Below are 56,569 nucleotides of genomic sequence, written 5' to 3' on the forward strand. Positions count from 1 at the left end.
TCCGCTCGATGCGTGTGCATGCAGAAGCACCGGGCAAGATCACGCAGGCCACTCGCAACGATCCACGGGTCACCCGTTTCGGCGCCTTCCTGCGTCGCAGCAGCCTTGATGAGTTGCCGCAGTTCTTCAATGTGCTGGGTGGAAGCATGTCGGTAGTTGGCCCGAGGCCGCATGCTATTCAGCACAACAATCATTATGAGCGGCTGATCGAGCGCTATATGCATCGCCACTACGTCAAGCCGGGCATTACTGGATGGGCTCAGGTCCACGGGCTACGGGGGGAGACGCCCCAGCTGCGGCAGATGAAGAAGCGTGTGCAGTACGACATCGACTACATCCGGCGATGGAGTCCAATGCTGGATGTGCGGATCATTGGGCTGACGGTGTTGAAGGTCTTAGGGCAACGCTCAGCCTACTGAGGAGCTAGGGAAAGCGTTCGAAAATGAGCGACCTGCGTCTCACTTCGTCGCTTTGACGTTGTGTCCATGAGATTCGTCCCAAGGCGCAAAAGCCAAGCCCAAGGACGATGGGTTATTCTGTTCGATTGGATGCACGACTCTCGGAGAAGGTCACGATGAGCCGGCCATGTCGGACGCAACAAGGTTGAAATGCAGTGTTCAAGAACATTCTGTTTGTTTGTATTGGCAACATCTGTCGCAGCCCCTCGGCGGAGGTGATGATGCGGCACGCGCTTCGTGGCAGAGAGGTGGGGGTTTCTTCCGCTGGTCTGGCTGCTCTTGTCGGTCATGGGATCGATGCGACAGCACAGGAGCTGCTCGTGGACCATGCGCTTGATGGCGCAGAGCATCGGGCGCGGCAGGTTACACCAAAAATTCTCTCGGGTGCTGATCTCATCCTTGTGATGGAGAAAAAGCACCTCAGGCGTATCAGTGAAATCGCGCCGGAATCCTCTGGGAAAACTTTCCTGCTGGGCAAGTGGCGGGAAGACCTCGAGATTCCTGATCCTTATCGGCAACAGCGTCCCGCATTCGAACATGTCTACAGGTTAATGGCAGACAGTGTCAGTGCGTGGAAGCGCTACATCTGATCATTTAGTATCCACTACTAGCGACAGAGAGCTCTGTCGCACTCTTATAAATTCATAGCAGCGATTCATATGACAAGCCAAGAACCCCTAGCTGTTTCGTCCGACAAAGCCGATGAGATCGACCTGCGTCAGCTACTGGGTACGCTGATCGACCATAAGTGGTGGGTGATCGGCATTACAAGTGCATTCTTTGCAACTTCGCTTGCTTATGCGTTGCTGGCGACGCCGATCTATCGAGCAGACGCCATCATACAGGTAGAGTCGAAGGTTCCTACGCTCCCAGGCCTTTCAGCCCTGAGTCAATCTCTGGGTGTTACTGGTGGCTCGGCCGAGACGAGCACGGAAATCGCTTTGATCGCCTCAAGAGCAGTTGTGGGCGCCGCAGTAGATGAGCTCAGGCTTGATCTGCTTATTGAGCCCAATCGATTCCCTTTGGTGGGAGACTACCTTGTTCGAAAGGCCGAGGCCTTAGGCGAAGATCATCTGTCTCCACCCTTACTTGGAATGAGCCGCTTCGGATGGGGTGGCGAGCGTCTTGATGTATTCCAATTGGAGGTGCCGGCCTCCATGCTCGGCAACGAAATGACGCTTGTCGTAGACGATAGCCAAGGGGGATACACCTTGTCCGATAGTACTGGGCAAGTGCTCCTGAGGGGGCAGGTAGGAGTGGTTTCTCGGGGTAAGGGGGTAATGATCCAAGTAGCTCGTCTTCGCGCCTACCCAGGTATGCGTTTCAGCTTAACAAAACTTCGAAAGCTGAAGGTTGTCGGTGAACTGCAGAAGGAGGTCTCTGTTTCGGAGGCAGGAAAGGATTCAGGCATTCTAACTCTGACTTATGAGAATGCTGACCCCAATCTCGCGGGGGCTTTCCTGCAACAGGTCGCTCAGGCGTATGTGCGCCAGAACGTAGAAAGGAATTCCGCGGAGGCATCTGCGCAGCTAGCCTTCGTGAAAGAGCAGTTGCCCAACATTAGAGGGCAGGTCGACGCTGCTCAAAAAGCCCTGGCTGCCTATCAAACACGTGCCAACTCTGTCGATCTATCGCTGCAGACTAAAGGACTCTTGGACCAAGAAGTTGCTGTCGAGACGAGCATCCAGCAGCTTCGCCTGCAGCAGGCTGAGATGGATAGAAAGTTCACCCGAGATCATCCTGCCTACCAGGCTCTCCTTCGACAGATTGGCGAGCTTCAGGGTAGAAAGGCGGGCTTCCAAGGCCAGGTTAAGCAACTTCCGGAGGCTCAGCAGGAGCTGCTGAAGCTGACGCGGGAGTTGAAAGTTGGTAATGAGATGTATACCGGAATGCTCAATCAAGCTCAGCAATTGGATGTCGCTCGAGCCGGCACTGTTGGCAATGTCAGAATTGTAGACGCTGCAGTCGTTGATGCTACAGCGCCCGTGAAGCCGAGGAAGTCGCTAATAGTGCTCGTCGGTACCTTCTTCGGCGCATTGCTTTCTTTCATTCTTATTCTATTAAAGCAGATGCTGAACCGCGGTGTGGAGGATCCTTCTCAGATCGAGGAGCTTGGGTTGCCGGTTTATGCCTCTATTCCAGTCAGTCCTAAGCAAGAAAGTGATTCTGTCCGCGGTGGATTTCGCGGTGATGGAAAGTTGCATCTGCTCGCGGTCAAGGATCCGGCGGATCTCGCAGTTGAGGCTATTCGTAGCCTGCGTACCAGTCTCCACTTTGCGCGCCTTGAGTCGAAGAACAATTTGGTGCTTATATCCGGTTCGAGTCCTAATGCGGGAAAAACATTCGTTTCCTCCAACCTTGCGGCTGTGATCGCGCAGGCAGGCCAGCGGGTTCTCATCATCGACGCAGATATGCGGAAGGGTACGCTTCATAAAGCTCTTGGCGTCAGTCAAAGCCCTGGCCTTTCCGATGTGATGGTTGGTAGGGTTGAAGTCAAAGAGGCGACTCGCGAAGTCGAGGGGTTAGAGAACCTGCGTGTGATCACTCGGGGCGACGTACCCCCCAATCCATCCGAATTGCTCATGCACGAAAACTTCTCCCGTCTTCTCGCATCAGTTAGCAAGGAATACGATCTCGTAATTATTGATACGCCGCCGATCCTGGCTGTAACCGACGCTGCAATTATTGCCCATCATGTAGGAACGTGTCTGCTCGTTGCCCGATTTGGGTTGAATCAGCCCAAAGAGTTGGCGATCGCAAAAAAGCGATTCGAACAAAACAATGTGAGACTGAAAGGGGCGATATTCAATGCCGTTGAGAGGCGTGCGGCCGGTTATTATAGCTATGGCTACTACGAGTATAAATCGACTACATGAGTTGAGAGACGGTCAGGCAGGATAAAAGCCCCAGCCTTTCGGTGCAGTAATGCATGGAGCCAACTCTAAGTTCCATCAATGAGATAAGGTATGGGTAATAGAAATTACTTCGACTATGTTGTGCTTCTATTCATTTGGGGTACGGCTACTTCAGGTTTGGTCAAGTACGTGGGTCTTGTTATTGGTTTTCCCTACGTGCATCTCATGCCGAAGGGAATTTTGCTAGTAGCAGCTTTGATTCCTCTCCTTCTTTCGAAGTTTTCTCGTAGACAGTTCGCCGTACTTATCTTCTTATCCCTGTGGGGCGCATATTCAGTTTATAGGAATGGCGTTCCCCAGACCCTTATGGGGTTCTGGGTCCTTCTGCCATTCTTCTTTGGGATGATGTTCCCTAGTCTTGTCCTGAGTGAAGTCGTGAAGAGGGGGCTGCTGTATGTCTTCCTGGTATCACTTGCATTTGAGCTCATAAACTATCTCACTCCTTTTCCTTGGGAGAGCATGGTAATTGATTACGGGGACTACTCTTCCACTGTGGGGCGTGCGTGGACCGATAACGGAGCACGAAGGCTCGCGGGTTTGAGTAGTTCATCGATCGATCTTTCTCTTGTGCTCGCTCTTTCGTCCCTTTTTATGACCTCCAGGATCCGGTCGTCTGCTTGGAAGGTTGCCATTGTCGCGTTATCATTTTTTGCAATATATCTCACGACGATGAAGACGGCGGCTGCTGCTTACCTTCTCGCAGCAGTTCCTCTCATCTGGGGCCGTCGTCCAGTGAGAATCTCCTGGTTTTGGGGTGCAGTTTTCGCCACGTTGGCTGGCACCCTACTTCCAGTGTATGTCTACTCCGAGCCTGACGCAGTACGGGCACTTGTCGACGGCTTCCTGACTCTCCAAGCAAGGCTCGATGTAGTTTGGCCTGCTGTAATTGATTACACGCTACGGAGCTCGCCGGGACTGCTTGGCCTAGGTATGGGCGGGCTGGGGGCGGCAATGCAGGTTGGAGGGCGGGCGATGCCTTATGGATTCGTCGATAACATGTACCTCTATGTAGTTGCATGTGGAGGCTTGCTTGGCGTCGCATTTATTTTCCTTCTTTGGCGGGCATTGCACAGGCTTTGCACGCGCAACGCGGCGGACTATTCCTTGGCTGGAGGGGGGCGCTCGTCTTTATCGTAATCTATGGTGTCACACAGGTTTCTTTTGAGGCATCGATGAGTTCCCTGTTCCTTGGTGCACTGGTTGGTGGGCACGCATTCTCCCGAAAGGAGAGGCAGCTCAAGCTTGGGGTTTCACCGCAATGACGTCTGCTGAGAGTTTACTAATGGAAGGTAATATTATGGATAGTCAGTCTGAGTGTGTCGCCGTGTTCCGGCACGAGTTATTCAAGCACTCTGAAACTTTCATTGCGGAGCAGGCTGACTCAGTTCCAGGCTGGCGTCCGTTCTTCATCGGCCGTAGCAGGGCCGCTGATGGGAAGGAAGCCGCGTCTTTCGCGAGCTGGACTGACTGTGCCAACCGTCCCGGTCTTCTTCACAGGATTCACCAAGTCGCAACTCGGAGCTCGCGTCCCTATGAGGCGGCAATCAGGTCCAGCGGTGCCAAGCTGATCCATGCTCACTTCGGCGTCGAAGGTGTATACGCCCTGCCCATCGCCAAGGCGCTACGTCTTCCGCTGATTACGACGTTCCACGGCTTCGATGCCACGACTAGTGGGCGTAACCTTTTGCTCTCAGGTAAGCCTTCGTGGTTGAACTACCTACGTCACCGTTCAACGCTTGCGCGAAGAGGCGACCTCTTTCTCTGTGTATCTGATCATATCCGAAGGAGAGTCGTGGCCCTCGGTTTTCCCGAGCACAAGACTCATACTCATTACATAGGTGTCGATGTAGATAAGTTTGGCTTCGATAGAGAGTGTCAGCCGGGTCGCCAGTTTATACTTCACGTTGGCAGGCTCGTGGAGAAAAAGGGGGCCGTTGACTTGGTGCGTGCGTTCTCCAAGATCGCCGACAGGTTCCCGGAAGTGGACCTGAAGATAGTCGGAGTTGGGCCGCTTGAGTCTGCGGTCCGAGAGCAGATTTGCCGGGTCGGTCTAAGTGATCGGGTGCAGCTCTTGGGCGCATTACCACATTCCGAGGTCAGGGCGTTGATGCGCAGAGCTGCGCTGATGTGCCAACCAAGCATAACAGCACGAAGTGGTGACACTGAGGGGTTGCCGATAGTTCTTATGGAGGCTGCTGCCAGCGGCGTGCCCGTGGTTTCGACCTTCCACGCAGGAATCCCTGAATTGATAGAGCACGGTGTAACTGGTCTGCTTTCTGAGGAGGGTGATGCCGAAGGGCTTGCTCGGCACCTGGCACGGATGTTGGAGAATTCCGGGGTTCGTGAGTGCTTTGCTGTGGCGGCTAGGCTCACTGTCGAGCGGCGCTTCAACATTAAGTGCCAATCCCAAAAGCTCGGAGAAATCTACGGTAGCCTGACATGAAGATACTTATTGTCAGTAGAGTGCTCCCCCATCATTCAATCGGCGGAATGCAGGTGGTGGCTTGGGACTTGGCTTGTGCTTTGGCCAAGCAACAGCACAAGGTGAGCGTCCTGACTGCAGAAGTTCCAGGTAAAGGAAATTTCTTCAGTTCTGAAGACGTTGACGTACATTGCATGAAGGGGCTCCATTGGAGTCGCTATGGCCGTGAGTGGAGGAACGCGGTCCTGCGCCACTGTACTGCGGAGGTGCTGGCTCCGTATGACGTGATACTAGGAGTGAGTGCGGGAGCTGCGCCCCTACTTTCAATGAAAGGCAGCATACCTGCGAGAATAATTATGCAGGCGCACGGGACGTCAATGGGTGAATTGCTGTCCAAGTGGCGCAGCCGTCATCTTCTGGAGATTGCAAAATCAGTCAAGAATATCATCGGCGTCTTCAAGAATCTGCTTATGTTCCCTCGGTATGACTCCATCATTTCAATAGGCAGTGCGGTGACGGAAGATTTTGGGCGGTACCCGCTTTCGCTGTTGGGTGATCGTGTGTCTGTTGTTCAGATAAATAATGGCGTTTCCGTAGTCGATTTCACTCTACCAGCCTCGAACAGAGTCGAAGTCCGCCGAGAGCTAGGCTGGACCGACGATCAACGCGTAGTGATCACTGCGTGCAGACTTGATCGGCAGAAAGGTGTTGATCTTTCACTCGGGGCGTTTGAGCGTGCCTACAGGGATAATGCCGACCTGAGATATCTCGTTATTGGTGATGGTCCGGAACGCAAGCGCCTCGAAAGTGCCGCAGCGAACATGGGCCTTTCGTCGGTAGTCAGGTTCTTAGGGAGCGTTCAGCGGCGTGATGTCGCAAGATATCTTGGGGCTTCTGACATTATGCTTTTCTCAACCACGAGAGTTGAGGGTCTCCCCATGAACATTCTTGAGGCACTCGCCGCGGGCCTGCCCTGCCTAGTTTCTGAACACGTAGTTTCAAAGCAGCCAATCTGCGATTCCGTCATTCCTATTGATCCTCATGACTTTGATGGTGCTGCGGCACGGATCAACGATTTGCGTGTTGCGCCTCTCAATAAGAAGCAATCGCTGCTTCCTGAGGAGTTTACCCTGGACTACTCCGCTAGGGCCTATGTTGATCATTTTCGCCTCGTGAGCAGCTGAGTGTGGGGCCGACGCATCCGTCACGTAACTGCTTCAGGCTTTGGAGTATCTGATGTTTAGAGCGGTGGTAAAGCTTGTCTTCGGCTCAATGCTCGGCAAGGCGTCTGGTGTAGCCAGGGAGCTATTGTTGGCGAGCCTGTACGGGACGGGCGTCGTCGCATCCGCCTCTCGTGCGGCGCAGTCTTCGACCATGATCCCAATTGACTTCTTCACATCCAATGCTCTTTCGTCCGCGTTTCTCCCGGTCTACAGCCGATTGAGGTCTGAATCAAAGGAGCGGGCGTCACTCCTTTTTTGGATGGTCCTCTTTTTGATGTTGGCGTTCTCTGCGGTCATCCTGTCGATGTTGCTGATATGGGGGCGCGAGTGGGTTGAGCTTGTTTTTCCTGGCTTCTCGCTAGATGCGAGGTCGGCCACACTTTCGATGCTCAATGTGATGGCTATAGGCGTTCCATTCTATATTCTTGGGAATCTTCTTTCCTATGTTGCGATGGGTAACGGCGACTATTCGATGGCATCGAGCAGGGCGACTGTGCAGAATTTTGGCATGACGGCTGGCGTACTGTTTGCGTGGATCCATAGTTCGCCGGTGCTCATAGCGTGGGGTTTCACATTATCCTACGTAATTTACTGCATATGGGGCTTGAGACTATTCAGGATAGGTGCTTTTGCGCCGTTTCCATCGTCCTGGAATCTAGCTGATGTGACTTCTATTTCAGGAAAGTTCTGGTACGCCATTAGACCGCTTCTTCTACTGCCATTTCTGCTTCAGGGAAATGCCGTGGTGGAGCGAATGGTTGCGTCCCTAATTAGCGAAGATACTGTCGCGGCCCTTGGCTACGCAAAGCTGGTCACGGATACTGGAGTGCTGCTTATTGCAATGCCACTTGGCCTGGCAGGCTTGGCGTCGATGAGCAAGATGAAAGAGTTGGATGTTACCAAGGCCTTGACGAGCATCCTGCCGCCTCTGCTCATGATATCTATCCCAATCTCCCTATTTATGGCGGGTGAGAGTGAATCTATCGTGCGGTTGGTGTTTGAGCACGGCCACTTCAGTAGATCCTCAACTGAGGTTACCCATGTCATTCTGAGCGGGCTCAGCTGGGGTCTATGGGCACAAATTTGCTCCTACTTTTTGGTGAAAGTGCTTAGCGCAAGAATGAGGAATAGAGAGGTTTTTATCTACATGGCTGCTGCCATAGTTGGAAATGTTGCATTAAATTTAGCTCTGTTTCGCGTGCTCGGCGGTCAGGCGCTCGGTATAGCAAGTAGCTTTTATGCGCTAGTTCTATTTGCACTGGCAAGTTATTCGCTGGGTGTTTTGGCATTTCTCTGGAAGAGGATTGCACTTCTGCTTTTGGGTGGGTTGATTTTCATGGCTGGCATTGGTTTTACATCGCTGGATCTCACGCTACTAGGTTCAGCTATTTCTGCTATCTTGGCAGTAATTTTTTGGGTCGTATACATAGCGGCGATTCCGCTGCTCCGTTCGGACGCAACGATTCTTGTTGAATTTATTTTGCGGAAATTTTATGCGCCCAAGTGACGTAATTATTATGTCGACGGCTGACTGGGATAATCCATTCTGGACCAATAAGCAGCACGTCGCCGTTGAGATGGCAGCTTTAGGGCACCGTGTAATTTATATTGATTCACTCGGGTTGAGGCGGCCAAGTGCATCGTCGTCAGACCTGAAGAGGATTCTGGTTCGACTGAAGCGGGCAGTTAAGCCGCCTCGATTGGTCCGCCATAATATCTGGGTCTGGTCCCCTATCGTCCTTCCGCTTCATAACGTTAAACCGGTCCGCTTTCTTAATCGGATGTTGCTTGGTCTTGGCCTATCGTTTTGGATGCGAGTTAGAGGGTTTCGACATAGGGACTCAATCTTCTGGACGTATAGCCCAATAACGACAAGTATTTTCAGGCTATCGAAGTTCAGGATGGCCGTCTATCACTGTGTAGACGAAGTGAAGGCTCAGCCGGGTATGCCAGTCGCAACTATAGAGAAGGATGAGTCCGATCTCATGCGCGCCGCGGACGCGATTTTTGTCACTTCACGGTCGCTAGAGTTGACACGTCGCGAGTGCAATGAGAATACGTTCTACTTCTCAAACGTCGCCGATTATGAGCATTTTTCCTCAGCCAAGAGCGAGTCGCTTGCGGTGCCGGCCGACCTGTTAGCCATTCCGGGGCCGCGGATAGGGTTTGTAGGTGCCATCAGCGGGTACAAGGTCGACTTTCCTTTGCTGGCGTCCGTTGCTAAAGCGCGTCCAAATTGGTCGTTTGTTCTGATTGGCAAGGTCGGCGAGGGTGATCCGTGGACAGATGTTGCTTCGCTGAAATCCTGTCCCAACATTCACTTCCTTGGATCGAAGGCATACTCTGACCTTCCGGCGTACCTTAAGGGAATCGACGCGGCTATTTTGCCTTGCCCGCTGAACGAGTACACGAAGGGCATGTTCCCGATGAAGTTCTTTGAGTACCTGGCGGCAGGTAAATATGTTGTCAGTACGCCGCTGGACTCTCTCGCCGAATTTGGGGACATCGCGCGCTTTGCGAGTGACTCGGAGTCATTTGTCGGTCAGCTGGAGCTTGTGCTGAAGGGGGACCCGCAGCTTCTCGATCGCTCTGAGATCCTTGCAAAGGAAAACACTTACGAAAGTCGTATGAAGAAGATGATGCGTTGCCTTGAGAACCTGAGAGTAGAAGAGCGTGGGGGTAGTGAGTAATGGTTCGTAAGATTCTTCTTGTTGGCAATCACACGTGTGCGAATCGAGGTGACTCCGCCATTCTTCGCGGCCTACTTGCTTTTATGGAGGCCAATTTCGTCGGCGCAGAGGTGGACGTGACCTCTCGCTATCCAGTTAGCTCCGCGTACCTATTAGGCCGCGAGGTTCTTCCCGACGATTGCCATGGATACTATGGTTCATTGCGCGGTGGGCGAGGGGGAGTGCTCTCCAAGGTCGCGAGGAGGTTGGTTCCGCTCGGGCTTTCGTATCATGTTCAGAAGCGCTGGTGGCGGTGGCTATTTCCAGTGCCAAAGTTTCACCGCGATTTAGTTGAGCGGTATGAACGGTACGACTTTGTTGTCCAGGTGGGTGGCTCATTCTTTGTGGATCTTTATGGCGCCGCCCAGTTTGATAGCTCGCTGTGTGCGATGTTGGCTGGGCGAAAGGTATATGCACTAGGGCATAGCGTGGGCCCGTTCTCAGGTGTAATCTTCAACCAGGTGGCTAGGACGACGTTTTCAAAGATGGAGTGCCTCGCTCTCAGGGAGCGTGAGAGCGTGAAGCATTTGGATTCCCTGGGTGCCGGCGACGCGCGCGTCACCTTTACTGGAGATACTGCTTGGCTCGTGCCAGTTAATGATGTGGGAACTCTAAAGGTCGATGCTGTGGCGTTCACCTTCAGGGAGCTTGCGCCATTTGATGTTCGCCTTGGGGTTACACAGGAGGCGTATGAATTGGCTTGCGCGCGAAGCATTTCGAGGCTTCTGGACAGGGGTTTCAAGGTGATCGGAGTTTCTACTTGCACTCCCTTGGAAAACTATAGCAAGGATGACCGAATCGTCGCGTTGAGAATTCGGCAGCTTTTGGGTGGGCATCCCGGCTTCACGGTGATAATGGATGAGCTTGACGATAGAAGGCTTGGTGAACTTCTCGCCAGCTGTCGGCTGACAGTCGGTACACGACTCCATAGCGCGATTATTTCTATGAATTCCGGTACCCCTGCGATCGCAATAAACTATGAACACAAGTCCGTTGGAGTGATGCGGCAGTTAGGGCTCCCGGAACTGTCCGTTTCCGTTGATGACTTGGTGTGCGGTCAGATCGATTCGCTCATCGATGAGCTCCTTAGTGACGAGAGCCTCTCCCGAAGGGTCAAGGCGGCTGTAGTCAAGGAGAGGTCATTCGTTGCAGGCACCATTGAAGACGCCCTCTCTGCCGCGTTCAGCTGAGTGGCCGAAAGCCCTTCGGTCGGGGTTGGCCCGAGTTCGAAGGGTCTGGCTGAATGTTCGAGTGGAGGACTGCGTCGCGCGTGACTGGCGCGCAGCTCGCGCGGTTGGTGCAAAATCGCGCGGGACAGGGTAGCGCGTTGCTATTGATAGTGTTGCAAGCAAGGCGCAGGTCAGGCCTTTGAAGCTCGGCGCCGCCCTTCGGCAGTATCTGTGACTATTGCGAGGGCGGCGTCTACCTGTGCCGATAGCTGCTTCCGGAACGCTTCCGGGCGGAACTCCAGGGCGTGACTCGCTATTCTTCGATGATCCCAAGGCTCCGCCCTGGACTCGAATGTCTTGATGGCTTGTGAGACCGCATCAGTCGTCTGTTCCGGAAAAAATATGCCGGTCTCGCCATCTATTACGCTATCCAAGATTCCACCCTTGCCGAATGCAATGACGGGCGTACCGTAGGCTTGCGCTTCAACTGGCGCGATCCCAAAGTCCTCTTCAGCGGCGAAAACGAATGCCTTGGCGTTAGCCAAATGCTGCTCCAGTACATTCTGCGGTTGGTAGCCCATGACATCGACGTTGCTGCCGGCCAGTTGCTTAAACTGAGCAAGTAATGGTCCACTTCCTATGACAACCAGTCGCTTGTCAGGCATTGCGTTGAACGCCTTAATGATCAGGTCGATGCGCTTGTAAGGAACGAGACGCGAAGCAGTAACGTAGTAGTCTCCGCGGGCTGACAGCGATGGAACATCGGGCACGTCAACTGGCGGGGGGACGACGACGGAGCTCTTGCCGTACACCTTCTGAATGCGGCGCGCGATGAAACTGGAGTTGGCTACGAATTGATCGACGCCGTGTGCAGTGCGCACATCCCACATCCGTATGTAGGAAAGAATTGCTCTCGCGGCCCAGCTCTTGGGCCCGCGCTCCAGCTTTGATTCACGCAGATACTGCGGTTGTAGATCCCATGCATACCGGATTGGGGAGTGGCAATAGCAGACATGGACCTGATCAGGGCCAGTTAGCACACCCTTGGCGACTGCGTGGCTACTTGAGAGGACCAAATCAAAGCCGCTCACGTCGAACTGCTCAATCGCCAATGGCATCAAAGGGAGGTAGCTACGATAGCTGCTCTTTGCTTTGGGCAGTCGTTGGATGAAGCTGGTGTGGATCTTATTGGAGCGCAGAAACGCGCGCTCCTTGTCAGGGAGGAAATCGACAAGTGTGAAGATCTCTGCGTTCGGATACAGGATCAACATCTGCTTCAATACTTTTTCGGCTCCAGCGTACACGGTGAGCCAGTCATGGATGATCGCTACGCGCATGATGTCGTTCCTTGGTATCGGCGGGTTTCCAGTATCAGGAGGCCGGTGGGGCGGAATTGTTCTAGAAGCATTGCGCCCAGGTTCACTGGTCGACCCTATCGAGATTTTCGAAAAGGAAGTCCGGATCCCGCTCCGACGTCATTTGATACAGTCCGTAGGTGCGGGACAGGCGCGCCCCGCCATCTCGATACAATGGGTTCCAGGCGAAGTTTGCGCGTGCACGCGTCGAACGTGGCAGGAGGAAATCGAACGGTATGGAGACGTAGATGCCCTTATCGAAGCTGCCCTCACCAAAATCGACGGATGAAACATCTGTCTTCGTCGCGTAAGCACCCATGCTTACACCGTTATCGAAAGTGCGTGCAAGCGTCAACGTTGCACCCCAGTCCTTGGCCAGATATCGCCCGGCACTCAGGATGCTGACGACTCTGCGGTCATCTCCCCACGAATAGTAGAAACTGGCATGTCCCGTGGCTACGCTATAGTCACGAAAGCTGAAGCGTTGATCGAAATCTCGCTGTTTCACCCAGTTTAGTTCTGCGCCCAACGCCCAGCGTTCACTGAGGGGGCGATATAGAACCTCACCCCCGAGGCCGCCGTACATCGATTCAAACAGCCCGGCGTATGCCATACCGTACAGGTCACGGCCAAGCTGGCGGGTCCCCGTCAGCTGAAGGTTAGGGATCGTCAAATCTTCGGTCGTAAGGTATTGCCGAATATAAGTACGTACACGGGGAAGTCGGCTTGGAGCGTCGTATCGGAATTTGTCGTAGTTGTTGTATGCGTTGTAGCTTAGGCTGCCGTTAATCCAGAGGCTTCGAGTCAAATAAACGTTTGCTCCGTATGTTCCCGCAACCTGGAAGAGGACGAAGCCGTCGGGACCCCCCAGCGTTTGGAGGTAGCCTACGTTGAACGCGCCTTCATAGCGTCGCAGCGCATTCTGGTAAAGGGGGGTGCGACGCTGCGGTGTGGGTGCTGCCATTTCAATGTGACCGGCTAGGTCGGACAGTGAGGTCCGGTGATCTGCGTAGTCAGCGAAGGCGGCTCTTTCCATGCTGGTTTCGACAATAGGCACGCCGAGCCGTGTGTTCCGCACCGTGACCCAGGTTGTGTCGTCCGGCAGCTGGCCGTCCAAAACGCGCATAGCGCGCCCCAGGCCCTGAGCGGGGTAGGCAAAGCGTCGCTGTTCACCGCTCACTATTATCTCGTGCTCACGCTGTTCAATGCTGGTTATGCGTAGTCCTGCATTGTTCTCCAGTGCTTGAGCGATGCTCTCCCACTCGGTAGTGGAAGGATAATCGTCGTTCGCCAGACTGCCTGATTTTGCAGGATCGGATCTATCCCGTATCGGTAATGGGAGGGGGTCCATCGGCTTCGCGATAGACCGAGCCTGGGCTAAGTTGGTGTGCAGCGTAAGCCCCAACATCGCAGTGTCGCCGCGCTCCCACGCAGCGTGTAGCTGGATGTTCTTGTTTAGTGCATAGGAAGCGCCCAAGTTGAACGGACTTCGCTGCTCTTGATTGTTATTTTGCGGCTCGTGCTTGTAGTTGTTTCCATCGTACTCAAGCTTGAGTTGGAGAGCCTCCCATGGGGTCTGGTAGGCGATGCCGCCGAAGACGCCGACCGGACCGCGGAACACACCCTTGCTGTTCAAGTTGCCTGTTCCTTGGGCGCGCGGCCGTTCTTCGAACTTGTCGTCGATGGCGCTGAGGGGATTCTTGAAATCCCCGCGGTTTCCGATATAGCCCGTGGCCAAGCCGACGCTGGCGTCTATGGGTCCAAAGCGCTTGCTGGCTACTAGGTACTCACTGGAGAACAGCCCGGTCCCACCGATGTCGCGGAAGCCAGCTGACACTTCAGGGGCCCAGTGTCCTTCCTCGAACAGCTTGACCTTGACGTCGATCGATTTGTCTTTGTAGTTCTGCTGGCCGCTGAGCCACTCGGGCCCATAGCGGCGGTTGGCCACTGAGACATAGCGGAACGCGCCTTCCAGCCATGGTAACGGCTGTAGCACCATGTTGTAGCGGCTATAAGGAGAGGTATGAGTTGCGGTGAAGGCTATCTCGCCTTCCCCTGCCATGCGTGCGGTGGGTGTCTGCAGAAGGCCGATGCCGCCCCAGTCGCTGGCGGTGGGGGCGGGTGCATTCTGAGCGTACAGAGCGGAACTGATGCTCATGCTGAGTAGCGCAAGACCCAGTCGAGCAGTCTGAGTTCTGAGAGAGCGGGTCACTTGAGTGCTCCGGGTGCGTCCAGCACCTGGGTGGCGAGGAATCGCGCTGCATCCTCGTTGAAATCGGGATTCACAGCTCGCAAAGCTTTCTGACTAAGCGGGACATAGATGAGCGCGCCAGGGGCAAGTGTGGACGAAGGGCTGCGGTTCCAAAGGGCGATACCGAGTCTTTCCACGTGGCCGTCAGGTTGAATTACGAACAGGGTATCCTGGCTGGCTGCGGCCAAGGCGGCGCAGTGCCGCGCGTAATTGAGAGGCTGCGCGAGCGGGCGATGCGGGATCGTGCAGGGCTTTTCCACCGCGCCCAAGACGGTAATCGTGTTGGGCCTCGTCGGGTAATACAGTTTGTCGCCGTCAATCAACGGGCGATTGCTCCTGAGGTCCATCTCCAATGTGCGCGGCGCCAGTACTTGGGGGGCACGGCCCGTCACAGGCATCGCCGAGAAATAATTAGCGATGTAGGTTGCTGCTGCGGCGGCGGCCGGATCGCGACTCTTGCGGCTCTCCAGCATATCGAGATCGAACAACAAGCCAGTTTTGAGACGGGTCTGCGCGACCAGCTCGCTCCGCCTAAGCAGGGCGGCGCCCAGCACATAGCTATCTTCGTCTGGCGCGCCTATAAGTGCTGCATCGGACAGGCGGGCGCCACTGACAAGCGTAAGCGAGCCTGGATTACGGACACTGCCCGTTACTTCGACAGTGATCAGAGGCGAGGCAGGCAGAGGAAAAGAAGTGGCCGCGCACAAGACAAGGGCGACCAGACGCAATGTGATCAACGTTTCAGATCCGGGGAATAAGGTTTCAGCTGGACGATTTCCAAGCTGACATCTGGTGCAATGGCTTGCACGCTCTTCCAGATAAAGCCATTGGCAGGGTCAACCCAATAATGGTTGTCGCGGTTCCAGTTCGGGCCTTTCAGGCGCTCACGGACGTGTAGCAAGGCGCGATTTTTGTCAAGAATCTCGATGTTCTCGATACCGAGGTTTTCGAGGGTGCCGCTCACTGGCACGCCAAAGCGGTAGCCAGGCATGATGTCGTACTGGCGCTGTACTGTGATAGGCGCTTGAATCCGGTGCAGATCATGGAAAGGGTTATCACCATCGATGCGCATATCCTGCAACTCGGGCGTGCCACCATGCGTGCGCACGAGCAGGCCGTCTTCGAGGAACACGATGCTGCGGTCGTTGCTGTACCAGCCTTGACGATCGCCATCAAGGCTGCCCAGAACCAATACGGCGCCGCCCTTGGGGCCGTTGACCTTGATCTGGGGATAGCGGTTTGCTGCAACGTCCGCAGCCGTTAGCTGTACATCAGGTTTGCCCTGCATGGCCAGTTGCAGGGTTTTGACGCTGGTGCGCCCGACCACGCCGCAGCCTGACAGACCGATCGCCATCAGCACGACTGCGGCCAGTTCGCGCATAACTTGAGTCCGTTGCGGCGCAACGAGAGCGGCCCTGCTCATCATTGGCCTCCGGTCAATTGTCGAGATCGTTACGCGCGCTTGCGGCGTTGCTGATAATCGAGGTGAACGGTAGCAGCTGATTCACGAAGCGACTCCAGCGGGTCACGCCAGCTGCGCCTACGAAGACCACGTCGCCGGGCAGGAGCTCGAATTGGCTGGCCACGGCAAAGGCCGCAGGCGACTTAGCTTCCAGCTGGAACACGCTGGAGGGCGCGCTCTGCAGATTGCTCGATCCCCGGATCACATACACGGCATTGCCGTTGGAGGTGGACTGCTGCAGGCCACGTGCACGTCCGAGGGCTTGGCTCAGTGAAATATCGCTGGTCTTGAAGCTCATTGCGCCGGGCTGGTTGACTTCGCCGACAACAAAGATCTCCTTGCGGTCCAAATAGGGCACGTAGAGGTGATCGTTTGCTTTAAGGAACACGTTGGTTGCGCCACCGCCCTGACGGCCGAGCCGGTCAAGATCGATGGTGTAGGTGACGCCTTCGCGGGTGAGGCGGACACCTGACAGATCGGCCTGCGCCGGATCAAGCCCGGATTGGCTGATGGCATCGCCGAGAGTCAGCGGTGTCACGGTCAACGGTACAGTGGCGGCCTGACGAGAAGCGCCCGTGACCCAGACACGCTGGCTACCATAGCTGAGCATGGACACATCGACTTGGGGTGCTTCAATGTACCGCGCCAACTTGTTCGAGATCTCTTCGCGCAGCTCAACCGGTGTCTTCCCAGCGGCTGCGATTTTGCCGATATAGGGGTAGAACAGACTGCCGTCAGACTGCACGGGTCGACCGGCAGCGTTAAGCTGTTGCTGAGGTCCAGCAGGTACGGTCAGCTCGGGGTGGTCCCACACAGTTATGTACAGACTATCGCCAGCGCCAATGCGATACGGACCGGGTTGATAGTTGGTGAGTGCGATCGGAAGCGAGGGAACATCGCGCGAGGCGCGATCCATGGCGATGAGCTTCGGTGTGATCTGGATCAGTTCGATATTATCGTTGCCAACCGGCCGGTCATCACGGGCCAGGGCGCTGGAACGCATGTGTTGGCCGGGTGCGAACACGCAGCCAGACAGGGTGAGGGCGAACGCCAGAGTGGCGCCAATACGCTTGCAGTCCATCGATGATTCTTCCTGGCCCTGTCGGGCAAAGCAAAAGCCCCCGCCGGACTTGCGCCCGGCGAGGGCGTAATGATTTGATGCCGATTAACGGATCAGTTGGTGCCGGTGGTGCCAGTCGTACCGGTGGTGCCGGTCGGCGGCGGGGTGGTGCCACCGCCATTGTTATTGCCGGCGTCATCCTTGCTGCTGTCCGAGGCGACGCTGTAAACGACGGCCGCGACGGCGATGCCGGCACCGATCGTGGCGGCCGTGGTGAGGGCGCCGGTCGCCGCGCCGGTCGCACTGCCAGTGCCGGCGACTTCCGCACTAGCGCCTTCGACGCCAGCATTCTGCTCAACCTGGGCTTCCTGAGCCAGAGCCATCGGGGAGAAAGCCACGAGGGCGAGAGCGGCAAAGATCTTCTTCATAACGGGGTTTCCTACTCCGTGAGGTAAATTTTCGCCGTCATCTTCGCGTTGAAGGCTATTCAGTGTCAAGTCGGATTGAGCACATGGCTGGGTTGGTTGCGTCCAATATTTGACGCCTATCGCACAAAATGATGTCGATTGAAGACTTGGTCGCGGCCTGACAGCTCGGTCGCAAGGCGTATGACGATATCGTGGGTGCGGACCGTGGGCATCAGCATTGGAACCACCAGTCCTACTATGACTGACGCGGCAAGAGTGGGTAGGGGTGTTGTCCAGCCTGTGGCGCGCGCCGACAGGGCGAAAACCGTCGCCGCCGTGCCCAGCAGCCACCCACTCACCACCTCAGATGCGGAGTGGGCGTTAAGGGGTAGGCGCGAATAGGCGACCATGGCGGCAAGCAGCGACCCGAGCAGTGCCCAAAGGAGGGGTTTGGGGAGCCGACCAGATGCGGCGAGATACAGGGCGACCGGATAAACCGCTGCCGTCATGGTGGCGTGACCGCTGAATCCGGTGAAGTCCAGCCGGGCCCAGCCAATGCCCCAACCCAGGAAGGCCAGCTTGGAGGCCAGCGTAAGCCCAGCGGCAACAGTCAAGCCGACCGCCCAGCGAAACCTGATCGTGCGGGCCGCTTTGGGCCCAAGCAGAATAAGCACCAGACTCAGGGGCAGCAGCCAGCGGCTATCGCCGAGTTGGGAAAGGGTGGCCCAAAGAGGATGCATCCATGTCACTTATCGCAGGGGACGGAGGAGCATAGGGCAGTTGGCATCACCGGTGATGAGTGGTGGGCAAACGGCCGGGCGTGGATGAGGCCCCTGGTTTGCCTGTATCCTTTACGCCCTCCGTGGCCCCGTAGCTCAGCTGGATAGAGCGTCCCCCTCCTAAGGGGAAGGTCGCCCGTTCGAATCGGGCCGGGGTCACCATCCACCTCCGTTGAGAGCCGCGATGTCGGCGGCGGAGGGTTCCACAGGCGTGCGATTCGGGTGGGGCCGATAGGCCACTGGCGCTCAGACTTTCCCCGGCCGCTCATAATCCTCAGGCGTCGCCCCATGCTCCGCCTCCGGCATGTCCTTGTCCTTCCACCGGGCGTCATCGTTCCTCAGCTTGTCCGGGGTATGGCTCTTCTGCTGATCATCTTCTTTCGTAGCCGGGGCTTGCGGTGTCGTGGTCATGACATGTCCTCGTTTGGTCAGCGATCCAGCGTCTGCTTGCCCGACGTCCCACCCTGGCCGAAATTGGGCTGGGTGATGCCGTCGTCCTCGCGGACGCCATCCGGTTCCCCTTCACCTGCCTTGCCACCCTTGCCGTGGCCGTGCTGGTTGTAGCCCTCGTTCTCCGTCTTCAGCCGCGCTGCATCCGGATCTTTTTCGTCCTCGTCATCCTTCGGCGGCTTGGCCGCGACGAACGGGGAGATCGGATCGCTCGCAGGGAAGGTCTCTTCCAGCGCTTCGTCGTGGTTCTCCGAGGTGCGCTGCTTGTCGACCTTACCGTCCGCCGGAGGGCAGTTGTGGGTGGCATGGGCGTCTTCGGTGGAGGCGGGCGGGATTTTGTCGTGCTGCATGGCATATCTCCTGCGCAATCGGGTAGGGCGGTGATGCCCCGACGCTAGCCCTGCCGCTGTTACGAAGCGGCAGGTGTCCTGTGAAGGGCGGGTGCTCCCATGGGCTTCACCCGGGAGTTCCTATCGTCCAGACCTCGCCACACGGAGGCTGCTGCCATGCATGCGATGTTCGAGCTGGGAATGGAATGGTGGGAGTTCGTCGTCCGCGCGGTTGCGGTGTACGTGGTGGTGCTGTTGCTGACCCGCATGAGCGGAAAGCGCTCAATGGGGCAATCCACCCCGTTCGACATCCTGGTGATCGTGCTGCTGGGCACGGCCGTGCAGAACTCGTTGATCGGTGAGGACACCTCGCTGCCCGGCGGGCTCATCCTGGCCGCCACCCTGATCGGGCTGAACTGGTTTGTCGGCTTTCTGGGCGCGCGCAGCACGCGCCTCAATGAGATCGTGGAAGGGGTGCCGGTAGTGCTGGCGCGGCACGGCACGATCTACTGGGACCAGGTGAAACGCTGCAATGTCAGCCCGGCCGATCTGGAGGTGGCGATGCGCGCCAACGGCTGCGAGGGCTTCGGGCAGGTGGACCTGGCGGTGCTGGAAACCTCCGGCGAGATCACGGTGAACAAGCGCCGTTCCGAAGGCGATGACTGAGCCGAGGCGTTCGCCCGGCAGCGGCACCGTCGCTGGATGTTGACGGCGCGCCGCGTAGCGTCGAGCTCAGCCCTCCAGAAGGAACATGCGCGATGGACACGACAGTACGCAGTGGATCCACCTCTTCACTCGAGAGCGTGATCGCCCAGGTGCCGGACCCCACGCCGGACCCGATGCCACCCACGCCGCCGGTGGAAGCGCCGGGCCGCGGCGATCCGCCCGCCCAGGAGCCGCCGCAGGAAATTCCACCGGAGGGTGATCCCGCGCCTGCCTCGCCGCCGCAGGAGTTGCCGCCGGATCCGGAAACACCCTCGGCGCCGCCGGCTGAGTAACGACCCGCGCGAGCGGCGCCTGCCGCCGCAGCAGAATGAATGATTCAGTCCTCACGCAGTGGCGAGCGCCCTGCGTGCCGGAGCTGCAGCGCGGCCCCTCTGCCGGGGTAGACACGCCGCACACGGGGCGGTCACGACGCTGCCACGCCGTACCACGTACCACAGAGGTACTTGGACAACGGAGTTTGCTATGCGCGCACTGACTTACCACGGCAGCAAGGATGTACGGGTCGATACCGTGCCGGATCCGGCGCTGGCCGCCCCGACGACATCATCCTGCGCGTGACTGCTACGGCAATCTGCGGCTCGGATCTGCATCTGTACCGCGGCAAGATCCCGGATCTTCATACCGGCGACGTGCTGGGTCATGAGTTCATGGGCGTGGTGGAGGAGGTGGGCGCCGGCGTGATGGACCTGCGCCCGGGCGATCGCGTGGTGATTCCGTTCGTGATCGCCTGTGGTGAATGCTTCCATTGCCGTCTCGCCGAGTTCGCGGCCTGCGAGACGACCAACACCGGCAAGGGCGCGGCGGTGAACCAGAAGGGCATTCGCCCCCGGCGGCGTTGTTTGGCTACAGCCATCTGTATGGCGGCGTGTCGGGCGGGCAGGCGGAGTTCGTCCGCGTGCCCAAGGCCAATGTCGGTCCGCTGCGCATTCCGGATGCGCTCGCCGATGAGCAGGTGCTGTTCCTCTCCGACATCCTGCCGACCGGCTACCAGGCCGCCATCAATGCCGGGGTGAAGCCCGGTTCCACGGTGGCGATCTTCGGTGCGGGCCCGGTCGGGCTGATGAGTGCGGCGTGCTGCCGCCTGCTGGGGGCGGAAACGATCTTCATGGTCGACCATCTGCCGTATCGCCTGGCCTTCGCGCAGCAGACCTACGGCGTGACCCCCATCGACTTCACCCAGGTCGAGGACCCGGCGGAGTACATCATCACCCAGACCAATGGCCGCGGCGTGGATGCCACGATCGAGGCGGTCGGCTTTGAAGCCGAGGGCAGTGCGCTGGAATCGGCCTTGACCACCCTCAAGGTGGAAGGCAGCAGCGGCGTGGCGATCCGTCAGTGCATCGCGGCGACGCGTCGCGGTGGCACGGTGAGCATCCCGGGTGTGTATGCCGGCTTCATTCACGGCTTCCTGCTTGGCGATGCGTTCGACAAGGGCCTCACCTTCAAGATGGGCCAGACCCATGTGCAGAAGTTGATGCCCGAATTGCTCGACCATATCGGCGAGGGCCGCCTGGACCCGGGCGTGATCGTGACCCACCGGCTGTCGCTCGAAGACGCCGTGCGTGGCTACGAGATCTTCGACCGCAAAGAGGAGGATTGCCGCAAGGTGATCCTGACGCCCTGATATGAATGCCGTGGCTTCTCTTGTGCCGCCGGAGCATCCGCAACCGGTGACCGATGGCGATGACCTGCAGGCCCAGGCCCGCACGTGGATCGAGCACCAGCCGTCGCTGCCGCGTCCCGGCAGCGGCGATACGTTGGTGCGCTGGCAGGCGCTGGCGCACATCGCCGCCCGCGATCTATGTCTGGCCAAAGTGCTTGAAGCGCACTATGACGCGCAGGCGATCCTGGAAGAACTGGGCGCAACCGCCCCGGACCGGGATCGGTTGGGCGCCGTGTGGGCGGCCGAAGGACCAGCGGCCACCCTGCGCTTTGATCGGGCCAGCGGCACGCTGTCCGGTGACAAGCCGTGGTGCTCCGGCGCCGGCTGGGTCGACCATGCCCTTGTGACGGTGCGCGATGACGGTCGCTCGCGTCTGTTCCTGGTGCCCGTGCGCCGCGCCAATGTGAGCTTCCTGCCACAGACGTGGCAGGCCACGGGCATGGGGCGCGTTCCCAGTGGCACGGCGCGCTTTGACCAGGTGCCGGCCGTGGAGGTCGGGGCGGCGGATGGCTATCTGCAGCGACCCGGTTTCTGGCACGGTGGCGCAGGCATCGCGGCATGCTGGTTCGGTGGCGCCAGTGCATTGGCCGAGCCGTTGCTGCGCAGCGCACGGGCCGATGAGCCGGGCACGGCATCCGGCCTGCTCGGCGAAATCGATCTGGCGCTCTCGCCCTGTGCGTCGCTGCTGCGCGAGCTGGCCGCGTTGATCGATGCACAACCCGGGCTGCCGCATCAGCGCGAGATCGTGCGGGCACGCAGCGCGGTGGAGCGGGCTGCCTCGCTGACGCTGGACCGCGTGGGCAGGGCGTTGGGGCCAGGGCCGATGTGCATGGACCCGGCACACGCCCGGCGCTGGGCCGACCTGACGGTCTTCATCCGCCAGAGCCACGCCGACCGCGATTGGCAGCACCTTGGCAACCTGATGCATCGCGAGGGCCGCACGTGGACGCTGTGAATCGACAGATTGAAGGCGGCGGCGTCACCGAAGCCCAATGGGCGGCATCGCGCTGGCTGCAGACGCTGCCGCGTGCATCCGCGGCGGCGCTGTTCGGCGATGCGCAGCGCCTGGTGGTGGTGTCCCCGCATCCGGACGATGAAGTACTGGCCTGCGGCGGCCTGATGGCACTGGCACACCGGTCCGGCCTGCGGGTGATGGTGGTCTCGGTCACCGATGGCGAGGCGTGCTATCCCGACCAACCGGCATGGTCGCCCGAGCGGTTGCGAATCGCCCGTGCGGCAGAGCTGGATGACGCGCTCCATTGCCTGGGCTTGTCAGGCGCAGAGCGGATTTCCTGGCACATCGGCGATGGCGAGGTGACGGCCAATGAGGCGTGGATCGCCGCGCAGTTGGCGGCCGTGCTGCAGCGGGGCGATCTGGTGCTGGCGCCGTGGCGGTTCGACGGCCATCCGGACCATGAAGCCGTGGCGCGTGCCTGCCTCCAGGCATGCAGTGAGCGCGGTGCCGACCTGAAGGAATATCCCGTGTGGGGCTGGCACTGGCTGGACCCGCAGGCGGCGCCGAGCGCCTGGGCGTCGGCCACGCGCGTTGCGCTGGATGACGCCCTGCTGGAGCGCAAGCGCGATGCCATCCAGCAATTCGTCACCCAGACCGGCGCGGTGGAAGGGCTGGACTGCGACCCCATCCTGCCGGCCGCCGTGCTGCAGCGCTTCGAACGGAACTACGAGGTACTGATCGGATGAGTGATATCGCCTACTTCAACGCGCTGTACGAGAAGGACGATCCCTTCCAGTACCGCACCCGCTGGTATGAGCAGCGCAAGCGCGCGCTCACCCTGGCCAGCCTGCCGCAGGAGCGCTTCGCCCGTGGCTGGGAGCTGGGCTGTTCCAACGGAGTGCTGACCGCCGCCCTGGCCGAGCGCTGCGATCAACTGCTCGCGACCGACCTGAGCGAAGGCGCGGTCCTGGCCGCGCGCGCGATGACGCGGCGCCACGCGCATGTCAGCATCGAGCAGGCGCGTCATCCGCAGGACTGGCCGGCGGGGCGCTTCGATCTGATTGTGCTGGGTGAGATGGGTTACTACCTGTCGCCAGAGGACATGCAGCAAACGGCGGCGCAGGTGGTGCGGTCACTCACGCCGCAGGGCGTGGTGATCGCCTGTCATTGGCGTGTGCCGTTCGAGCAGGCACGCTGCAGCGCCAGCTTCGTGCATGCCCAGCTGGATGACTGCCTGCCACGGCTGCTTTCCTATCGTGACGAGGACATGCTGCTGGAAGGCTGGTCGGCCGATACCACCTCGGTGGCGGAGCGGGAGGGCCTGCGATGATCGCGGTGACCCTTCCTGCGCACAACGAAGAACAATTGATCGCAGCCTGCCTGCAGTCGCTCAAGGTGGCTGCGCAGCATCCTGCCCTGCGCGACGAGCAGGTGGTGATCGTGGTGGCGCTGGATCGTTGCAGCGACGCGACCGGGTGGATCTGCGAGCGCTTCGGAGTAGAGGTGATCACGGTGGATGCCGGCTGTGTCGGCGTCGCGCGTGCGGCGGCGAGCGAGCGCGCCCTGGCCTTGGGCGCCCGCTGGATCGGTTGCACCGATGCCGACAGCGTGGTCCCGCCGGACTGGCTTGCACGCCAGCTGCAATGCGGTGCGAGCGCGTTCTGTGGCGTGGTGGCGGTGGGTGACTGGCTGGACTATCCGCAGGCCGTGCGCGAGCAGTTCCTGCAGGGCGAGCATGCGGTGGACGGGCATCCGCATGTACACGGCGCGAACATGGGCTTCAGCGCCGTGGCGTATCGGCAATGCGGCGGCTTTGCGCCACTGGCGACCGGTGAGGACGTCGCGCTGATCCAGGCCATGCACGGTGCCGGCATGCAGGTGGCGCGGCTGGCCAGCCCGCGGGTGATGACCAGCGCACGTCGGCACGCCCGTGCACCGCATGGTTTCAGCGAGTTCCTGCGTCGGCTGGAACAGCGTGTGGGCCTGGCGACGGACGAGGTGGTGGTGCGCGACGCGGCGCCGCTGTCGTTGCTGGCGCGTTGATGGAAGCCATTGACCTGCTCGGCTGGGCGGCGACGGCCGTGCTGATCGCCACGTTGTGGCGGCAGATCTGGAAGCAGTGGACGGCCGACGATCCCGAGGCGGTATCGACGTGGTTGTTCGTCGGTCAGATCACGGCCTCGGTGTTGTTCATCGCCTACAGCGCGGCAACCGGATCGCTCGTCTTCGTCGTGACCAATTCCCTGATTCTGCTCACCGCCATTGCCGGGCAATGTCTGTCCTTGATCAAGCGCAGGCGGGCAGGGAAGTAACACGCATTTCGCGCCTCGACGACGCGCCGTGCACATCCATCGCGCAGTGCGTTGAGCTCGCTGAACACTCGCATTTCAGTGTCACGCCGACTTCATGGCCAATGCGGAAAAGTCGACTCACCCCGACAACAACACACGGGTCAAACCGGAACAACAGGAGTACATCGCAGTGAATACCGAATCGAAGACCGCGCATAACTTGAACGACCTGATCGAAATCGCCCGCGATGGCCAGGAGTTCTACACCGAGGCCGCAGGCAAGGTCGAAGATGCCGAGTTGGCGGCGCTCTTCACCCGTATCGCCGGTGTCAAGAACGAGATCGTCCGCTCGCTGAGCGCCACCGTTGTCGCCGCCGGCGGCAAGCCGGCCGACCATGGCACCTTCGTCGGTTCCATGCAGCAGTTCTACGGCAAGGTGCGCGCCACCCTGGGCGACAAGCAGTACGGCTACGTGGCCGAGCTGGAAGAATCCGAAGATCGCCTGCTGAAGGCGTTCAAGGACACCCTGACCGACGCCGACACCTCGCCGGCCGCGCGCCAGGAAGTCCAGCGCCTGCTGCCGCAGGTGCAGGAATGCCATGCCGTGATGCGCGACCGCAAGCACGCCATGAAGCACTGAGTTTCAGGCAGGCGGTGCGCTGGCGATTCCCCCACGGTCGCCAGTGGCCCGCTTCCTGAAGCGGTACCCGAACAGCCCCGGCCCTGCCGGGGCTGTTCGTTTTTGCCCGACACCGCCGGTGGCCGCCAGCGCACCGGACGGCCCCGAACGGTAGCGGGGGAATTGGTGCATACTCGGGACAAAGAGCCGCTTGGATTTGTCATGGAACACATGCGTTGGCTGACGCTTCGTCTCAGCAACAATCAATCCATCGGCCCGAAGGTGCTGATGGACCTGTGGGCCAACGCGTGCGAGACCAATCAGTCTTCGGTGACCCGCGAAACGCTGCCCGGGAAATCGACCTCCTACGCGCTGCATGCCCCCACCTCGCTCGCCTATCCCAAGCGCGCCGAGCTGCGCATGCGCAAGCTGCTGGAGGAAGCCGGGTACACCTTTACGCTCGGCTCGCTGGCCGACCGTCCGGCGCCGCAGCCGGTGCGCTTCCGCTGACGCCGTTCATCGGCCACGCATTCATTCACTACCCACCGGGCTGCCGCAGCCGCGCGTTCAGTCGATGCGGTCGGCGGCGACGCTGCGCACCATGATCCGGACCGGCATGCCGGCAGCATGCTGCAGCGATTCCAGCGGTGCCCAGCCCAAGCGGCGATACAGCCCGCCATCATCGGCTTCGGTCTGCAGGTAGACATCGCGTACCCCGAGTGCACGGCCGCGTGCCAGCAACTCCCTGATGACCTTCTCGGCCAGGCCGCGCCCGCGGTGCGCCGGATGCACGTAGACGCCCCCCAGCCAGTGCAGGCGTTCGGGGCGTTCGGTACGTTCATGGAACTTGAGCTGCGCCGCGGCGACCGGAACCCCGTCGTCCAGGGCGATCAGTAGCAGGGGCAATTCGTCGTCCTGCAGGAAGACTTCCAGCCGCTGCTGCTCATCGAGCAGGGTCAGACCCGGTACGTGGCTTCCCCACTCCTGGAAATACCACTGGGCCAGCACGGGTAGCAGGTCGGGGCGGTCACTCAGGGGGACGATGCTGCAGGCCACGGTGAACGCTCCATGTTGTACGGGTCGGCCGCCATGGTACGCGGATGCGGTGGCTTGCAGCGCCCTTCGCCCCGCGCGCAGACTATCGCCATGCTTGCCAGCGCCTGCCACCTGCGGTGTTACGGAACGTCCAGCGATGTGGACCGGCATGACTTTGCGCAATGGGTGCTGCCGCTGCGCGGTGATCTGGAGTTTGAAGTCGACGCCTTCGGCGGCCGGCTGGATGTGCTGCAGGGGGCCTTCGTGGCGCCCGGCGAGGGGCATGCGCAGACCGGTGATGGCGAGCACCTGATGCTGATCGTCGATTGCCCGGCCGGGCTGATCGATGATGACACCCTGGAACATCTGCGCCGGCAGCGCTGGCTGGCCCTGCCAAAGCGATTGCGGCAGGGGTTGTCCGGCACGCCGCCGCAGGGCAGCGATGCGCTGCTGGCCACACTGCTGCAGCAGTACGCCCCTGCCGGCAGTGCGGCGCGTCTGCATGCCTTGTGCACCCGCTTGTCCGCCAACCCTGGCGCGGACTGGAACGTGGCCCGCATGGCCGCGCTGGTCGGCATCAGTGCCAGCCGCCTGCATGCAGCGTTCGTGCAGGAGTTCGGCGTGCCGCCGCACGCCTGGCTCAGTGCCTGCCGGCTGCGCTGGGCCAAGCACCGCTTGCTGACCAGTGCCGACAGCATCGCCACGATCGCGCTCGATGCCGGCTACTCCGAGCACAGCGCGCTGACCCGCGCCCTGCGCCGGGAGACCGGGCTGACCCCGCAGGCCTTCCGGCGGCAGTAGCCTGGGTCAAGACGCCGCCGGGCGCGGCTTCTACACTGCGCGGCCAATGCACATGCGTGAGCCGTAATGAATCGATCGATGGGAGTGGGCATCGCCAACGGCATCGCCGCCGGCGCGCTGTGGGGCGTGGTGTTCCTGGCCCCGGCGATGCTGCACAGCTTCAATGCGGTGCAGCTCTCGGCTGGCCGTTATCTGGTCTACGGCCTGATCGCCGTAGTGCTGCTGGCACCGCGCTGGCGGCAGCTCAAGGACCGGCTGGCCTGGCCCGAGTGGCGTGGGCTGTTGTGGCTGAGCCTGGCCGGCAACCTGGTGTACTTCCTGCTGCTGGCCAATGCTGTGCAGTGGGCCGGCGGCGCGGCCGCATCGCTGATCGTGGGGTTGATCCCGGTGGTGGTGACCCTGGCCGGCGTGCGCGAGGAGGGCGCCGTGCCACTGCGGCGGTTGGCGCCGGCGCTGCTGCTGTGCCTGCTTGGCGTGGCGCTGGTGGGCTATGAGGCCTTGATGGCCGAGCACGCACAGGGCTCTGCCGGGCGCCGCCTGCTGGGCCTGCTGTGCGCGATCGGCGCGCTGCTGTCCTGGGCGGTGTACTCGATCGGCAACAGCCGCTGGCTGGCCCGCCGGCCGGACCTGTCCGGGCACGATTGGTCGCTGCTGACCGGCATCACCACCGGCGGCCTCGCCCTGGTGCTGGTGCCCAGCGCCTTCCTGACCAGCACCACGGTGCATGCGCCCGGCGCGTGGCTCAACTTCTGGCTGATCAGTGCGGGCGTGGCGGTGGTCGCGTCGGTGCTCGGCAACGCCTGCTGGAACCGTGCCAGCCGCCACCTGCCGCTGACCCTGACCGGCCAGATGATCGTGTTCGAAACGCTGTTTGCGCTGCTGTACGGGTTTGCCTGGCAGCAGCGCTGGCCGACCCTGATGGAAACCGTGGCCATCGTCTGCCTGATCACCGGCGTGCTGATGTGTGCGCATGCACATCGTCCGCCTGCCGCAGTGGCCGAGCATGTGGGATAGGGCAGCCCTTGCTGTATCTGGATGGTCACAATCGCAACTGTTTGGCCGACGATCGCGGCGGTTTACGTGCCGCGATCTTTTGCAGCGCAGCACTTGACAAGCAGGGCGGCGGCGTAGTTTTCTTGGCCCATGGTCATCACCGCCGCCCACATCCAGCTGCTCCTTCCCGCCTCCGCGGGCGGGCAGACCGTGTCGACCGGTACCACCATCATTACCACCGCCACCACTCGCCCGGTGCGGCCCGTCGTCTTCGCGTAATTTCCGAAAACCACGGCCCCGCACCCAGATCAGGTGGCGGGGAAACTCTCAAGCCTGATATGCCGCGGGGCCTCGCATCGAGGTCAGCATGTCTTCTGTCGCCGCTTCCGCTCCACCCTCCGCCCAGCCTGCCGTCTCCGTCGCCTCGCGTGCCGGGGTGGCGACCGTCGTCCACAAGTTCGGCGGCACCTCGGTCGCCGATGCCGAGCGCTATCGTCACGTGGCGCAGCTGCTGCTGGCGCGTGACGAGGCGATGCAGGTCACCGTGGTATCGGCGATGAAGGGCGTCACCGAGGCGTTGATCGGCGTGGCCACGCTGGCGGCCGAAGACGGGTCGGCCTGGCGCGAGCATTGGCATGCGCTGCGTGCCCGCCACCGTGGCGCCGCAGTGGCGTTGCTGGGCGAACACGCCGGGGCAACGGTGGAATGGCTGGACCAGCGCTTCGATCAGCTGGCCGAGGTGCTGGGCGCGCTGGCGGTGATCGGTGGCCTGCCCACCGAAGTGCTGGACCGTGTGCAGGGCATGGGCGAGGTGTACTCGGCGCAGCTGCTGGGCCGGTACCTGCAGACGCTGGGCGAAGACTGCGCCGTGCTGGATGCGCGCGATGTGCTGGTGATCGAGCGCGGCGAACTGGGCGTGGACGTGGATTGGGTGCGCAGCGCTGAACGCCTTGCGCATTGGCGACTGCAGCATCCGCAATCGCGCATCGTGGCGACCGGCTTCGTCGCCCGCGACCGCCAGGACCGCATCACCACGCTGGGCCGCAACGGCAGCGACTACTCCGGGGCGATCTTCGCCGCCTTGTTCAATGCCGATGAGCTGCATATCTGGACGGATGTGGACGGCGTGCTCTCCGCCGACCCGCGCGTGGTGCCCGAGGCGGTCCAGCTGGAGGCGCTGAGTTACGACGAAGCCTGCGAGCTGGCCTATTTCGGCGCCAAGGTGGTGCACCCGCAGACGATGTCGCCGGCGATCGAGCGCGGCCTGCCGATCATCATCCGCAACACCTTCCACCCGGACCATCCGGGAACACGCATCACCGCCGAACGCACCGCCTCCGGCCCGATCAAGGGCCTGACCTTGAGCCCGGACTTGGCGGTCATCAACCTGGAAGGCACCGGCCTGATCGGCGTGCCTGGCACCGCCGAGCGGGTATTCGCGGCGCTGCGCAATGCACATGTGTCGGTGGTGATGATCTCGCAGGGGTCTTCCGAGCACTCGATCTGCTGCGTGGTGAAACAGGCCGAGGCGGTACGTGCGCGTGAGTCGCTGCTGCAGGCGTTCGCGCATGAGTTGAGCCTGGGCCAGGTGCAGCGCGTGCAGCTGACCGACAACGTAAGCGTGCTGGCGGCGGTGGGTGACGGCATGGCCGGGCAGCCGGGCGTGGCTGCGCGCCTGTTCGAGTCGCTGGGCCGCGCGCAGGTGAACATCCTGGCGATCGCGCAGGGCTCGTCCGAGCGCAACATCTCCGTGGCGGTGGACAGCCGCCATGCGACCAAGGCCCTGCGTGCGGCGCATGCCGGCTTCTGGCTGTCGCCGCAGACGTTCTCGGTCGGTGTGATCGGCCCGGGCAACGTGGGGGCGGCCCTGCTGGATCAGCTGCAGGCCGCCCAGGTGCAGCTGCTGGGCCGCGCCAATGTGGATCTGCGCCTGCGTGCGGTGGCCTCGCGCAGCCGCATGGTGCTGGACGAACGGGGCTTGAAGGGCGACTGGCGCGCGGCGCTGTCCGGCCCGGCGCAGCCGAGTGACCTGGAGGCGTTCACCGAGCATCTGCTCTCTGCCCACCTGCCGCACGCGCTGATCATCGATTGCAGTGGCAGCGCCGATGTGGCCGATCGCTATGCCGGCTGGCTGGCCGCGGGCATCCACGTGGTCACCCCGAACAAACAGGCCGGCGCCGGTCCGCTGGAGCGCTATCACGCAATCCGCGAGGCGGCCGCCGGCAGTGGCGCGCGCTTCCGTTACGAGGCCACGGTGGGGGCAGGGCTGCCGGTCATCACCACGCTGCGCGACCTGGTCGATACCGGCGATGAGGTGCTGGCGATCGACGGCATCTTCTCCGGCACGCTGGCGTGGCTGTTCAACAAATACGACGGCCAGGTGCCATTCTCCGATCTGGTCAGCCAGGCGCGTGGCATGGGCTACACCGAGCCGGACCCGCGCGATGATCTCTCCGGCGTGGATGTCGCGCGCAAGCTGGTGATCCTGGCGCGTGAGGCGGGCCGTGAACTCAGCCTGGAGCAGGTGCGTGTGGAGAGCCTGGTGCCCGAAGCGCTGCGCCAGGCCAGCGTGGAGGATTTCATGGCCGGCCTGCCGCAGATCGATGCGGTGTTTGCCGAGCGGCTGGCCGTCGCCAGGGCCGAGGGTGCGGTGCTGCGCTACGTGGCACGCCTGACCCCCGACGGCGCTGAAGTAGGACTCGTCGCGCTGCCGGCGGGGCATGCCTTCGCCAACCTGCGCCTGACCGACAACGTGGTGCAGTTCACCACGCGCCGCTACTGCGATAACCCGCTGGTCGTGCAGGGCCCGGGTGCCGGGCCGGAGGTGACCGCCGCGGGCGTGTTCGCCGATGTGCTGCGCGTGGCGGTGGGCGAAGGAGCGCGCCTGTGAGTCACGGCAGCAGCACTGAAGCACGTGCGTTCGCACCGGCCTCGGTCGGCAACGTGGGGGTAGGGTTCGATATTCTTGGCCACGCGATCGAAGGCGTTGGCGATACGGTCACGGTCCGCCGGATCGACGAGCCCGTGGTTCGTATCCACGCGATCCGCGGCACCACGCTCGACCTGCCGCTGGCGGCCGAGGACAACACCGCCGGTGCCGCGCTGATCGCGCTGCGTGCCGCCCTGGATCTGCCCTTCGGCTTTGCGGTGGAGATCGACAAGGGCATCGCCCTGGGCTCGGGCATGGGCGGTTCGGCCGCCTCCTGCGTGGCGGCGCTGGTGGCCGCCAATGCGCTGTTGCCGCAGCCGTTGTCGCGCGAAGCGTTGTATCCGTTCGCGTTGACTGGCGAGGCGGTGGCCAGTGGCGGCCGCCACGGCGACAACCTCGGGCCGATGCTGCTGGGCGGGCTGGTACTGAGCACGGCCGATCGCCTGGTGCCGGTGCCGGTCCCGGCGGCGTGGCACAGCCTGCTGGTGCATCCGGATGCGGTGCTGGAGACCCGCCGCGCACGCGCTGCACTGCAAGGGCATTACGCGCTGAGCGAGTTCGTCGCGCAGAGCGCGAACCTGGCACTGGTGCTCAGTGGCTGCTACACGTCCGATGCCGGGCTGGTCCGGGCGGGCCTGCGCGACGTGCTGGTGGAGCCACGCCGTGCCGGGCTGATCACCGGCTTTGCGGCGGCGCGCGATGCCGCGCTGTCCGCCGGGGCGATGGGCGCCAGCATTTCCGGCGCGGGGCCAAGCGTGTTTGCCTGGTTCGAACACCGCGAGGCCGCACTCGCTGCGCAGGCCGCGGTCCAGCAGGCGTTCGCCGAGGCAGGCTTCGACAGCCAAAGCTGGGTGTCGCCCTTGAATGCTCCTGCCGCCCGACTGCTGTGACGCCTCCACTCTTTCTACTTTGGGATCTCCGATGAAGTTTGTCTCCACGCGTCACGCTGCTCCCGCCACCTCGCTCAGCCAGGCGCTTGCCGCAGGCCTTGCCCCGGATGGCGGTCTGTATGTGCCCGAACACCGCCCGCAGTTGCAGAGCTGGTCAGCGCAGGCGAGCTTCGCGCAGACCGCGGCCGCAGTGCTTGCACCGTACTTCCAGGACGATGCCCTGGAAACGGTGCTGCCCGAACTCTGCGCGCAGGCCTTCAATTTCGATGCGCCGTTGCGCGCGCTGGCAACCGCCGATGACCATGTGCTGGAGCTGTTCCATGGCCCCACGGCGGCGTTCAAGGACTTCGGTGCGCGCTTCCTTGCGGCCTGTCTTGCCCGGTTGCAGCAGGGGCGCGAGCGCCCGCTGACGATCGTGGTGGCGACCTCGGGCGATACCGGCGCGGCGGTGGCCGCTGCCTTCCATCGGCAGCCGGGGATCCGCGTGGTGGTGCTGTACCCGGATGGCCGCGTCTCGCCGCGCCAGGCGCATCAGCTCGGCTGCTTCGGCGACAACATCCACACGCTGCGGGTGGCCGGTTCCTTCGATGATTGCCAGGCGATGGTGAAGCAGGCGCTGGGCGATCGTGAGCTGCAGGACGCGGTGCCGCTGAGCTCGGCCAACAGCATCAGCCTGGGCCGTTGGCTGCCGCAGATGAGTTACTACGCGCACGCCGCACTGCTACATCAGGCGCAGACCGGCCACGTGCTCAATCTGGTGATTCCGACCGGCAACCTGGGCAACGCGATGGCGGCCATCCTGGCGCGGTCTATGGGGCTGCCGCTGGGGCAGATCGCCCTGGCCACCAATGCCAACGATGTGTTGCCGCGCTATTTCCACGGCGAGGCCTACCAGGCGCAGACCAGCGTCGCGACCATCGCCAATGCGATGGACGTGGGCGCGCCCAGCAATTTCGAGCGGCTGCGGTGGTTGTACAACGACGATGACGTGGCCCTGCGGGGTGCGTTCACGGCCGAAGCCGTGGATGATGCGGCGATCCGCGAAGTGATCAAGCGGCGCCATGACCTGCATGGCGAGGTGTTCTGCCCGCATACGGCGACCGCGGTGGCGCGCCTGGAGCACCTGCGGGCTGCCGGCGTGCAGGGGCATTGGGCGGTGGCGGCCACCGCGCATCCTGCCAAGTTCGAGTCGGTGGTGGAGCCGTTGATCGGCCGGCCGTTGCCGGTGCCGCCAGCCCTGGCCGCGTTGCTGGAGCGGCCGGCGCGGGCCGAGGCATGCGCGCCGGCGTATGGCGCGCTGCGTGAGGTGCTGCTGCGCGGCTGATGCGGGGTCAGTAAGACTCGTCGGCCGACAGCTTCTGGAGACCGGCTTCGTCGAGGATCTCGACGGTGTTCAGATGGGGCAGGGCGATCAGGCCCTGCTGGCGCAGCTTGGTGAAGGTGCGGCTGACAGTTTCCATGGTCAGGCCGAGATGGTCGGCGATATCGCCGCGGCCCATCGGCAGGGTCACGCGCAGCCCCGGTTCGCCGAGCAACGCTTCGCGCGCGGCCAGGCGCAGCAGGAAATCGGCGACCTTCTCGGCCGGCTGCAGTCGGCCCAGCGCCATCGCGGCATCCTGCGCGGCATCCAGTTCCTGGCAGGCGCGCTGCAGCAGCTTCCGTTCCAGGTGGGGGAAGCGCGAGCGCAGGTCCTTCATCTGCGGCAGGGCCACGCGGCAGACCCGGCTGTCAGCGATGGCCTCGATGTCATAGCGGTGGTGGTCGCTGCCGCTCAGGCCGAGGAAATCGCCGGGCAGCACGAAGCCGCTGATCTGGCGGCGCCCGTCGGCCAGCGTGCGGACCAGGCGCAGCGCGCCGGCCGTAATCGTATAGACATGTTGGCGCGGCTCGCCGGCACGGGCCAGGGTAGAACCCAGCGGCAGCGCCTGCGAGACGGTGACCCGCTCCAGCGCCTGCACTTCATCCGGCGACAGCGCCGAGCAGACCGCCAGGTGCCGTACCGAGCAATGCAGGCAGTCGCGCAGGGGCGAGCAACCGGGGGCGGCGGGGTCTTCAACAGCGGAAAGCGCGGTACCGGAGTGGGGCCGGGTCATGTCAGGTCAGCAAGCGGGGCCTGCCTATGATACTTCATGCCGCCATTGGCCCGGTCCTGACGCGGGATGCGGCCCGTCGCGCTGGCTGCGGCTAGAATATGCCGCTCGCTCATCCCCCCGTTTCCGCAGGAGTCCCGCAAGTGATCAAGCCCCGTACGCCGCCCGGCATCATGGAATTGCTGCCGCGTGAGCAGATCGCGTTCCAGCGCATGCTGGACGTCATCCGCCGCAACTACGAGCGGTTCGGGTTCCTGCCGGTGGAAACCCCGGTGTTCGAGCTGTCCGATGTGCTGCTGACCAAGTCCGGCGGCGAGACCGAGCGCCAGGTGTATTTCGTGCAGTCCACCGGCGCGCTGGCCAATGCCGCCGAAGCTGAAGAGAAGGCGCTGCCCGAACTGGCCCTGCGCTTCGACCTGACCGTGCCGCTGGCGCGCTACGTGGCCGAGCACGAACACGACCTGACTTTCCCGTTCCGCCGCTACCAGATGCAGCGCGTGTACCGCGGCGAGCGTGCCCAGCGTGGCCGCTTCCGTGAGTTCTACCAGTGCGATATCGATGTGATCGGCAAGGACACGCTGAGCACCCGTTACGACGCCGAAGTGCTGGCGGTGATCCATGCGGTGTTCGCTGAACTGCGCATCGGTGATTTCTCGGTGCAGCTCAACAACCGCAAGCTGATGCGCGGCTTCTTCGAAAGCCTGGGCGTGGCCGATGGCGAGCGCCAGCTGGCCGTGCTGCGTGAAGTGGACAAGCTGGACAAGCGTGGCGCCGATTACGTGCGCGAGACGCTGGTGGGCGAGGGCTTTGATATTCCCGCCGAGCAGGTCGAGCGCATCCTGGCTTTTGCGACTGTACGCTCGAGCAGCCACGCCGACGCGCTGGCCCAGCTGGACGCACTGCTGGCCGATGCGGCCGCCAGCGAGACGCTCAAGCAGGGCGTGGCCGAGCTGCGCGAAGTGCTGCAGCTGGTCAAGGCGCTGGGCGTGCCGGAAACCGCGTACTGCCTGAACTTCTCGATCGTGCGTGGCCTGGATTACTACACCGGCACCGTTTACGAGACCACGCTGACCGACCACCCGCAGATCGGCTCGATCTGCTCGGGCGGGCGCTACGCCGATTTGGCCAGTCACTACAGCAAGTCCAAGCTGCCGGGCGTGGGCATCTCCATCGGCCTGACCCGCCTGTTCTGGCAGCTGCGCGAGGCCGGCCTGATCGCCGGTATCGAGGACAGCAGCGTGCACGCGCTGGTGGCCTTGATGGACGACAACGGCCTGCCGGAGTCGCTGGATATCGCCCGCCGCCTGCGCGTGGGCGGCATCAATGCCGAAGTGCAGATGGAGCCGAAGAAGATCGGCAAGCAGTTCCAGTACGCGGCAAAGGCGGGTATCCGTTTCGTCGTGCTGGCCGGTGAGGATGAGCTGGCGCGTGGTGTGGTGGCGGTCAAGGACCTGCTGCGTGAGCAGCAGTTCGAGGTCGCCCGCGACGAATTGGCCAGCGCGCTGCAGGTCGAGCTGGAGCAGGCCAAGGCGATGGCATGAAGCGGCTGGGAGCAGGGGCACTGATGGTGCTCCTGCTCGCCGGCTGCCAGAGCGATCCGCAGCTGCGCAGCAAGCGGATCGGCCCCGGGCTTTACCGGTTGACGGTCGACCGCTGCCACATGGTTGACCCGAAGTTGTTGGAACACGACCTGCGCGAACTGGCCAGCAGCGTCTGCCCCAAGGGTGCGGGCCTGCTGGAAGCGCTGGAGTCGCTTCCCAGCCGCCAGGGCGGCCTGCTTGGCGAATGCCTGCGCAGCGGTGCCCTGCGTGCCGAGGTCCGCTGCCGGTAGTTGCCGACCGCTGGTCGGCACGCTTCTCCGTGGATACCCATCCAACGCCCGCCAACGCGGGCGTTGTTCGTTTCCAGACCCTGAACCGGCCCATTCCGCCTGCGCGGCGGTTTGACCGTGCGCCGTCATTTGCGCTAATGTAATAGCACGCTATTACATTGATACGATGAAACTACGTCCGATCCCCCGCGAAAAAGATGCCCAGGCCGATCTGGCCTCGCTGGCGCGTGCGTTTGCTGCCCTGTCCGATCCGGAGGCAGTGACCGCCTTCCTGCGCGACCTGTGCACGCCCGCCGAGCTGGAGGCGCTGTCCGACCGCTGGAAAGTGGTGCCGTTGCTGCAGCAGGGCGTGCCGTATCGCGAGATCCATGAGTTGACCGGGGTCAGCGTGACCACCACCGGGCGCGTGGCGCGCTCGCTGGACCACGGCCACGGCGGCTATGCCGCCGCCATCGCCGCCACGCCGTCCTCCCCCGAATCCGAGTAGAGACCTCCCCATGAGTGCAACCCAGACCGCCCCGGCACGTGACCGGCTGCGCATCGCCATCCAGAAGAACGGGCGGCTGGCCGAGCCCGCGCGCAGCCTGCTGACCGCCTGCGGGCTGAGCTGGCGGCAGAGCCGAGACAAGCTGTTCTGCTACGGCGAATCGCTGCCGGTGGACCTGCTGCTGGTCCGCGATGACGATATCCCCGGCCTGATCGCCGATGGCGTATGCGACTTTGGCATCGTTGGCCGCAACGAGCTGGACGAGCAGGGTGCCGCGCGCCGCCGGATCGGCCTGCCGGACGCCTACCAGGCGCTGCGCGGGCTCAACTTCGGCCAGTGCCGCTTGATGCTGGCGGTGCCGGAGGATTGGGAATGGACCGGCGTCGAACAGCTGGCCGGCAAGCGCATCGCCACCAGTTACCCCGCGATCCTGGCCGACTGGCTGGCCGAGCGTGGCGTGGATGCGCAGGTGGTCGAGCTGTCCGGATCGGTCGAAATCGCCCCGCGCCTGGGTACGGCCGATCTGATCTGCGACCTGGTCTCCAGTGGCGCGACGTTGGCCGCCAACCAGCTCAAGCCGGTTGAAACCCTGCTGGAGAGCGAAGCGGTGCTGGCCGGCCCGGTCCGCACGCCCGATGACGCCCGTGCCGGCCTGATGGCAATGCTGCTGCGCCGCCTCGATGGTGTGGTGAAGGTGCAGGACAGCAAGCTGCTGATGTTCCGCGCCGAACTGGATCGCGTGTCCGAGCTGACCCGCCTGCTGCCCGACGCCGACCCGCTGGTGCAGCTGCCCGATGATGGCGGCCACCTGCGTTTGCAGACCATGTGCCACGGTGCGTTGACCTGGCAGCGGTTGGAGGAACTGGAGCGCGCGGGCGCGCAGGGCTTGATGGTATTGAGTGTGGAGCGGTCGCTGGCATGAATCGTTTGACGTGGTCCCAATTGGATGCCGGCGCCCAGGCGCAGGCGCTGCAACGCCCGGTCCAGGCCGTGGCGGCACGCACCCGCGAGTCGGTCGCGGCCCTGATCGCCGCGGTACGCGAAGGCGGCGATGCCGCGCTGCGCGAGATCACCCTGCGCTTTGACGGGGTGGCGCCGGATACCTTCGAGGTGAGCGAGGCGGAATTCGCCGCCGCCGAGCAGGCCGTCTCCGCCGAACTGCGGCAGGCGATGATCGATGCGGCCGCCCGCATCCGCACCTTCCACCAGGCGGGCATGAGCCAGGGCTATGCGGTCGAGACCGCGCCCGGCGTGCGCTGCGAGCGCGTGGTGCGTCCGATCGCCCGGGTGGGGCTGTATGTACCGGCCGGCAGTGCACCGTTGCCATCCACCGCCTTGATGCTGGGCGTGCCCGCGCAGCTGGCCGGCTGCCGCGAGGTGGTGCTGTGCACGCCGCCGCGCAAGGACGGCAGTGCCGACCCTGCCGTGCTGGTTGCCGCGCGCCTGACCGGCGTGCACCGCGTGTTCAAGCTGGGCGGCGCCCAGGCCATTGCGGCGATGGCCTATGGCACCGACAGCGTCCCGGCCTGCGACAAGCTGTATGGCCCGGGCAACAGTTTCGTGACCGAAGCCAAGCAGCAGGTGGCCCAAGACGGCGCGGCGGCCATCGATATGCCGGCCGGCCCGTCCGAAGTGCTGGTGATCGCCGATGCCGGCGCCAATCCGGCGTTCGTCGCCGCCGATCTGCTCTCGCAGGCCGAGCACGGCCCGGATTCGCAGGTGCTGCTGCTGACCGATGACGCGGCGATGGTGGACCGGGTCGAGGCTGCGGTGGAAGCGCAGCTGGCGCAGTTGTCGCGTGCGGAAATCGCGGCGCAGGCGCTGGCGTCCTCGCGCTTGATCCTGGTGGATTCGCTTGATGAAGCCTTCGCGATCAGCAACCGGTACGCGCCGGAGCACCTGATTCTCGCGCTGCGCGAGCCGCGCGCGTGGTTGGAGAAGGTGGAGGCCGCCGGTTCGGTGTTCCTCGGCGACTACACCCCCGAAGCGCTGGGCGACTACTGCAGTGGCACCAACCACGTGCTGCCCACCGCCGGTGCGGCACGTGCGTACAGTGGCGTCAGCGTGGCCAGCTTCCAGAACCTGATCAGCGTGCAGTCGGCCACTGCCGCCGGCATCGCCGCGATCGGGCAGTGCGCGCGTGTGCTGGCGCGCGCCGAGGGCCTGGATGCCCATGAGAACGCGGTGACCCTGCGCATGGAGGCGGCCGCATGAGCACTGCCTCCGTCCTGCCCCTGGTCCGCGAGGACCTGCAGGCCTTTGCCGGGTACTCCTCGGCGCGCAGCAGTGCGCTGACCGGTGATGTCTGGCTCAACGCCAACGAATCGGCCTGGGCCAACCCGGCCGACGCCGAGGGGGGCGCGCGCCGCTATCCGGATCCCCAGCCGGCCGCCCTGCGTGATCGCCTGGCGGACCTCTACGGCTGCGCCCCCGGACAACTGCTGATCGGCCGTGGCAGTGACGAGGCCATCGATCTGCTGGTCCGTGCGCTGTGCGAACCAGGCCGCGATGCGGTGGTGACCACGCCGCCGGTGTTCGGCATGTACTCCGTCTGCGCCCGCCTGCAGAACGCGCCGCTGATCGAGGTGCCGCTGGTGGACCAGGGCGATGCACTGGTCGCCGATATCGACGCGGTCATCGCCGCTGCCCTGGCCGGCAAGGCGAAGCTGGTGTTCCTGTGCTCACCCTCCAATCCCGCTGGCAGCGTGATTCCCTTGGCGGAGATCGAGCGGGTGGCCGCCGCGTTGCAGGGCAGGGCACTGGTGGTGGTGGATGAGGCCTACGGTGAGTACGCCGAGCAACCGTCCGCAACGACGCTGCTGAGCCGTTACGACAACATCGCCGTGCTGCGGACGCTGTCCAAGGCGCATGCCCTGGCGGCGGCGCGCATCGGCAGCCTGATCGCGGATGCCGCGCTGATCCAGTTGCTGCGCCGCTGCCAAGCCCCGTATCCGGTGCCGGCGCCCTGCGCGGAACTGGCGCTGGCGGCGCTCTCACCCGAGAGCCTGGCCGTGACCGCCCAGCGCACCGCGCAGATCAAGGCAGAACGCGCCCGCCTGCAGTCCGGCCTGGCCGCGCTGCCCGGCGTCGCGCGCGTCTATCCTTCGCAGGGCAACTACCTGCTCGCCCGCTTTGCCGATGCACAGGGTGCCTTCGACGCGTTGCTCGCCGCTGGCGTGGTGGTGCGTGACCAGCGGGCTGCGCCACAGCTTGGCGATGCGCTGCGCATCACCATCGGCAGCCCCGAGCAGAATGACCGTGTACTTGCCGCCCTGATGGCCCGGAGGGCTGCCGCATGATCCCGATTCTGTTCGTCGACCGCGACGGCACCCTGATCGAAGAGCCCGCCGATTTCCAGATCGACGCCTACGAGAAGCTGCGCTTCGTGCGCGATGTGATCCCGGCGATGCTCAAGCTGCGCGATGCCGGCTACCAGTTCGTGATCGTCAGCAACCAGGACGGGCTCGGAACCGAGGGCTACCCGCAGGCCAGCTTCGATGGCCCCAACGACCTGATGCTGCAGATCTTCGCCAGCCAGGGCATCACCTTCCGTGACGTGCTGATCGACGGCACCTGGCCGCAGGACAACGCGCCCACCCGCAAGCCGGGTATAGGGCTGATGCTGCCGTACCTGCAGGACCGCAATATCGACTGGACCCGCTCGGCCATGGTGGGCGACCGCCTGACCGATATCCAGTTCGCCGAGAACATGAAGATCCGTGGTTTCCAGCTGCGCACCGAGCAGTTCGGCGGTGACTGGGACTGGACCTCGATCGCGCACGAACTGGCCGACGCACCGCGCCGCGCCAGCGTGCAGCGCAACACCAAGGAAACCAGGATCCGGGTCGAGGTCGATCTGGACCGCACCGCCGAGCCGCAGACCCACACCGGCCTGCCGTTCTTCGATCACATGCTGGAGCAGATCGGCAAGCACGGCGGTTTCGCGCTGAGCGTGCAGGCCGAGGGCGACCTGCACATCGATGAGCACCACACCATCGAAGACACCGGCCTGGCGCTGGGCCAGGCCCTGCGGGAGGCACTCGGCGACAAGCGCGGGATCGGTCGTTATGGGTTCACGCTGCCGATGGACGAAACGCTGGCCAGTGCCGCGCTGGATTTCAGCGGCCGCCCGTATTTCGTGTTCGAGGGCGAGTTCAAGCGCGAGCGCGTGGGCGACATGCCGACCGAGCTGGTGCCGCACTTCTTCCGCTCGCTGTGCGACGCGGCCGGGCTCAACCTGCACCTGAGCGTGCGCGGCGACAACGACCACCACAAGGTCGAGGCCTGCTTCAAGGCGCTGGCCCGTGCACTGCGCCAGGCCTTGCCGCGCCAGGGCACCGCGTTGCCGAGTACCAAGGGGGCGCTGTGACGGAGGTTGCGCTGATCGATGCGGGTGGGGCCAACCTTGGCTCGGTCCGCTATGCGCTGGAGCGGCTGGGCGTGCAGGTGCGCCTGGTGCGCGATGCGCAGGGGCTGGAGGGCGTCAGCCGGGTGATCCTGCCCGGCGTCGGCGCGGCCCCGCACGGCATGGCGCGCCTGCATGCGCAGGGGCTGGTCGAGCCGCTGCGCAACCTGCAGGTGCCGCTGCTCGGCATCTGCCTGGGCATGCAGCTGCTGTTCGACGGTTCCGAAGAGGGGCACGTCGAATGCCTGGGCCTGCTGCCCGGGGTGGTGCGGCACCTGCGCCCGGCCACCGGCATCCGCGTACCGCACATGGGCTGGAACCGGCTGCTGCCACTGCGCGAGTCGCCGCTGCTGGCCGGTGTGCCGGCACGCGCCAGTGCCTACTTCGTGCACAGCTATGCGGCACCCTTGGGCGAAGACACCGTGGCGGCCTGCGATCACGGCGGGCTGTTCGCGGCGGTCGTGCAGCGCGGCCGGCACAGTGGCGCCCAGTTCCACCCGGAGCGCTCGGCCGATACGGGCGCGCGCATCCTGCGCAACTTCATCGAGAACGAACCCACATGAGTTTCATCGTCTATCCCGCCCTGGACATCCGCGAAGGCCGTGTAGTGCGGCTGCTGCAGGGCGACTACGCGCAGCAGACCACCTACGGCGATGACCCGCTGCCGCGCGCGCAGGCCTTTGCCGCGGCCGGCGCAAGCTGGATGCACCTGGTGGACCTGGATGCGGCCCGGGCAGGCGGTTACACGCTGGCGCCGCTGCTGGCTGCGATCGCGGCGCAGACCGGCCTGAAGGTGCAGACCGGCGGCGGCGTGCGCTCGCGCGATGATGTCGCCCGGATTCTTGATGCCGGTGCGGCCCGGGTCGTCGTCGGCTCGGTCTCGGTGCGCGAGCCGGACACAGTGATCGGCTGGCTGCGCGAGTTCGGCCCGGACCGGCTGACCATCGCACTCGATGCCCGCCAGGCCGAGGACGGCCGCTGGCTGCTGCCGGTGCATGGCTGGACCGAGACCGCCGAGGACACGCTGGAGGCGCTGGCCCAGCGCTACGCCGAGGCCGGCATGCAGCACCTGCTGTGCACCGATATCGCCCGCGACGGGATGCTGTCCGGGCCGAACATCGACCTTTACCAGCACTTGGCGCGGTTGTTGCCCGGCGTGGCGGTGCAGGCCTCCGGCGGCGTGCGCGATGCCCAGGACGTGGCCCAGGCCAAGGCCGTCGGCTGTGGCGGCGCGATCCTCGGCAAGGCGCTGCTGGAAGGGCGCATGACCCTGGAAGGAGCGCTGGCATGCTGAGCCGCCGCCTGATTCCGTGCCTGGACGTGCGCGATGGCCGCGTGGTCAAGGGCGTGCGCTTCCGCGACCACGTGGACATGGGCGATATCGCCGAGCTGGCGATGCGCTACCGCGACCAGGGCGCGGACGAACTCGTGTTCTACGACATCGGCGCCAGCCCGGAAGGGCGCGCGGTGGATGTGGGCTGGATCGAACGCATCGCGCGCCTGATCGACATTCCGTTCTGCGTGGCCGGCGGCATCAGCGATGTGGAGACTGCGCGGCGCGTGCTGCATGCCGGTGCCGACAAGATCTCGATCAACTCCCCGGCGCTGGGCCGGCCGGAACTGATTGAGGAACTGGCCGATGCGTTTGGTGTGCAGTGCGTTGTCGTTGGTATCGATTCGGTACGTGAGCCGGATGGCGAATGGCGGGTGCGCCGGTTCAGTGGCGACCCGGACAAGACCCAGGCGGTGGCCGTACGCACGCTGGACTGGCTGGTGGAGGCGCAGCGCCGCGGCGCCGGCGAGATCGTGCTGAACTGCATGGACAGTGATGGCGTGCGCCGCGGCTACGACGTGGCCCAGCTGCGCCAGGCGCGTGCGCTGTGCCAGGTGCCGCTGATCGCCTCCGGCGGTGCTGGCGAGATGCAGCACTTCGCCGATGTGTTCGACCAGGCCGACGTCGATGGCGCGCTGGCTGCCAGCGTCTTCCACAGTGGCGCCATCGCCATTCCCGCGCTCAAGCAGTTCCTGCGCGAGCAGCAGATCGAGGTTCGAGATGTCTATTGAGGTGAATTCCATCGACGTGCGGCCGTCGCGCGAGGCGCTGGCGCAGCTGGACTGGGGCAAGGGCGATGGCCTGCTGCCGGTGGTGGTGCAGGACACGGACACGCTGCGCGTGTTGATGCTGGGCTATGCCAATGCGGCCTCCCTGGAGCAGACCCTGGCCACGGGGCAGATGACCTTCTTCAGCCGCAGCAAGCAGCGGCTGTGGACCAAGGGCGAGTCGTCCGGCAACGTGCTGGCGGTGACCGCCATACGGATCGACTGCGACAACGACACCGTGCTGGTCAGTGCGCGCCCGGCCGGCCCCACCTGTCATACCGGCAGCGAGAGCTGCTTCCCGCAGGCGCCGGGCAACTTCCTGGGCCGGCTGGATACCGTGGTGCGCGAGCGCGAGCAGCAGCGCCCGGCTGGCAGCTACACCACCTCGCTGTTCGACGGCGGTACCCGCCGCATCGCGCAGAAAGTGGGGGAGGAGGGGGTGGAGACGGCGCTGGCCGGCGTGGCGCAGGATGACGAGGCGCTGCTCGGCGAGTCGGCCGACCTGCTGTTCCACCTCACCGTGCTGCTGCGGGCGCGTGGCCTGTCGCTGGACGACGCGGTCGCGGTGCTGGCGGCGCGCCACGCGGGGTAAGCCCGGGCTGCACATCGTTTAACGTCGGTGAAACGCGGTGCAGGCGATGATGTGCGGCTCTACAATTCCCCACCCCCGACCGGACCACCCCCGATGACCCGTACTGCCGCCTGGCTGGCTTGCCTGCTGTTGATGACTTCGCCTGCCTGGGCTGCTGAAACGACCGTTACCGGCAAGGTGTATCAGGAGCGCGACGGCAAGCCGGGCCGCGGCCCGACCGATCCCGGCCTGGCCGGCGTGCAGGTTTCCAACGGTGAAACGATCGTGCGCACCGCCGCCGACGGCAGCTACAGCCTGCCGGTGCGCGAGGGCCAGACGGTGTTCGTGATCAAGCCGGACGAGTACCGTTTCCCGGCCGCTGCCAACGGACTGCCGTCCTACTGGCGCCACTATGCGCCGCAGGGCTCGCCGAAGCTGAAGTACGACGGCATCCGTGCCACCGGCGGTGCCACCCGCAACTGGGATTTCGCGCTGGAGCCGGCCAAGGGCACCGATGCCGCGCGCAACGGCTTCGAGATGCTGGTATTCACCGATTCGCAGACCGCCAGCCGCCAGGACATCGGCTACTACCAGCGCGCCATCGTCGAGCCGATCATCGGCAAGCACCCGGCACGGCTGGGCACCACGCTGGGCGACATCGTCAACGACGACCTGAGCCTGTACCCGGACATCAACAAGGTCACCGCCCAGCTGCAGGTGCCGTGGTTCCACGTGCCGGGCAACCACGACCTGGACATGGACGCCGGCAACGATGCCCATTCGCTGGACAGTTGGCGCGCGGTCTACGGGCCGGATACCTACGCGGTGGAAGAGGGCGGGGCGAGCTTCGTGTTCCTCGATGACGTGGTCTACGACCCCAAGGCCAAGCCGAGCTACGTGGGCGGGCTGCGCGCGGACCAGTTCACCTTCCTCGGCAACTACCTCAAGGGCCTGCCGCGTGATCGCCTGGTCGTGCTCGGCATGCACATCCCGCTGTTCGATGCGGCGCCGGGCCGTGAGACGTTCCGCCATGCGGACCGCACGCGCCTGTTCGCGCTGCTCAAGGACTTCCCGAACGTGCTGGTGCTCAGCGGCCACAGCCACACCCAGCAGCACTACTACCACGGTGCCGCCGAGGGCTGGCAGGGCCGCAAGCCGCTGCACGAATACAACGTGGGCGCCGCCTGCGGTGCGTTCTGGTCCGGGGTGAAGGACAGCAGCGGGATCCCCGATGCCACCATGAGCGATGGCACCCCGAATGGCTACGCGGTGCTCTCGGTCAAGCCCGGTGGCGAGTACGGGCTGCGCTATTACGTGGCGCGCGCGCCGGACGATTACCAGATCGCCCTGCATGCGCCGAAGGTGTTGCGCCAGGGCGCGTATCCGGCGTGGGGCGTGTACGCCAACGTGTTCATGGGCCAGGCCGATTCGCTGGTGGAGTACCGCGTGGACGATGGCGCTTGGCAGCCGATGAAGCGCGTCGAGCAGCCGGACCCGCGCCTGCTGCAGGAAAACGTCGCCGACGATACCGCCGAGCGCCTGCGCGGGTTCGACCGCTCGCCCGAAGCCACGCCGTCGCCGCACCTGTGGCGCGGCGCGCTGCCCACCCACCTTGCGGTGGGGGAGCACAAGGTGGAAGTGCGCGCGGTGCAGGGCGATGGCCCGACCGCCACGGCCAGCACCAGCTACCGCCTGCAGACCGCCAAGCCCTGAGCGCGGCGCGGTCGTTTCAGTACGGCGCTGTATGGCAGGCGCGGCTTTGCAATCCCCCGGCGATGCCTGAGAATCGCCGGGATTCAATCGATTCAACCAAGGCAAGCGAGTGAGCGCAGCGGTACCGGTTCCGGCTCAACCTGAGGTGTCGCCGACCGCGGCGCAGCGGGATTCCCTCCCTGACACGCTGATCGTGGCCGATGTCGGCGGTACCTTCGCCCGCGTCGCGTTGGCCAGCGTGCGCGCTGGTGCAGCGCCACAGCTGAGCGGTCTTCAGCGCTATGCCTGTGCCGAGCACCCCAGCCTGGCCGCGATCCTGGCCGATTTCATCGCCACGCTGCCCGCCGCGCCGGACAATGCGGTGGTCGCGATTGCCGGCCTGCTGGACGGCGATCACCTGGTCAACACCAATCTGCCGTGGCCGGTCTCGGTCGCGCAGACCCGTCACGATTCGGGGCTGGCTTCGCTGGCGCTGATCAACGATTTCGAAGCAGTGGCCTACGCGATTCCGCACGTAGCGCCGGAGTCCATGGTGGCCCTCAATGGCGATCCCGGCGCGGGTCCGCGTTGGCCGGCATTGGTGCTGGGGCCGGGCACCGGGCTGGGCGCGGCACTGCGCTTTGAAGGCGGCGAGCGACCGGTGCTGGCCAGTGAAGCCGGCCATGCCGCGTTGAATGCCTGCAATCCTTTGGAGCTGGAGGTGCTCTCGCGCCTGCTGCAGCGCTGGGACCACGTGGACAACGAGCGCGTGCTGTCCGGTGGCGGCCTGATGAACCTGTATCCCTGCCTGTGCGATATCCGTGGCGTCACACCGCACTGGACCAGCACCGAGGCACTGATCGCCGCCGCGCACGAGGGCGTGGATCCGGTGGCGGTGGAAACGCTGGAGGTGTTCTGCGCCTGGCTTGGCAGCCTGGCCGGCGACCTGGCCACCACCTTTGGTGCGCGCTCGGTCTATCTGGCGGGCGGCATCTCCACGCGGGTGGATCGCTTCCTGCGTGATGGCCGTTTCCGCGCGCGTTTCCTGGCCAAGGGCGTGATGCACGAGGTGCTGCGCCAGGTGCCGATCTGGCGGGTGGACCACGGCGAGCTGGGCGTTCTTGGCGCGGCGGTCTGGCACGCGGAACATCGCTGTATCGTCGTGTAATTCTTTCCTTGCCCGTTCGCTGGAGACCTACCCATGACTGACCGCAGGCGATTTCTCCAGGCCGGTGCCCTGGCCGCTGGCGCCCTCGCACTGCCGACGCTGCAGGCGCGTTCCGCCGCCGGTGCGCGGGTGGTGTCCACCTGGGATTTCGGCGTAGGGGCCAACCAGGTCGCCTGGAAAACGCTGTCGGCCGGTGGTTCGGCGCTCGATGCCGTGGAAGCCGGTGCGCGCTGGGCCGAGAGTGATCTGTGCAATCCCACGGTCGGGCGCTGCGGCAATCCCGATCGTGATGGCGTGCTGAGCCTGGATGCCAGCATCATGGATGGCGATGGTCGCTGTGGTTCGGTGGCGGCGCTGAGTGATATCGCGCACCCGGTCTCGGTGGCACGGCGGGTGATGGAGCAGACCCCGCACGTGATGCTGGTTGGCGAGGGCGCACAGCAGTTCGCCGTGCAGCAGGGCTTTGAGCGGAAGAAGCTGCTCACCCCGGAAGCCGAGAAAGCCTGGCGCGAGTGGCTCAAGACCGCGCAGTACACCCCCGAGATCAATGCCGAGCGGCGCAGCCGTCCCGGCGACAGCAGCAACCACGACACGCTGGGCATGCTCGCCATCGATGCCCAGGGGCGTCTGGCCGGTGCCTGCACCACCAGTGGCATGGCCTGGAAGATGCACGGCCGCGTGGGCGACAGCCCCATCATCGGGGCGGGCCTGTACGTGGACAACGAGGTCGGTGCCGCCACCGCTTCGGGCGTGGGTGAGGAAATGATCCGCAATGCCGCCTCGTTCCTGGTGGTCGAGCTGATGCGCCAGGGTCGTTCGCCGGCCGAGGCCTGCCGCGAGGCGATCGCGCGGGTGGTGCGCAAGCGCCCCGAGGCGAGCAGGACCCTGCAGGTCTGTTTCCTCGCCTTGAACAAGCACGGTGAGGTCGGCGCGTATGCGCTGCACCGCGGCTTCGTCTACGCGGTCTGCGACAAGGGCCGGCAGGACGATCTGCGTGATTCGGCCTCGGTGTACACGAGTGAGCAGACGTGAGCGCGCCGCGCCGGTTGCTGGAGATCGCCTCGAATTCGGTGGCCTCCGCCCTGGCGGCCCAGCACGGCGGGGCGGATCGGGTCGAACTGTTCGACAACCTCGCCGAGGGCGGCACGACCCCGTCGCAGGGCAGCATCGCGGTCGCCCGTGATCGCCTGCGGATTCCCCTGTTCGTGCTGATCCGGCCGCGGCCCGGGGATTTTCGCTACACCGCGCTCGAGGCCGAGATCATGCTGCGCGACATCGCGCATTGCCGCCAACTCGGCTGCGATGGCGTGGTGATCGGTGCGCTGGATGCCGACGGCGGCATCGACATGCCGCTGTGCCGGGAACTGGTATCCGCAGCGGGTCCGCTCGGCATCACCTTCCACCGCGCCTTCGATGCCGCGCGTGATCTGCCCGCGGCGCTGGAGCAGATCGTGACGCTGGGGTGCCATCGCATCCTGAGCTCGGGCGGGCAGGCCAGTGCGCTGGCCGGTGCTGATGTCCTGGCCGCCTTGATGGCGCAGGCAGGTGATCGGCTATCACTGATGGCCGGGGCGGGAATTACGGCGGGCAACATCGTGGAGCTGGCCCAGCGCAGTGGGTGCCTCGAACTGCATGCCTCGGCGAAGACCACACACCATTCGGCGATGCGCCATCACAATCCGGCGCTGATCGGGTTGTCGCCGGACTGGACCGTCACCGACGCGGCGCAGGTCAGCGCACTGCGCGCGGCGCTGGATTAAAAAAACGGCAGCCGCCTGTGAAAGCGCAGCTGCCGTGGAGGACCGTTGCCCCGCCCGGAGGCGGGGGCGGATGACGCTTAGAACTTCCAGTTCACGCCGAAGTACAGCTGGCGGCCGGTGTAGGTGTTGGACACCAGGCGGGCCTTGGTGTCGTTGCCCAGATGGATGCGCTGCTCGGACTTGGTCGCGTTCAGCACCGAGGCGGTGAAGGTCAGCGCTTCGGTGAAGTTGTAGGCCACGTTGAGATCCAGCTGGTCGTACGGTTCGGAGTACTGGCTCATGCCGTTGACCGGACCGCCCACGACTTCACCGCGGCGGTTGTACGACGCGCGTGCCAGGAACTTCTCGTTCTCGTAGAAGAGGGTGACGTTGGCCTGGTTCTTGGCGCTGCCCACCAGCGGCGAGGAACCGATCTCTTCGCCATCGAGCACGATGGCGGCCAGGTTGGTGTCGTTGTAGGTGTAGTTGGCCTGGATGCCGAAGCCCGTGTCGAAGGTGTACTGACCGTACAGCTCCACGCCCTGGGAGACGCCATCGCGGCCGTTGGCCTGGGTCTCGTACTTCTGCACCGTGACCGTTTCTCCGCCGACATTCATCTGCTGGTCGCGGACCACCGGCACCGTGAAGTTGTCCACGTTCTTGCGGAACAGGCCCAGGCCCGCCACCGCGCCGGGCTTGAAGTACCACTCCAGGCCGACGTCGAACTGGGTCGCTTCGAACGGTTCCAGGTTCTTGTTGCTGCCATAGCCGTACCAGCCGGGCGTGTCGGTACCACCGGCGACGCGCCGGTCGTTGCTGTACTCCTCGCTGATGTAGTTCAGCGCACCCGGCGCAGCGATGCTGGTGTAGCTCGGGCGTGCGATGACCTTGGAGGCCGCACCGCGCAGCACCAACGTATCGGTGATGTCCCAGGCGATGTTGAAGCTCGGCAGGAAGTCCGTGTAGGTCTTGTCCATCGAGGTGAAGGCGTACGTTTTCTCGCGTGCCAGGCCATCCGGCAGGCGCACGAAGCCGCTCTGGCAGACATAGCCGGTGTTGGAGGCGATCAGCGGCGCGGCAGCAGGATCGTTGCAGCCCATCGGCGAGCCGGCGGCGTTGTCCTGGAAGTAGTCGTTGAACTTCTCGACCGAGTCACTGGATTCGGCGAACTGCTTGGTCCGGACCACGCGCACGCCGACGTTGCCGCGCACGCGCTCGGTACGGAAGTTGGCCTGGAAGTAGCCCGAGTAGATCTTCTCGTTGACGTTGTAGACGAAGTCCTCTTCCTTGCGGCTGTGCGATCCGCCGTACTTCTCGTTGAGGTAGTTGATGTAGGCCGGGTAGTTGATGCCCGGGAACACGTTGGCGTTGAAGCCGCCGGCGATGTTGCTGATCGGGTTGGACAGGAAGAAGCCCGGCTGGGCGACACCGGCGGTGGCATCGCAACCGGCCTGGTAACGGTTGTTGTCGTAGTCGGCCGGATCCTTGCCCTGGCACACCCAGTAGGTGTTGCCGGTATTGCGGTGCACATCGCCGTCGCGGTACTTGGCACCGAACTGGATGGAGTCCAGCCAGCCGCTTTCAAACAGCTTGGTGAAGTCGGCCTGGAAGTAGTTCTGCTTGACCTCGGTCTGCATCCACGACGAGCCGGTCGAGCCGGTGTCGATCTCGGCGATGCCGGCCATCAACTGGTCCTGCAGGTTCGGCGAGAAGGTGGCGCTCGGCGTACCGGTCAGATCCCATGCGCTGTAGGTGTTGCCGGACTGCCACACACCGTCGACCTGGCGGCGCGGCTTGGCGGACATGCCGAAGTTCATCGACGGGCCACCTTCGGACCAGGTGCGGCCACCGGTGAAGGAGGCCTTCCACAGCGGGCTGATATCCCACTCGACGGTCAGGTCACCGGTCTGCGAGAGCGCCTTTTCCTTGCTGTAGGTACCGGTCAGCTGCGGGGTGGGGATGGTGCAGTCGTCCGGACCCCAGCCGCCCGGCGCCATGCCGGCGGCCGCAGCCTGTTCTTCGCTGCAGTAATACGTCTTGCCAGCCAGCTTTTCGTACTGCGCGCCGGTCACGATGCTGCCGGAGGGATCGAAGTTCAGCCCGTTGAGCAGGCGGCCGCCGTCCCAGTTGCCGTCGCCGTTGAAGCGGGCGAGGTTCCATTCCGGGATCTTCAACATGTTCTGGGTGTAATTGCCTTCCAGCTCGAAGCGGAAGTAATTGGCGGTCAGGGTCAGGTTGTCGGTCGGCTTGAACTGGAACGTCAACTGGCCACCGGTGCGCTCGCGCTTTTCTTCCTTCACGGCGAAGTTCACCGAGGTCGGCATGAAGAATTCGCTGTAGTTGCGGCCGCTCTGGTCATTGAAGCCGGACTGGCCCCACCAGTAGTGGATACCGTCCTGCAGCTGCGGATTGCCGTAGGCATCCACCGCGTCGGTACCGTTGCCGTACCACTGGTAGTCCTCGGTGCTCGCCTGCATGGTGCGGCTGGTGCGGGTCTGCTTGGTCGCGCCGACCAGCACGCCGAAGCGCTCATCCTTGCTGTGCCAGGAGTACAGCGCCGACGTCTGCGGATCCACGTCGTGGCTGGTGTCCGAGGAGGTGCCCTCCAGGTTCACGTAGCCGGAGTTGGCTTCCATGTCGAGCGGGCGACGGGTGTGCAGGATCACGGTGCCGCCGATGCCGCCTTCATCCAGGCGGGCCTCCGGCGATTTGAACAGCTCGGCGCTGGAAAGCATGTTGGCCGGCAGCAGCGTGTAGTTGAACGAACGGGTGGCCTCGTTGTTGGTTTCCGAGGTCGCCACGTAGTTGCCGTTCAACTGGGTCAGGGTCAGGTCCGGAGCGAGGCCGCGGACACTGACGGTCTTGCCTTCGCCACCGCTGCGCTCGATGACCACGCCAGGCACGCGCTGCAGCGCGTCGGCGACGTTCTTGTCGGGGAACTTGCCCACGTCTTCGGCGGTGATCACTTCCACCACGGCGTTGGCGTCGCGCTTCTGCTGCAGACTCTTTTCGATGGCGTAGCGGTAGCCGGTGACGGTCACGCTGTCGAGCGTGGTGGCATCGGGTGTACCCGTGGCCGGGGTGGCTTGCTGCGCGAGCGCGGCCGGCACGACGGCCGTGGCCAACGCGCTGGCAATGGCCGCGGACAACGCAACGCGGCGGTGCATGCGTGACATCTTCATTCCACTCTCTCCCTCTCCTGGATTGAAACGGTGGCGATACGAATTCTTTGAATCGATCTAATGGGTGGAGCCAAATTATCTCGAGCGTCGAGTTGCCTGGCGCGTCCCGCATGCATCGCGTGGGGCAGTCCCCCGGCTCCCCACTTCCGGCAATCGTGACCGTTTTAAGTTGGATCGATCTAAACGATTGGCGGGGGATTTTTAGCACGACCGCGCGAGGGAAGCATGCTGCTCCGCAATATGGACGCGGGGCGTGCTTTCGCTTGACCCCGGCCGATCCCGCAATGTTGCTGGGTCCGGGGCTTCAGCCCGCTATATCGGCCGATGAGGCGGAATGTCGGCCCCCGGCACCGGGCACTGCCAGGCACTGCGCAGGCTCGGGCAGGCTCGGGCAGGGCGGGGTGCTGGCGATCGGTCCTCGATGTTGCAGCGCAGAATGCATCGATTGAAATTCCCGTGCTTTACTTAAATCGATCTAAATTCACCGGGGTGTGGATTGGGTCGCCCAGTCCAGGGAATTAGAGGCGCCCGCCGCCACTGGTTCGCGCTGCCGCCACGTCCGCCAAGGAGTCCGTGTCCGTGACCCGTCTTTCTCACCGTCCTTCCGTCGTTTCCGCCGCCGGCGCCATCCCGGCCCGCCGCCACCCGCTCGCCGGGCTGGCCTGCCTGCTGGCGCTGAGCTGCGCGCCGCTGATGCTGCAGGCCGCGCCCGCCGCGCTGGAGCGCGAGGTCAACACCTTCATCGGCAGCAAGGACGATGGCAATACGTTCCCGGGTGCCTCGGCGCCGTTCGGCCTGATCCAGGTCAGCCCGATCGGTGAGCACTACGCCGGGTGGCGCTACGACGATCCGAAGATCCGGGGTTTTGGGCATTCCTTCCTCTCCGGTGCGGGCTGCTGGGAGCAGGGCGGCCAGGTCTCGGTCCTGCCGGTGACCGGCAGCATCGGCCCGGGCGGCGACTTCAATACCGACGACGCCAAGAGCTTCGATCACAAGCGCTACGCCTCCAGCTATACCCACGACGGGGAAGTCGGGCAGGCGGGCTACTACAAGGTGCGCCTGACCAACTACGGCGGCATCGATGCCGAAGCCACCGCACGCACCCGTGCCGCGGCCGAGCGTTACACCTTCGCCGCCGATGCAGGCACCGGCCACGTGCTGGTGAACCTCGGCCAGGCCAACGAGCGCCATTCGGTGATCGGCAGCGTGGTCGATGTGGTCGGCGACCGCGCCGTGGAAGGCAAGCTGGTCACCAGGAGCTTCTGCGGTGGCCATCAGTACACCACCTGGTTCCGCATCGAGTTCGACCGCCCGTTCAAGTCGTTCGGCACCTGGGGCGAGGGCGGTGGCCTGCCCGGCGCCCGCCATGGCATGGAAGGCGAGCTCAAGCCGAGTGGCGCCTGGCTCAGCTTCGACCTGGGCAAGGGCCGCGCGGTGACCGCAGTCAGCGCGATCTCCCACGTGGATGCCGAAGGCGCGCGCGCCAACCTGCGCAGCGATGGCATGCAGGGCGACCGCCTGCTTGCTTTCGACCAGATGCGGCAGATGGCACAGCAGCAGTGGCGCAAGGAACTGGCGGCCGTGCGTGTGCAGGGCGGCAGCAACGATGACCGTACCGTGCTCTACACCGCGCTGTACCACGCGCTGCTGCAGCCACTGACCGGCAGCGATGCCGACGGCCGTTACCGTGGCTACGACGACAACATCCATCGCGCTGACGGCTGGACCTACTACGAGTACTTCTCGCTGTGGGATACCTACCGCGCGCAGAACCAGTGGCTGGCCCTGACCAAGCCGGAGGTCGCGCGCGACATCGGCCGCACGCTGCTGGCCATCGAGGCGCAGGGCGGTTGGCTGCCGCGCTGGGGCTATGCCAACTTCGAAACCAACGTGATGACCGGTGATCCGGTGACGCCGTTCCTGGTCGACCTGTGGCGTTTCGGCGCGCTGGCCGGCCGCGAGGGCGAGGCCTACACCGCGCTGCGCAAGAACGCGTTCGAAGTGCCGCCGATGAACTCGCGTCATGCGGGTCGTTCGGGTAACCCCAGCTACCTGGCCAACGGCTACGTGCAGTACGACCGCGCCTTCCCCTCCAAGGGCATGGACGTGGACCCGCACCACGGTGGCTCGGCAACGCTGGAGTACGCACTGGCCGACTGCGCGCTGGCGCAGATGGCCGATGGCCTCGGTCATGCCGCCGATGCCGGCGTGCTGCGTGAGCGTGGCCGCAACTGGCACAAGGTGTGGGACCCGTCGGTGCGCGACGAGGAGGGTGATTTCAACGGCTTCCCGCGGCCGCGCATGGAAGATGGCGCGTGGTACCTGCCGGCCGATGGCAAGTACAGCCCGCGTTCGCACCATGGCTTCCATGAAGGCACCGCGTGGCAGTACCAGTGGCTGGCGCAGCAGGACGTGCCCGGGCTGGTCCAGGCCATGCACGGCCGCGAGCAGGCCGCTCGCCGCCTGGACACGTTCTTCGCCTACGACGCGCTGGTGACCTCGCCGCTGACCGCCGCACGCAAGGAATGGGTGGTTGGCCCGTACAGCTACTACAACCAGTACCGCTACAACCCGAACAACGAGCCGGACCTGCATGCGCCGTGGATGTACACGCTGATCGGCCAGCCGTGGAAGACCGCCACCGTGGTGCGCGCCGCGCAGCAGCTGTTCACCAACGCGCCCAACGGGGTCACCGGCAACGATGACCTGGGCACGATGTCGGCCTGGTACCTGTTCAGCGCGCTCGGCCTGTACCCGGCCGTGCCGGGCAGCGGCGAGTTCCTGCTGCATACCCCGCGCTTCGCCCGCGCCGAGATCGATCTGGGCCAGGGCAGGACGCTCACCCTGAAGGCACCGGGCGCCGACGGCCGCAAGCTGCAGTACGTCCAGAATGTCCAGGTCGATGGCCGCGCGCATGCGCCGGTGTGGCTGGACTGGGCGCAGCTGCAGCGCGGTGGCACCATCGCCTTCGCGCTGGGCGGCACCGCGCCGGAGAACGGCTGGGGCACCCAGGCCGAGGCGCTGCCGGCCTCGTTCTGCGCCACCCCGGGCGCGGTGCTCGAATGAGCCACGCACCGGCCCGTGCCGTGGCCAGCCCACCGGGGCTGACCGCCGGCACGGGCACGGACCGCTGGTCAATGCGATCGTTTAGGCTTGCACCTTGCTTGAGGAACCCGACGACCCGATGAAAGACAAGGCCACCCCCGCCGGCAAAGGCACGCGCGCGGTCACCGTGACCGACATCGCCGAAGCGATCGGCGTGTCGCGCGCGACCGTCTCGCTGGTGTTGCGTGGCAGCCCGCTGGTGAATGTCGACACCCGTGCCAAGGTGGAGGCCGAACTGCGGCGCCAGCGCTATGTCTACAACCGTGGCGCGGCCAATCTGCGCCGGCGTACCTCGTCCAGCGTGGCGCTGGTCATCAACGACCTGTCCAACCCGTTCTTCGCCGAGTTCGCCTCCGGGGTGGACGAAGCGCTGGGCGGCAAGGGCTTCGTGACCCTGCTTGGCAGCACCGGTGAATCGCCGGAGCGGCAGCAGGCAGTGCTGACCACGTTGATGGAGCACATGCCGGCCGGGCTGATCCTGTCGCCCGCCGAAGGCAGCGATGCCGGGCAGCTGCGCCAGGTGCTCGGGCACGCCAACGTGCTGCTGTTCAACCGCGAGCTGCCCGGTGCCGACTGGGACTTCCTGACCCTGGACAACCAGCAGGGTGCCTATCTGGCCACGCGGCATCTGATCGAGCAGGGCCACCGCCGCATCGCGTTCTATGGCGGTCATGCGGTGTCCAGTTCCTGCCATCAGCGCCGTACCGGCTATGCGCAGGCCCTGGTGGAAGCCGGCATGCCGGTGCAGCCGGAGTGGCTGATTGAAACCTCGCCCAGCCGCCTGGATGCGGCCGCGCGCACCGGCGAGCTGTTCGCGCTGGATGCCGTGCCGACCGCAGCGGTCTGCTACAACGACAGCGTCGCCTTGGGCCTGATGCTGGGCCTGGCGTCGCGTGGCGTGCAGCCGGGCCGCGATTTCGCGGTGACCGGTTTCGATGATATTTCCGAGGCCTCGGTGGCATCGCCGCCGCTGACCACGCTGACCGTCAACCCGCGCGAACGCGGGCGACAGGCCGCCGAACTGCTGCTGCTGCGTCTGGATCATCCCGACGCCGCACCGGCCCGTACCGTTGCACCGGTCCAGCTCCGCGTTCGCGAGAGCAGCGGCGCGATGACTGTCTGATGGCTCCCCCAATCACCTGCTCGCGCACTGAGGCGCGTACCTGAATGCCCATCTCTCCAACGCCCCGCCTCCCATCCTCATCCTCCGCCGCGCCCGTGGTGAACACGCGCGTTGCGCTGGCCGTGGCGACCACGATCTTCTTCATGTGGGGCTTCCTCACCTGCCTCAATGACATCCTGATCCCGCATCTGAAGGCCGTGTTCGATCTGACCTACGCCCGCGCGATGCTGGTGCAGTTCACCTTCTTCGGCGCGTACTTCCTGATGTCGGTGCCGGCCAGTCGCCTGGTCGCACGGCTGGGCTACAAGAACGGCATCGTGGCCGGCCTTGCCATCGCCGCAGTGGGCGCGCTCGGCTTCTGGCCCGCGGCCGAGCTGCGCGTGTATGAAGCCTTCCTGGGTGCGCTGTTCGTGCTGGCCACGGGTATCACTGTCCTGCAGGTGGCGGCCAACCCGTATGTGGCGCTGCTCGGTCCGGAACAGACGGCGTCGAGCCGACTGACCCTGGCCCAGGCGCTGAACTCGCTGGGGACCGCGATCGCGCCGATCTTCGGTGGCCTGCTCATCCTGGGCAACACCGTCAAGAGTGCGGACGAGATCAATGTGCTGCCGATGGCCGAACAGCTGGCCTATCGCACCCAGGAAGCCCAGTCGGTGCAGGGCCCGTATGTCGGCCTGGCAATCGCGCTGGTCCTGCTTGCCGTGTTCGTCTATCTGTTCCGCCTGCCGGCACTGAATGAGACGACCGAGCAGAACAGCGGCGACAAGCACACCCTGATGGAGGCGCTGCGTCACCGCCACGTCCGGTTCGGCGTGCTCGGCATCTTCTTCTACGTGGGTGCGGAAGTGGCGGTCGGCAGCGTGCTCGTGAACTACCTGTCGCTGCCGAACATCGGTGGCTTCAGCGAACAGCAGGCCACGCATTACGTCTCTGCCTACTGGACGATGGCGATGATCGGCCGCTTTGCCGGTTCTGCCATCATGACCCGCTTCTCGCCGCGTCTGCTGCTGACCCTGTTCGCCAGCATGAACGTGGCACTGCTGGCGCTGACCATGCTCACCCAGGGGCAGGTGGCGTTGTACTCGGTGGTGGCGATCGGCCTGTTCAATTCGATCATGTTCCCGACGATTTTCGCGCTGAGCATCGAACGCCTGGGCACGCTGAC

The 56,569-nt window shown here is 63.9% G+C and carries 54 protein-coding genes, 1 tRNA gene and 1 pseudogene (2 of these 56 only partly in view); 44 read left to right on the top strand and 12 right to left on the bottom strand.

Features of this window, described 5'->3' with window-relative positions:
* The 9 genes from BIZ42_RS17880 to wcaK form a co-directional block, all read left to right on the top strand.
* Nucleotides 1-419 carry the 3' portion of an undecaprenyl-phosphate glucose phosphotransferase gene (locus tag BIZ42_RS17880; protein WP_070427238.1) on the top strand. Its footprint begins 1,054 nt before the window's first position, so the window shows 419 of its 1,473 coding nt (coding positions 1,055-1,473); the start codon falls outside the window, past its left edge; it ends in the stop codon at nt 417-419.
* 194 nt (nt 420-613) lie between these two features.
* A complete protein-coding gene (locus BIZ42_RS17885; RefSeq protein ID WP_070427239.1) occupies nt 614-1,048 on the top strand; it encodes a low molecular weight protein-tyrosine-phosphatase in 435 nt (144 codons plus the stop codon).
* A gap of 69 nt (nt 1,049-1,117) precedes the next feature.
* A complete protein-coding gene (locus BIZ42_RS19405) occupies nt 1,118-3,334 on the top strand; it encodes a polysaccharide biosynthesis tyrosine autokinase (RefSeq protein WP_083279895.1) in 2,217 nt (738 codons plus the stop codon).
* A 90-nt stretch (nt 3,335-3,424) separates the two neighbouring features.
* Nucleotides 3,425-4,510 (top strand): hypothetical protein, encoded by a 1,086-nt coding sequence (locus BIZ42_RS19645; RefSeq protein ID WP_156785780.1) that lies wholly within the window; start codon nt 3,425-3,427, stop codon nt 4,508-4,510.
* A 160-nt stretch (nt 4,511-4,670) separates the two neighbouring features.
* Nucleotides 4,671-5,816 carry a glycosyltransferase gene (locus tag BIZ42_RS19955; RefSeq protein ID WP_257785247.1) on the top strand — a complete coding sequence of 382 codons (1,146 nt, stop codon included), beginning with the start codon at nt 4,671-4,673 and terminating at the stop codon, nt 5,814-5,816.
* Nucleotides 5,813-6,979: a glycosyltransferase family 4 protein gene (locus BIZ42_RS19410; RefSeq protein WP_083279897.1), complete on the top strand. Its 1,167-nt coding sequence runs from the start codon at nt 5,813-5,815 to the stop codon at nt 6,977-6,979. Before BIZ42_RS19955 ends, BIZ42_RS19410 begins: the two co-directional genes overlap by 4 nt.
* A gap of 52 nt (nt 6,980-7,031) precedes the next feature.
* The gene (locus tag BIZ42_RS17905; protein ID WP_156785781.1) at nt 7,032-8,525 is read left to right on the top strand and encodes a lipid II flippase MurJ; all 1,494 of its coding nucleotides are present in this window, start codon (nt 7,032-7,034) and stop codon (nt 8,523-8,525) included.
* Between the two features lie 394 nt (nt 8,526-8,919).
* Nucleotides 8,920-9,708 (top strand): glycosyltransferase, encoded by a 789-nt coding sequence (locus BIZ42_RS17910; protein ID WP_216636697.1) that lies wholly within the window; start codon nt 8,920-8,922, stop codon nt 9,706-9,708.
* On the top strand, nt 9,708-10,937 hold the full coding sequence (gene wcaK, locus BIZ42_RS17915; protein WP_070427244.1) for a colanic acid biosynthesis pyruvyl transferase WcaK: 1,230 nt from the start codon (nt 9,708-9,710) through the stop codon (nt 10,935-10,937). The genes BIZ42_RS17910 and wcaK overlap by 1 nt, the downstream gene beginning before the upstream one ends.
* Before the next feature lie 170 nt (nt 10,938-11,107).
* On the opposite strand, the gene BIZ42_RS17920 is transcribed toward wcaK, so the two are convergent.
* The 7 genes from BIZ42_RS17920 to BIZ42_RS17950 form a co-directional block, all read right to left on the bottom strand.
* Nucleotides 11,108-12,253: a glycosyltransferase gene (locus BIZ42_RS17920; protein WP_070427245.1), complete on the bottom strand. Its 1,146-nt coding sequence runs from the start codon at nt 12,251-12,253 to the stop codon at nt 11,108-11,110.
* 82 nt (nt 12,254-12,335) lie between these two features.
* The gene (locus BIZ42_RS17925; protein ID WP_083279898.1) at nt 12,336-14,429 is read right to left on the bottom strand and encodes a YjbH domain-containing protein; all 2,094 of its coding nucleotides are present in this window, start codon (nt 14,427-14,429) and stop codon (nt 12,336-12,338) included.
* Between the two features lie 50 nt (nt 14,430-14,479).
* Nucleotides 14,480-15,259, bottom strand: a complete 780-nt coding sequence (locus tag BIZ42_RS17930; protein WP_172838062.1) for a capsule biosynthesis GfcC family protein — start codon at nt 15,257-15,259, stop codon at nt 14,480-14,482.
* Nucleotides 15,256-15,903: a YjbF family lipoprotein gene (locus BIZ42_RS17935; RefSeq protein ID WP_070427247.1), complete on the bottom strand. Its 648-nt coding sequence runs from the start codon at nt 15,901-15,903 to the stop codon at nt 15,256-15,258. Before BIZ42_RS17935 ends, BIZ42_RS17930 begins: the two co-directional genes overlap by 4 nt.
* Before the next feature lie 55 nt (nt 15,904-15,958).
* Nucleotides 15,959-17,065, bottom strand: coding sequence for a polysaccharide biosynthesis/export family protein (locus tag BIZ42_RS17940; RefSeq protein ID WP_070427248.1), 1,107 nt, complete (start codon nt 17,063-17,065; stop codon nt 15,959-15,961).
* A 92-nt stretch (nt 17,066-17,157) separates the two neighbouring features.
* Nucleotides 17,158-17,472 (bottom strand): hypothetical protein, encoded by a 315-nt coding sequence (locus tag BIZ42_RS17945; protein WP_070427249.1) that lies wholly within the window; start codon nt 17,470-17,472, stop codon nt 17,158-17,160.
* Between the two features lie 116 nt (nt 17,473-17,588).
* Entirely contained in the window at nt 17,589-18,191 is a 603-nt protein-coding gene (locus BIZ42_RS17950) for a phosphatase PAP2 family protein (RefSeq protein WP_070427250.1), read from the bottom strand.
* Between the two features lie 124 nt (nt 18,192-18,315).
* Here BIZ42_RS17950 and BIZ42_RS17955 point away from each other — a divergent pair.
* A tRNA-Arg gene (locus BIZ42_RS17955) sits at nt 18,316-18,392 on the top strand.
* A gap of 84 nt (nt 18,393-18,476) precedes the next feature.
* On the opposite strand, the gene BIZ42_RS19730 is transcribed toward BIZ42_RS17955, so the two are convergent.
* Together BIZ42_RS19730 and BIZ42_RS19915 are read right to left on the bottom strand one after the other, a co-directional pair.
* Nucleotides 18,477-18,641 (bottom strand): hypothetical protein, encoded by a 165-nt coding sequence (locus tag BIZ42_RS19730; protein ID WP_019183030.1) that lies wholly within the window; start codon nt 18,639-18,641, stop codon nt 18,477-18,479.
* Between the two features lie 17 nt (nt 18,642-18,658).
* On the bottom strand, nt 18,659-19,030 hold the full coding sequence (locus BIZ42_RS19915) for a hypothetical protein (RefSeq protein ID WP_070427251.1): 372 nt from the start codon (nt 19,028-19,030) through the stop codon (nt 18,659-18,661).
* 156 nt (nt 19,031-19,186) lie between these two features.
* Between BIZ42_RS19915 and BIZ42_RS17965 the strand changes: the two genes are divergently transcribed.
* From BIZ42_RS17965 to BIZ42_RS18010, 10 genes and pseudogenes are all read left to right on the top strand, one after another.
* Nucleotides 19,187-19,675, top strand: coding sequence for a YetF domain-containing protein (locus tag BIZ42_RS17965; RefSeq protein WP_070427252.1), 489 nt, complete (start codon nt 19,187-19,189; stop codon nt 19,673-19,675).
* A gap of 92 nt (nt 19,676-19,767) precedes the next feature.
* On the top strand, nt 19,768-20,007 hold the full coding sequence (locus BIZ42_RS17970) for a hypothetical protein (protein ID WP_070427253.1): 240 nt from the start codon (nt 19,768-19,770) through the stop codon (nt 20,005-20,007).
* Between the two features lie 190 nt (nt 20,008-20,197).
* Nucleotides 20,198-21,359 (top strand): annotated as a pseudogene (locus BIZ42_RS17975) (zinc-dependent alcohol dehydrogenase).
* A 1-nt stretch (nt 21,360) separates the two neighbouring features.
* Entirely contained in the window at nt 21,361-22,353 is a 993-nt protein-coding gene (locus BIZ42_RS17980; protein WP_083279900.1) for an acyl-CoA dehydrogenase, read from the top strand.
* On the top strand, nt 22,350-23,099 hold the full coding sequence (locus BIZ42_RS17985) for a PIG-L family deacetylase (RefSeq protein ID WP_083279901.1): 750 nt from the start codon (nt 22,350-22,352) through the stop codon (nt 23,097-23,099). Before BIZ42_RS17980 ends, BIZ42_RS17985 begins: the two co-directional genes overlap by 4 nt.
* Complete coding sequence (locus BIZ42_RS17990) at nt 23,096-23,683, top strand: class I SAM-dependent methyltransferase (RefSeq protein WP_070427255.1); 588 nt, start codon at nt 23,096-23,098, stop codon at nt 23,681-23,683. The genes BIZ42_RS17985 and BIZ42_RS17990 overlap by 4 nt, the downstream gene beginning before the upstream one ends.
* Entirely contained in the window at nt 23,680-24,396 is a 717-nt protein-coding gene (locus BIZ42_RS17995) for a glycosyltransferase (protein WP_070427256.1), read from the top strand. The genes BIZ42_RS17990 and BIZ42_RS17995 overlap by 4 nt, the downstream gene beginning before the upstream one ends.
* Nucleotides 24,396-24,665, top strand: a complete 270-nt coding sequence (locus tag BIZ42_RS18000) for a PQ-loop domain-containing transporter (RefSeq protein WP_070427257.1) — start codon at nt 24,396-24,398, stop codon at nt 24,663-24,665. Before BIZ42_RS17995 ends, BIZ42_RS18000 begins: the two co-directional genes overlap by 1 nt.
* Nucleotides 24,666-24,834: 169 nt before the next feature.
* The gene (locus BIZ42_RS18005) at nt 24,835-25,284 is read left to right on the top strand and encodes a PA2169 family four-helix-bundle protein (protein ID WP_019183020.1); all 450 of its coding nucleotides are present in this window, start codon (nt 24,835-24,837) and stop codon (nt 25,282-25,284) included.
* A gap of 201 nt (nt 25,285-25,485) precedes the next feature.
* Nucleotides 25,486-25,773 carry a hypothetical protein gene (locus BIZ42_RS18010; protein ID WP_046272599.1) on the top strand — a complete coding sequence of 96 codons (288 nt, stop codon included), beginning with the start codon at nt 25,486-25,488 and terminating at the stop codon, nt 25,771-25,773.
* 57 nt (nt 25,774-25,830) lie between these two features.
* On the opposite strand, the gene BIZ42_RS18015 is transcribed toward BIZ42_RS18010, so the two are convergent.
* Entirely contained in the window at nt 25,831-26,319 is a 489-nt protein-coding gene (locus tag BIZ42_RS18015; protein WP_070427258.1) for a GNAT family N-acetyltransferase, read from the bottom strand.
* 90 nt (nt 26,320-26,409) lie between these two features.
* On the opposite strand from BIZ42_RS18015, the gene BIZ42_RS18020 reads away from it, so the two are divergent.
* From BIZ42_RS18020 to thrC, 6 genes are all read left to right on the top strand, one after another.
* The gene (locus tag BIZ42_RS18020) at nt 26,410-27,099 is read left to right on the top strand and encodes an AraC family transcriptional regulator (protein ID WP_070427259.1); all 690 of its coding nucleotides are present in this window, start codon (nt 26,410-26,412) and stop codon (nt 27,097-27,099) included.
* A gap of 66 nt (nt 27,100-27,165) precedes the next feature.
* Nucleotides 27,166-28,113 (top strand): DMT family transporter, encoded by a 948-nt coding sequence (locus tag BIZ42_RS18025; protein ID WP_070427260.1) that lies wholly within the window; start codon nt 27,166-27,168, stop codon nt 28,111-28,113.
* Between the two features lie 129 nt (nt 28,114-28,242).
* Entirely contained in the window at nt 28,243-28,371 is a 129-nt protein-coding gene (locus BIZ42_RS19960) for a hypothetical protein (RefSeq protein ID WP_019183015.1), read from the top strand.
* 88 nt (nt 28,372-28,459) lie between these two features.
* Nucleotides 28,460-30,982, top strand: a complete 2,523-nt coding sequence (gene thrA / locus BIZ42_RS18030; protein ID WP_070427261.1) for a bifunctional aspartate kinase/homoserine dehydrogenase I — start codon at nt 28,460-28,462, stop codon at nt 30,980-30,982.
* The gene (locus tag BIZ42_RS18035; RefSeq protein WP_070427262.1) at nt 30,979-31,911 is read left to right on the top strand and encodes a homoserine kinase; all 933 of its coding nucleotides are present in this window, start codon (nt 30,979-30,981) and stop codon (nt 31,909-31,911) included. The genes thrA and BIZ42_RS18035 overlap by 4 nt, the downstream gene beginning before the upstream one ends.
* 31 nt (nt 31,912-31,942) lie before the next feature.
* Complete coding sequence (gene thrC / locus BIZ42_RS18040) at nt 31,943-33,235, top strand: threonine synthase (RefSeq protein WP_070427263.1); 1,293 nt, start codon at nt 31,943-31,945, stop codon at nt 33,233-33,235.
* 7 nt (nt 33,236-33,242) lie between these two features.
* Here the strand turns inward: thrC and BIZ42_RS18045 are convergent, their stop codons facing one another.
* Entirely contained in the window at nt 33,243-34,004 is a 762-nt protein-coding gene (locus tag BIZ42_RS18045; protein WP_019183011.1) for a helix-turn-helix domain-containing protein, read from the bottom strand.
* A 140-nt stretch (nt 34,005-34,144) separates the two neighbouring features.
* Between BIZ42_RS18045 and hisS the strand changes: the two genes are divergently transcribed.
* The 15 genes from hisS to BIZ42_RS18120 all read left to right on the top strand — a co-directional run bounded on the left by hisS (nt 34,145) and on the right by BIZ42_RS18120 (nt 48,015).
* Nucleotides 34,145-35,542, top strand: a complete 1,398-nt coding sequence (gene hisS / locus BIZ42_RS18050; protein WP_070427264.1) for a histidine--tRNA ligase — start codon at nt 34,145-34,147, stop codon at nt 35,540-35,542.
* Nucleotides 35,539-35,832, top strand: coding sequence for a hypothetical protein (locus BIZ42_RS18055; RefSeq protein WP_070427265.1), 294 nt, complete (start codon nt 35,539-35,541; stop codon nt 35,830-35,832). The genes hisS and BIZ42_RS18055 overlap by 4 nt, the downstream gene beginning before the upstream one ends.
* Nucleotides 35,833-35,998: 166 nt before the next feature.
* Nucleotides 35,999-36,319, top strand: a complete 321-nt coding sequence (locus BIZ42_RS18060) for a YerC/YecD family TrpR-related protein (RefSeq protein WP_070427266.1) — start codon at nt 35,999-36,001, stop codon at nt 36,317-36,319.
* A 10-nt stretch (nt 36,320-36,329) separates the two neighbouring features.
* Entirely contained in the window at nt 36,330-37,241 is a 912-nt protein-coding gene (gene hisG, locus BIZ42_RS18065) for an ATP phosphoribosyltransferase (RefSeq protein ID WP_070427267.1), read from the top strand.
* Entirely contained in the window at nt 37,238-38,533 is a 1,296-nt protein-coding gene (gene hisD, locus BIZ42_RS18070; protein ID WP_070427268.1) for a histidinol dehydrogenase, read from the top strand. Before hisG ends, hisD begins: the two co-directional genes overlap by 4 nt.
* Complete coding sequence (hisC, locus tag BIZ42_RS18075) at nt 38,530-39,618, top strand: histidinol-phosphate transaminase (RefSeq protein ID WP_070427269.1); 1,089 nt, start codon at nt 38,530-38,532, stop codon at nt 39,616-39,618. Before hisD ends, hisC begins: the two co-directional genes overlap by 4 nt.
* The gene (gene hisB / locus BIZ42_RS18080; protein ID WP_070427270.1) at nt 39,615-40,688 is read left to right on the top strand and encodes a bifunctional histidinol-phosphatase/imidazoleglycerol-phosphate dehydratase HisB; all 1,074 of its coding nucleotides are present in this window, start codon (nt 39,615-39,617) and stop codon (nt 40,686-40,688) included. The genes hisC and hisB overlap by 4 nt, the downstream gene beginning before the upstream one ends.
* Nucleotides 40,685-41,287: an imidazole glycerol phosphate synthase subunit HisH gene (gene hisH / locus BIZ42_RS18085; RefSeq protein WP_019183003.1), complete on the top strand. Its 603-nt coding sequence runs from the start codon at nt 40,685-40,687 to the stop codon at nt 41,285-41,287. The genes hisB and hisH overlap by 4 nt, the downstream gene beginning before the upstream one ends.
* Nucleotides 41,284-42,018, top strand: a complete 735-nt coding sequence (gene hisA, locus BIZ42_RS18090) for a 1-(5-phosphoribosyl)-5-[(5-phosphoribosylamino)methylideneamino]imidazole-4-carboxamide isomerase (protein WP_019183002.1) — start codon at nt 41,284-41,286, stop codon at nt 42,016-42,018. Before hisH ends, hisA begins: the two co-directional genes overlap by 4 nt.
* Entirely contained in the window at nt 42,012-42,788 is a 777-nt protein-coding gene (hisF, locus tag BIZ42_RS18095; RefSeq protein WP_019183001.1) for an imidazole glycerol phosphate synthase subunit HisF, read from the top strand. Before hisA ends, hisF begins: the two co-directional genes overlap by 7 nt.
* A 1-nt stretch (nt 42,789) precedes the next feature.
* Nucleotides 42,790-43,416 carry a bifunctional phosphoribosyl-AMP cyclohydrolase/phosphoribosyl-ATP diphosphatase HisIE gene (hisIE, locus tag BIZ42_RS18100; protein ID WP_172838084.1) on the top strand — a complete coding sequence of 209 codons (627 nt, stop codon included), beginning with the start codon at nt 42,790-42,792 and terminating at the stop codon, nt 43,414-43,416.
* Between the two features lie 93 nt (nt 43,417-43,509).
* Entirely contained in the window at nt 43,510-45,108 is a 1,599-nt protein-coding gene (locus BIZ42_RS18105) for a calcineurin-like phosphoesterase family protein (protein WP_070427272.1), read from the top strand.
* A gap of 145 nt (nt 45,109-45,253) precedes the next feature.
* Nucleotides 45,254-46,255 carry a glucokinase gene (locus BIZ42_RS18110; protein WP_070427273.1) on the top strand — a complete coding sequence of 334 codons (1,002 nt, stop codon included), beginning with the start codon at nt 45,254-45,256 and terminating at the stop codon, nt 46,253-46,255.
* Between the two features lie 33 nt (nt 46,256-46,288).
* Nucleotides 46,289-47,287: a N(4)-(beta-N-acetylglucosaminyl)-L-asparaginase gene (locus BIZ42_RS18115; RefSeq protein WP_070427274.1), complete on the top strand. Its 999-nt coding sequence runs from the start codon at nt 46,289-46,291 to the stop codon at nt 47,285-47,287.
* A complete protein-coding gene (locus BIZ42_RS18120) occupies nt 47,284-48,015 on the top strand; it encodes a copper homeostasis protein CutC (protein WP_070427275.1) in 732 nt (243 codons plus the stop codon). Before BIZ42_RS18115 ends, BIZ42_RS18120 begins: the two co-directional genes overlap by 4 nt.
* A 77-nt stretch (nt 48,016-48,092) precedes the next feature.
* Here BIZ42_RS18120 and BIZ42_RS18125 read toward each other — a convergent pair whose 3' ends face one another.
* A complete protein-coding gene (locus BIZ42_RS18125) occupies nt 48,093-51,176 on the bottom strand; it encodes a TonB-dependent receptor (RefSeq protein WP_019182994.1) in 3,084 nt (1,027 codons plus the stop codon).
* Between the two features lie 693 nt (nt 51,177-51,869).
* Here BIZ42_RS18125 and BIZ42_RS18130 point away from each other — a divergent pair.
* From BIZ42_RS18130 to fucP, 3 genes are all read left to right on the top strand, one after another.
* Complete coding sequence (locus BIZ42_RS18130; protein ID WP_237393609.1) at nt 51,870-54,242, top strand: GH92 family glycosyl hydrolase; 2,373 nt, start codon at nt 51,870-51,872, stop codon at nt 54,240-54,242.
* A 118-nt stretch (nt 54,243-54,360) separates the two neighbouring features.
* Nucleotides 54,361-55,404 (top strand): LacI family DNA-binding transcriptional regulator, encoded by a 1,044-nt coding sequence (locus tag BIZ42_RS18135; protein WP_019182992.1) that lies wholly within the window; start codon nt 54,361-54,363, stop codon nt 55,402-55,404.
* Nucleotides 55,405-55,448: 44 nt separating this feature from the next.
* A protein-coding gene (gene fucP, locus BIZ42_RS18140) for an L-fucose:H+ symporter permease (protein ID WP_019182991.1) crosses the window boundary here: on the top strand, nt 55,449-56,569 show its 5' portion. Its footprint extends 190 nt past the window's final position; 1,121 of the gene's 1,311 nt are visible here — the first part of the coding sequence; the start codon lies at nt 55,449-55,451; the stop codon falls past the right edge of the window.

Origin of the sequence: Stenotrophomonas sp. LM091, from assembly GCF_001806305.1 — a bacterium.
Classification (GTDB): domain Bacteria; phylum Pseudomonadota; class Gammaproteobacteria; order Xanthomonadales; family Xanthomonadaceae; genus Stenotrophomonas; species Stenotrophomonas bentonitica_A.

Excerpts from the sequence above, each read along its gene's own strand:
- BIZ42_RS18045 (WP_019183011.1), bottom strand. The coding sequence starts at position 34,004 with ATGACCCGGCCCCACTCCGGTACCGCGCTTTCCGCTGTTGAAGACCCC.
- BIZ42_RS18020 (WP_070427259.1), top strand. The coding sequence starts at position 26,410 with ATGCTTGCCAGCGCCTGCCACCTGCGGTGTTACGGAACGTCCAGCGAT.
- BIZ42_RS18025 (WP_070427260.1), top strand. The coding sequence starts at position 27,166 with ATGAATCGATCGATGGGAGTGGGCATCGCCAACGGCATCGCCGCCGGC.
- hisG (WP_070427267.1), top strand. The coding sequence starts at position 36,330 with ATGAGTGCAACCCAGACCGCCCCGGCACGTGACCGGCTGCGCATCGCC.
- wcaK (WP_070427244.1), top strand. The coding sequence starts at position 9,708 with ATGGTTCGTAAGATTCTTCTTGTTGGCAATCACACGTGTGCGAATCGA.
- BIZ42_RS17995 (WP_070427256.1), top strand. The coding sequence starts at position 23,680 with ATGATCGCGGTGACCCTTCCTGCGCACAACGAAGAACAATTGATCGCA.
- BIZ42_RS18105 (WP_070427272.1), top strand. The coding sequence starts at position 43,510 with ATGACCCGTACTGCCGCCTGGCTGGCTTGCCTGCTGTTGATGACTTCG.
- BIZ42_RS17980 (WP_083279900.1), top strand. The coding sequence starts at position 21,361 with ATGAATGCCGTGGCTTCTCTTGTGCCGCCGGAGCATCCGCAACCGGTG.
- hisC (WP_070427269.1), top strand. The coding sequence starts at position 38,530 with ATGAGCACTGCCTCCGTCCTGCCCCTGGTCCGCGAGGACCTGCAGGCC.
- BIZ42_RS18055 (WP_070427265.1), top strand. The coding sequence starts at position 35,539 with ATGAAGCGGCTGGGAGCAGGGGCACTGATGGTGCTCCTGCTCGCCGGC.
- thrA (WP_070427261.1), top strand. The coding sequence starts at position 28,460 with ATGTCTTCTGTCGCCGCTTCCGCTCCACCCTCCGCCCAGCCTGCCGTC.
- BIZ42_RS17970 (WP_070427253.1), top strand. The coding sequence starts at position 19,768 with ATGGACACGACAGTACGCAGTGGATCCACCTCTTCACTCGAGAGCGTG.
- BIZ42_RS18130 (WP_237393609.1), top strand. The coding sequence starts at position 51,870 with ATGCTGCAGGCCGCGCCCGCCGCGCTGGAGCGCGAGGTCAACACCTTC.
- BIZ42_RS19645 (WP_156785780.1), top strand. The coding sequence starts at position 3,425 with ATGGGTAATAGAAATTACTTCGACTATGTTGTGCTTCTATTCATTTGG.
- hisB (WP_070427270.1), top strand. The coding sequence starts at position 39,615 with ATGATCCCGATTCTGTTCGTCGACCGCGACGGCACCCTGATCGAAGAG.
- BIZ42_RS18060 (WP_070427266.1), top strand. The coding sequence starts at position 35,999 with ATGAAACTACGTCCGATCCCCCGCGAAAAAGATGCCCAGGCCGATCTG.
- BIZ42_RS17990 (WP_070427255.1), top strand. The coding sequence starts at position 23,096 with ATGAGTGATATCGCCTACTTCAACGCGCTGTACGAGAAGGACGATCCC.
- BIZ42_RS18125 (WP_019182994.1), bottom strand. The coding sequence starts at position 51,176 with ATGAAGATGTCACGCATGCACCGCCGCGTTGCGTTGTCCGCGGCCATT.
- hisD (WP_070427268.1), top strand. The coding sequence starts at position 37,238 with ATGAATCGTTTGACGTGGTCCCAATTGGATGCCGGCGCCCAGGCGCAG.
- thrC (WP_070427263.1), top strand. The coding sequence starts at position 31,943 with ATGAAGTTTGTCTCCACGCGTCACGCTGCTCCCGCCACCTCGCTCAGC.
- BIZ42_RS17935 (WP_070427247.1), bottom strand. The coding sequence starts at position 15,903 with ATGCGCGAACTGGCCGCAGTCGTGCTGATGGCGATCGGTCTGTCAGGC.
- BIZ42_RS17950 (WP_070427250.1), bottom strand. The coding sequence starts at position 18,191 with ATGCATCCTCTTTGGGCCACCCTTTCCCAACTCGGCGATAGCCGCTGG.
- BIZ42_RS17905 (WP_156785781.1), top strand. The coding sequence starts at position 7,032 with ATGTTTAGAGCGGTGGTAAAGCTTGTCTTCGGCTCAATGCTCGGCAAG.
- hisF (WP_019183001.1), top strand. The coding sequence starts at position 42,012 with ATGCTGAGCCGCCGCCTGATTCCGTGCCTGGACGTGCGCGATGGCCGC.
- BIZ42_RS17965 (WP_070427252.1), top strand. The coding sequence starts at position 19,187 with ATGCATGCGATGTTCGAGCTGGGAATGGAATGGTGGGAGTTCGTCGTC.
- BIZ42_RS19410 (WP_083279897.1), top strand. The coding sequence starts at position 5,813 with ATGAAGATACTTATTGTCAGTAGAGTGCTCCCCCATCATTCAATCGGC.
- BIZ42_RS19405 (WP_083279895.1), top strand. The coding sequence starts at position 1,118 with ATGACAAGCCAAGAACCCCTAGCTGTTTCGTCCGACAAAGCCGATGAG.
- BIZ42_RS19960 (WP_019183015.1), top strand. The coding sequence starts at position 28,243 with ATGGTCATCACCGCCGCCCACATCCAGCTGCTCCTTCCCGCCTCCGCG.
- BIZ42_RS17940 (WP_070427248.1), bottom strand. The coding sequence starts at position 17,065 with ATGGACTGCAAGCGTATTGGCGCCACTCTGGCGTTCGCCCTCACCCTG.
- BIZ42_RS18010 (WP_046272599.1), top strand. The coding sequence starts at position 25,486 with ATGGAACACATGCGTTGGCTGACGCTTCGTCTCAGCAACAATCAATCC.
- BIZ42_RS17925 (WP_083279898.1), bottom strand. The coding sequence starts at position 14,429 with ATGAGCATCAGTTCCGCTCTGTACGCTCAGAATGCACCCGCCCCCACC.
- hisA (WP_019183002.1), top strand. The coding sequence starts at position 41,284 with ATGAGTTTCATCGTCTATCCCGCCCTGGACATCCGCGAAGGCCGTGTA.
- BIZ42_RS19915 (WP_070427251.1), bottom strand. The coding sequence starts at position 19,030 with ATGCAGCACGACAAAATCCCGCCCGCCTCCACCGAAGACGCCCATGCC.
- BIZ42_RS19730 (WP_019183030.1), bottom strand. The coding sequence starts at position 18,641 with ATGACCACGACACCGCAAGCCCCGGCTACGAAAGAAGATGATCAGCAG.
- BIZ42_RS17910 (WP_216636697.1), top strand. The coding sequence starts at position 8,920 with ATGGCCGTCTATCACTGTGTAGACGAAGTGAAGGCTCAGCCGGGTATG.
- BIZ42_RS18135 (WP_019182992.1), top strand. The coding sequence starts at position 54,361 with ATGAAAGACAAGGCCACCCCCGCCGGCAAAGGCACGCGCGCGGTCACC.
- BIZ42_RS18000 (WP_070427257.1), top strand. The coding sequence starts at position 24,396 with ATGGAAGCCATTGACCTGCTCGGCTGGGCGGCGACGGCCGTGCTGATC.
- BIZ42_RS17945 (WP_070427249.1), bottom strand. The coding sequence starts at position 17,472 with ATGAAGAAGATCTTTGCCGCTCTCGCCCTCGTGGCTTTCTCCCCGATG.
- BIZ42_RS17920 (WP_070427245.1), bottom strand. The coding sequence starts at position 12,253 with ATGCGCGTAGCGATCATCCATGACTGGCTCACCGTGTACGCTGGAGCC.
- BIZ42_RS18115 (WP_070427274.1), top strand. The coding sequence starts at position 46,289 with ATGACTGACCGCAGGCGATTTCTCCAGGCCGGTGCCCTGGCCGCTGGC.
- BIZ42_RS19955 (WP_257785247.1), top strand. The coding sequence starts at position 4,671 with ATGGATAGTCAGTCTGAGTGTGTCGCCGTGTTCCGGCACGAGTTATTC.